Consider the following 57191-nt stretch of genomic DNA (forward strand, 5'->3'; position numbering starts at 1 on the left):
AGGTCGAACGGTACAACCGGCTGATGGTCGATGAGGTCCTCTACGCCCGCCCGTATACCTCAGAGACAGCTCGGCGTGAGGCGCTGGCCGTGTGGGTGAACCACTACAACTACCATCGGCCTCATACCTCCTGCGGGGACGCCCCTCCGGCCTCGTTGGCCCCGGCCCGAGTCAACAACGTCATGCCCTCCTACACCTAGGCGCGGAACGCCCGCCCCCGTCGTCGGGCGCACCGGAGACGGGTCGCTAGCCTGGACGCATGGCTTCCTGCCCCCCGTCGTCGTCCGACCTCACCGCCGCACCGCCGCTGGCCCTGCCGCTGGCCCGCGAGGAGCTGGACCGCGGTGCCGTGGCTCGCCTCGACCCGGGCCACCTGGCGGCGGTCTGGGCGCGCGAGGGAACGGAGGTCCTGTGGCTGCAGGGTGGCCGCGCACCCGTCGCGGACGGCCGGCTCGTCTTCACCGCGCCCTCCGGTCCCGTGCCGGCCGAGGCCGCGTATCTGGGCCGCGGCACCGCGGCGGACCGGGGCCCGCACGGGCGGGAGCGCGAGGTGGTCTCCGTCGCCGTCGAGCCGCCGGCGGCCCTGCCGGAGGACGCGGCCACCGCGCTCGCGGACGCCGTGTGGGTCGGCCTCCGCGATGCGGCCGCCGCCCTCAGCGACGCGGACACCGGGCTGTTCGTGGCCGCTGTCGCGAACGCCAACTGGCACGCCACCCACCGCTTCTGCGCGTTCTGCGGCGGCGCCACGGACGTCGAGGCGGCCGGCTGGGTGCGTCGCTGCCGCAACTGCTCCCGGGAGCAGTTCCCGCGCACGGACCCGGCGGTGATCGTGGCCGTCATCGACCCGGCCGGGCGGATCCTGCTGGGCCGCAACGCGGCGTGGCCCGAGGGGCTGTACTCCTGCCTGGCCGGGTTCGTGGAGCCGGGGGAGTCCCTCGAGCACGCGGTGGTCCGGGAGATCGCGGAGGAGTCCGGGATCACGGTGACGCAGCCGCGCTACCGCGGCTCCCAGCCGTGGCCGTTCCCGCGCTCGCTCATGCTCGGTTTCACCGCGCTGGCCCCGGCCGGTGCCGAGCCGGTCCCGGACGGCGAGGAGATCCTCTCCGTGCGCTGGTTCGAGCGGGAGGAGCTCGCGCATCTGGCCCGCGAGGGCGACGTCACCCTGCCCGGGGCCGTGTCCATCGCGCGGGCACTCATCGAGGATTGGTACGGTGGGACGCTGCCCGATGCGCAGACCCTGATCACCTAGGAGGACTCGTCCCGCATGAGCACTCCCGACGAGATCCTCCGCGGCCTCGACCCGGAGCAGCGCCGGGCCGCCACGGCCCTGCACGGGCCCGTCTGCATCCTGGCCGGCGCCGGCACCGGCAAGACCCGCGCCATCACGCACCGCATCGCCTACGGCGTGGCCTCCGGCGTCTTCGACCCGCACCGCACCCTCGCCCTGACCTTCACGGCGCGCGCCGCCGCGGAGATGCGCACCCGCCTGCGCGACCTCGGCGTGGCCGGCGTCCAGGCCCGCACGTTCCACTCGGCGGCCCTGCGCCAGCTGCAGTACTTCTGGCCCCAGGCCGTGGGCGGGCCCATGCCCTCGCTGATCGAGAACAAGGTGCGCCTGCTCACGGAGGTCGCCCAGCGCATGCGCATGACCGTGGACCGGGCCGGCCTGCGCGACCTCGCCGGCGAGATCGAATGGGCCAAGGTCTCCCTGCACGCCCCCGAGGGCTACGCCGAGGCCGCGAAGGAGCGGGAGATGCCCGCCGGCTGGACCGCCACCACCGTCGCCCGTCTCTACACCGGCTACGAGGAGGCCAAGACAGCCCGGAACATGATCGACTTCGAGGACGTGCTGCTGATCCTCGTGGGGATCCTGTCCACCGAGCCGCAGATCGCGGCCACGATCCGGGACCAGTACCGCGTGTTCGTGGTGGACGAGTACCAGGACGTCTCGCCGCTGCAGCACCGCCTGCTCGACCTCTGGCTCGGCGACCGCGGCGACCTGTGCGTCGTCGGCGACGCCTCTCAGACGATCTACTCGTTCACGGGCGCGACCTCCCGCTTCCTCACCGACTTCCGTGAGCGGTATCCCGCGGCCACGGTGGTCCGTCTCGTGCGTGACTACCGGTCCAGCCCGCAGATCGTGGAGGCGGCCAACCGCCTGCTGGCGGACCGCACCAAGGCGGGGGAGCGGGACCGCACGATGCCGCGCTGGCCCGACCCCCTCGAGCTCGTCTCCCAGCGGCCGGCCGGCCCCGACCTCGTGTTCGCGGAGTGCACCGACGACGAGGCCGAGGCCGGCTGGGTCGCAGACCGGATCGCGGCGCTGATCGACGACGGCGTGCCGGCCTCCGAGATCGCCGTCCTGTTCCGCACCAACGGCCAGTCCCAGGCCTTCGAGACGGCGCTGTCCTCAGCGGGCATCGGCTACCAGCTGCGCGGCGGCGAGCGGTTCTTCTCCCGGCGCGAGGTGCGCGACGGCATCCTGCAGCTGCGGGCCGCCGCCCGCGCGGCCCAGGACCTGACGGGCGACGACGTCACGGACCGGGTGCGGGACGTGCTCTCCTCGCTCGGCTACTCCGCCGAACCGCCGTCGGCCACCGGCGCGGCCCGTGAACGGTGGGAGTCCCTGCACGCCCTCGTCAACCTCGCCGACCAGCTCGCCACGACGCGCGGGGCCGAGTTCACGCTGACCGAGCTCGTGGCCGAGCTCGACGAGCGCGCCCAGCACCAGCACGCGCCGACGGTGCAGGGCATCACCCTGGCCTCGCTGCACTCCGCCAAGGGCCTCGAGTGGGACGCGGTGTTCCTCGTGGGCCTGTCCGAGGGGCTCATGCCGATCTCCTTCGCGGAGACCCAGGCCGAGGTGGACGAGGAACGGCGCCTGCTCTACGTGGGGATCACGCGTGCCCGCCAGCACCTGTCGCTGACGTGGACGCTCTCGCGGGGCACGGGCGGGCGCTCCACCCGGCGGCCCTCCCGGTTCCTGTGGGCCATCGACCCGACCCTCGGCGGCACCCGCGAGCACGCCCCGGCCCGTGGTTCCGCGGCCGGCCCGACGGCGCCGCGGCGCCGGGGTGCGAAGGTCGCCGTGTGCCGCACGTGCGGCAAGCCCCTCGAGACGGGAGCCGAGCGCAAGGTCGGCAGCTGCCTGGACTGCCCCGCCACCTACGACGAGGCCGTGCTCGAGGAGCTGCGCGACTGGCGCACCCGCACGGCCGCCGAGATGCGGATGCCCGCGTTCGTGGTGTTCACGGACGCCACCCTCGTGGCCATCGCCGAGGCCATGCCGAGGACCCCGGCAGAGCTCCTGAAGGTGCCCGGCCTCGGCAAGACCAAGCTGGAGAAGCACGGACCGGAGCTGCTCGAGCTGCTGCACGGCACCCCGACGGCCTGAGCCGCGGGCCCGCACCCCGTTCCGCCGGCGGCGCCGCCCCCGTCAGAACGCCCAGCCGAGCGCATCCGGGTCGCAGGCGCAGCCGGGCCGGGGGCGGACCTTCACCCGGCGCGTGCGTCCCGTCACCCGATCGGCCCGCAGCACGCCGGGGGCCGGTCCGGTCCGCAGCGCGTCCACGGTCAGCACGGCGGCCCGCAGCGCCGCGAGCCCGTCCACCTGTCCCCGGTGCGCCGACGGGCCGGGCGCCGTCGGGACACCGGGGACGCCCGCCGGGTCCGCGGGCCATCGGCACAGCGGGCACCCGCGCACCCCGGGGGCGCACCATGGTCCGACCGTGACCGCTCTCGGCCCCACCGTGACCGGCAGCAGCGGGTGGTCGGCGGCCAGGGCCTGCGCGGCCAGGTCCGCGTCGAGCACGGACCCCACCGCCACCGTCGCCTGCCCCACGAGCACCGGCACCGGGCCGTGGTGCGCGAAGACGCGCAGCCCGGGGGCCACATCGCCCAGCCGGCGCTCGAGCGCACCCGCCCGGGGCCGACCGAGGTCCCCGGGCAGCAGGCCGGTCCCCAGGTCCGCGGCGTCGACGGGCCGCGGATCCCACAGGGCCAGGCGCAGCGCCCCGGCCCCCGCCAGCGCGTGGGCGATCGCCGCGCCCACCGCGTCGAGGCCCGCCACGTGGACGTCCGTCGGCGGGGCCCACGCCCCCGGCTCCAGCGCTGACGCGGCGGCAGCATGAGGGACGGTGGTGACGGTCTCGGCGACGGTGCGCACGGCTCTCCTCTCGGCTCGGTGCCTCCCACCCTGCCAGGGCGCTCCCGGACCGCGCCGGATTGTCCACAGCCTGCGGCCCATGCCGGACAATGGCCGGATGCGCCCTGTCCCGCCCGCCCCCGGCCGCCCTCCGCGTGCCGTCCCGGCCGCCCACCGCGGTCCCGCCCGCGAGAGCATCCATCTGGACTGGGAGGGCACGCCCGTGCGGCTCGTGCGCTCCACGGCCCGCACCCGCACCGTCTCGGCGGCGTGGCGCGACGGCCGCCTGCAGGTCAACGTCCCGGCCCGGCTCTCGGCCGCGCAGGAGCGCGAGTGGATCGGCCGGATGGTCGCGAAGGTGGGCGCACGCGGCGGGACGGGGCAGCCGGCGGCCGACCCGGACGGCGGCCCCGCCGACGCTCGCTCCGACGACGCGCTCCTGGCCTGGGCGGGACGGCTCTCGGCGGCGCACCTGGGTGGGCGGGCCCGTCCGGTCTCGGTCACGTGGTCGGCCCGGCAGCGCCGCCGCTGGGGCTCGTGCACGCCGGCCCGCGGCACCATCCGGCTCTCGACGCAGCTGCGCGGCATGCCGGACTGGGTGGTGGCGGCGGTGCTCGTCCACGAGCTGGCCCATCTGCTGGAGTCCGGACACGGCCCGGCCTTCCGACGCCTCGTGGACCGGTACCCGCGCTACGCCGAGGCGATGGCCTTCCTCGACGGGGTGACCTTCGCCGAGGGCCGCGGTCGCACGGCGCCGGACCGGTGGGCGGAGGACGAGGACGCCGGCTGGCACGACGGCGGGCGGCCCGCACCCGAGGTGCCGGACCGCCCGCCGCCGTCGTGCTGAAAGAGGCTCAGCCCTCGCGCGGCGCGTCGCCGAAGCCGCCCTCGAGGAGCTTACGCAGCTCGTCGTCGAGGGACTCGGTGCTGGCGTCCGCGGCGGAGCGGCGCCCGGCGTACCCGGCGGGGTCCTCGAGGTCCTCCGCGGTGGGCTGACGCTCGGGATGGCGCCAGATCTCCTCGCGGTACTCCGTGCCGTGCTCGGCCGTGACGTACTCCCAGAACGCGGCGGCCTCGCGCAGGCGGCGCGGGCGCAGCTCGAGGCCCACGAGGGCGGCGAAGGCCTGTTCGGCCGGGCCGCCCGAGGCGCGGCGGCGGTTCATGGTCTCGCGCAGGGCGGGCGCCGACTCGAGCGGGCGCGCGGCCTCGGCGACCACCACGTCCACCCAGCCCTCCACGAGGGCGACGAGCAGCTCCAGCTGGTCCAGCGCGGCCTGCTGGGTGGCGTCCGGGGCGGCGATGAAGGACGCGCCGTCGAACACGGCCTGCAGGGAACCGGGGTCCATCGGGTCCACCGACTGCGCGGCCCGCTCGATGCCCTCGGTGTCCAGGCGGATGCCCGCGGCGTACTGCTCGACGGCGGCGTACAGGTCCCGCTCGAGCCACGGCGAGTGCAGGAACAGGCGCATGCGTGCGGCCTCGCGCAGGGCCAGGTAGATGCGGATCTGGTCGTCCGGCACGGAGAGCCCGTCGCCGAACTCCTCGATGTTCACGGGGACGAGGGCGAGACGGTGGCCGGCGACGGGCAGGCCGATGTCCGTGCCCGAGAGCACCTCCTTGCCCAGGGCGCCCACGGCGCCCCCGAGCTGCAGGCCGAACATCGTGCCGCCCATGTTCTTCAGCATGGGCTGCAGCCCGCCGAGCAGGGAGGCGTCCATGCCCTCGGGGAGCTGGCCCGGCAGCTGCTGCTCGATGGCCGCGGACATCGCGCGGGACATCGAGACGGCCACGGGCTCGGTGAGCCGGCGCCACTGGTCCATGGTCGCCTCGACCCACTCGGCACGGGACCAGGCCACGCCGACGCTGCCGACGGGCTCGGTCTGCGTGATGCCGTCGAGCCACAGCTCGGCCAGCCGCAGCGCCTCGTCCACCTCGCGTCGCGCGAACGAGCCGACGGCCGGGTCCTCGCCGGCCACGGCCTGGCGGGCGGCCTGCTTCGCCAGAGCCCAGTTCACGGGGCCGTCCGAGCCGGAGCCGGAGCTCATCATCGCCTGGAACTGGGCCATGGCCTGCTGCATCATGGCCGGATTCAGCTGGGACGGGTCGAAGGGCACCCCGCCGGGGCCGCCCAGGCCCTCCATGGCGCGTCGGACTTCGTCCGGGTCGGGGCCCTGGCCGCCGAAGAGCTGCCGCAGCATCTCCTCCAGGGGGTCGCGGCCGTCGTCGGATCCGGGCGTGCGCGCGTCGTTGCTCATGTCTCCAGCGTATCCGCGTCGGCGCGGCGCGCCCGCCCTCCCGACGTCGCGGCGGCGCGGTTCGCCCATGGCGCACGGCGTCGCGCGGGGCAGGCGGGGGTCGCGGCCCCGCGTAGACTGGTGTGACCGTCGCCGCGCGGCCCGTGCCCGGCGGCGAGGACGGCCCGATCAGGACCCCCAGGAAAGACGGTGTCGCGTGCGCGCAGTGCCCTCGAGGACCACCCGCGCCGCCCGCGTGCCCTTCTCCGGATGGCTCGCCCTGGGCAGCGCCGGGCTGGCACTGCTGGCCCCCACCCCCTACATCCTCGAGGGCCCCGGCCCCGCCGTGGACCTGCTGGGCGAACGCGAGGGTCGACCGGTGCTGCGCGTCGAGGGCGGCGAGGCGGACCCGGGTGAGGGGACCCTGGCCATGACCACCGTGATGGTCGGGGGCCCGCCCATCGGCACCACCTCCCTGCTCGATCTCGGCCGCGGCCTGACGGACCCCGCCGTGGACGTGGTCCCGCGCGAGCTGATGTACCCCACCGGCGTCACCTCCGACGAGGTCGGCGAGGCCAATTCGGCGGCCATGTCGGACTCCCAGCAGACCGCGACCGCCGCGGCCCTGCACGAGCTCGGCCGGGAGGTGCCCCAGCGGCTCGTCGTGCAGCAGCTCGTGTCCGGCGGGCCCGCCGAGGGTGTCCTGCGGGCCGGGGACGAGGTGATCGCCGCCGAGGGACGGCCCGTGGCCGACCTGGAGGCCGTGCGCGCCGCCGTCGGGGCCGCGGGGCCCGACCCGGTCACGCTGACGGTCCGCCGCGACGGCGTGGAGCAGGACCTCGAGGTGCCGGTGGCGGCCGCCCCCGAGGGCGCGCCCCAGCCGTGGCAGATGGGGGCCCTGATCGAGACCGCCTACGACGTCCCGGTGGACGTCGAGCTGACCGTGCCGGACATCGGCGGGCCCTCGGCGGGTCTGATGTTCGCGCTCACCGTGATCGAGCGGCTGACCCCGGGCGCGATGACGGGGGGCGCCCCGATCGCGGGAACGGGCACGATCTCGGGGGACGGCGTCGTGGGTCCCATCGGCGGGATCCCGCAGAAGGTGCGCGGCGCCGCCGAGGCGGGGGCCACGACGTTCCTCGCCCCCACGGCGAACTGCGAGGAGCTGGCCGGCCGTGTGCCCGAGGGTCTGACGGTGTACCCCGTGGACACGCTGGGCCAGGCCCGCGACATCGTCGAGGCGGTGGCCCGGGGGGAGAGCCCGGCCGCCGCCCGGACGTGCGGCTGAGCCGACGCACACCAGGACCACCAGACCACCAGACCGGACGACATGTCCGGGGCGCAGCGCCCCGGGCCGGAGCAGAGCCCCGCGGACGCGGGAGGGAAGAGGACAGAGCAGTGAGCTTCGGACAGGGAGGCGGCGGACCGTTCGGCGGACCGCCCCGTGACGGCGGCGGGACCGCCGGGGGTCCGTTCGGCGGGGGCGGGTCCTCCGCCGCGCGGGGCAGGGGCCGGCCGGGCCGGCCGAGCGCGCTCGTGCTGACCATCATCGCGGTGGCCGTGCTCGTGGGGCTGTTCGTGGTGTTCACGAACGTCTACACGGACGTGCTGTGGTTCTCGCAGCTGGGCTTCACCGAGGTCTTCTGGACCGAGGTCGTCGCCAAGGCCGCGCTGTTCCTGATCGCCGGGCTCGGGATGGCCCTCGCCGTGTGGCTGGCGATCCGCACGGCCTGGCGCCACCGCCCCGCGGACGCGTCCGCGGCCGCGCGGGACTCGCTCAGCCAGGCCCAGCGCCAGCTGGAGCCCATCCGGCGCCTGGTGTTCCTGGGTGTCCCGCTCGTGCTCGGCGTGTTCGCCGGCTCCACCGCGATGAACGGCTGGAACACGGTCCTGCTGTTCCTGAACCAGGTGCCCTACGGCCAGGCGGACCCGGAGTTCGGCCTGGACCTCATGTTCTTCATGGCCACCCTGCCGTTCCTGACGCTCGTGGTCGGGTACCTGATCTCGGTGGTCCTGGTCTCCGGCATCACCGGTCTGCTCGTGCACTACCTGTACGGCGCGGTGCGCGTGGAGGAGGGCGGCGGCGTGCGGATCACCCCGGCGGCGCGCGCCCACATCGGCATCACCCTCGCCGTGTTCCTGCTGCTGCAGGGCGTCAACTTCTGGCTCAACCGCTACCGCACCACGCAGTCGCAGACCGGCAACTGGGCCGGCGCGCTCTACACGGACGTGAACGCGGTCATCCCGACGTCGGCGATCCTGGCGGTCACGGCCGCGATCGTGGCCGGCCTGTTCGTGTGGACGGTGGTCTCGGGCCGGTGGCGGCTGTCGCTGATCGGCACCGCGGTCCTGGTCATCACGGCGCTCGTGGTGGGCACGGCGTACCCCTTCATCGTGCAGGAGTACCAGGTGAAACCGTCCGAGCGCACGCTCGAGTCCCAGTACATCGAGCGGAACATCGCCATGACGCGCGAGGCGTACGGCCTGGACGACGTCGAGGTGACGAACTACGAGGGCGCCACGGACACCGAGGCCGGGGCCCTGGCGGGCGAGGAGGCCAACACGGCCAACGTCCGTCTCATGGACCCGAACCTGATCTCCCAGACCTTCGGGCAGCTCCAGCAGTTCCGTCCGTACTACTCGTTCCCCACCACGCTGCACGTGGACCGCTACGAGGTGGACGGCCAGACGCGGGACACCATCCTGGCGGCCCGTGACGTCAACGTGGACGACTCGCAGTCGTGGGTGAACCGCCACACCATCTACACGCACGGCTACGGCATGGTCGTGGCCGACGCCTCCGAGGTCGCGGCCGGCGGCCGGCCCCAGTGGCTGCTCTCCGAGATCCCGACGCGCGGGCCGCTGGCCTCCGACCAGGACTACGAGCCGCGCATCTACTTCGGGCACAACTCGCCCTCGTACTCGGTGGTGGGTGCGCCCGAGGGCGCGCCGGCCGTCGAACGCGACCGGCCGCAGACGGCCGACTCCCAGGAGGACACGGCGTACACCTTCTCCGGCGACGGCGGCCCCTCGGTGGGCAACCTGTTCAACCGGCTCGCGTACGCGGTGAAGTTCGGCTCGCCCGAGCTGGTGCTGTCCTCGGACGTGAACGAGGCCTCGCAGATCCTCTACGACCGCGACCCGGCCGAGCGCGTCCGCAAGGTCGCGCCCTACCTGACGGTGGACACCGCCCCCTACCCGGCGATCGTCGACGGCCGCGTGCAGTGGATCGTGGACGCCTACACGACCTCGGACCAGTTCCCGTACTCCACCGCCCAGCAGCTGGGCGAGGTCACGGTGGACTCCCTGAGCCAGGGCCAGAACCCGGCGCTCCAGGGCCGGGTGAACTACATCCGCAACTCGGTGAAGGCGACGGTGGACGCGTACGACGGCTCGGTGTCTCTCTACGCGTGGGACGACCAGGATCCGCTGCTGCGGGTCTGGCAGAACGTCTACCCGTCCTCGCTGCGCCCGTACTCGGAGATGAGCGCCGGACTCCTGGACCACGTCCGCTACCCGGAGGACATGTTCAAGGTCCAGCGCGAGCTGCTCGGCCGCTACCACGTGACCGACGCGGACGACTTCTACGAGAACAACGACGCGTGGTCCGTGCCGTCGGACCCCACGCGCGAGGAGGACGTCAAGCAGCCGCCGTACTACATGACGCTGCAGATGCCCGGCCAGGACGAGCCGGCGTTCTCCCTCACCAGCAGCTACATACCGCAGATCACGGACGGTGCCCAGCAGCGCAACGTGCTCTACGGGTTCCTCTCCGCCGCCGGCGACGCCGGCACGGGGGAGGACGGCGTGAAGGCCGAGGGCTACGGGCAGCTCCGACTGCTCGAGCTGCCGCGGTCCACCACGGTGCCCGGCCCGGGCCAGGCGCAGGCCAACTTCGACTCGAACGCGGACGTCTCGCGGGAGCTGAACCTGCTGCGCCAGGGCGCGTCCGAGGTGCTCAACGGCAACATGATCACCCTGCCGGTGGCCGGCGGCATCCTCTACGTCCAGCCGGTGTACGTCCGCTCCTCGGGCGGCACCACCTACCCGACGCTGCGCAAGGTGCTCGTCTCCTTCGGCGACAAGGTCGGCTTCGCGGACACCCTCCAGGAGGCCCTGGACCAGGTGTTCGACGGGGACTCGGGCGCGGTCACCCCGGAGGAGAAGCAGGCGGAGGCGCCCGCGCCGGGCGAGGAGCCGACGGCTCCGGGCACCGTCGAGGAGGAGCTCTCGGCGGCCCTCGAGGAGGCTCAGGACGCCCTGACCCAGGGCCAGGAGCGTCTGGCCGAGGGCGACTGGGCCGGCTACGGCGAGCAGCAGAAGCGTCTCAACGAGGCCCTGAAGCGTGCCACCGCCGCCGACGACGCCCTGGGCGGCGACGCGCCTGCCCAGGACCAGGCCCCGGCCGAGGCGAGCCCCCCGCCGTCGTCGAGCCCCAGCCCGACGCCGAGCGGCTGAGCCGGCGCCGGCGGGCCGGGCCCGCCGGACCGTCGACGGCGGCCCCGGCCACGCACCGCGCGTGGTCGGGGCCGCTGTCGTCTCGGGGCAGGTGGCCGCCGCATGGCCGCCGGATGGCGGGGTGCTGACGCCGATTTGAACTCGACGGAACAGGTGTGTATAGTTCTAGAAGTCGCCGCGGGGTGGAGCAGTTCGGTAGCTCGCCGGGCTCATAACCCGGAGGTCGCAGGTTCAAATCCTGCCCCCGCAACGAGAAGGAGAAGGCCCCCAGCATCTGCTGGGGGCCTTCTCGCATGTCCGGGACCGGTCGCCCCGGCCCGCCGGCACGGTGCCGGCGGGCGAGCCGACCGCCCTCGGGCGATCAACGCGGGGGAGCGGGAGTGTCAGCGGCTCGAGGCCCGGACCGCCTGCTGGGCCGGCGTGCGGCGGCCCGGATCGGTGCGGCGCAGCCAGACGGCAGCGATGATCGCGATGATCGCGATGGCGCCCCAGATGCCGACCACGGCCCAGGACAGGCCCGCGAGGAGCAGCAGCGGCACGAAGGACACCGCCGCGATCTCCACGGGCACCACCGGGATGTAGGCCACCCCGAACTGCTCCATGGTCCCGGACTTCAGCTTCGGGTCCACGATGCGCAGCATGGCCACGCCCGTGGCGACGGCGCCGGTGGCCCAGCCCCACGTGAACAGCTGCTTCTCGAACCACGCGTCGGTCATGACGCGCGGCGCCACGACGATCCCCAGGAACAGGGCCAGCGCGAGGCCGATCACGAACAGGAGCAGCAGCGGCTGCCAGTAGTCCACGACCACGGTCGGGGCGATCGCGGCGATGCCGCAGACGATGAGGATGTCCGTGGCGGTGCCGGACACCGAGTTCAGCGAGCCCGGGTCGAGGAACTTCGCCGTCTTCGTGGCCTGGAACAGGACGCGGGCGATCAGGCCGAGGAGGAACGCGATCGCGAACGCGGGGATGATCAGCTGGGGTCCGTCCTCACCCACGATGCTCGGCCACACGGACGTGATCCAGGAGACCACGCCGTGCGCGGCCGCCGCGATCATCGCGACGACGCCGACCTGGAAGGCCAGTGACTCCACCGAGGCCGCCGAGAAGGTGTGCCGGCCGATGACCGGGCGTTCCTCCACCTGGTTCAGCACCCCGGTGCGCAGCTCCTCCGGGATGGAGGTCAGGCCCGCGAACTCCTGCGCGTGGCCGCGCTGCGCGCCGATCTTGGCCTGGATGATGCCGCCCACCACGCCGACGATCATGCCGACCGTGGCCGAGGTGTAGGCCAGCGAGGTGACGGTCGCATCGCCGTTGGCCGCGTATGCCTGGCCCACGGCGGCCGCGGAGCCGAAGCCGCCCGCCCAGCCGGCGAACAGCAGGGCGGCGAACGAGTCGGGCGCGTCGAACAGCGGCTGCAGGAGGACCAGCGTGACGAGGGCGCCGATGGCCACCTGGGAGGCGTAGATCAGCACGCCGTAGGACGCGAACGCACCCACGGGGCGGCCGATCTTGCGGACGTCGAAGTCGTCGGTGAGCGCGATGCACACGAACACGATGACGATCAGGATCGAGCCGTACGTGCCCAGCTGGGAGCTGAACGGCAGCCAGCCCAGGCCGTTGGGGCCGAGGGCCAGGCCCAGGATGCCGACGATGACGGAGGCCGGGATCATCAGGGTCTGGAGGGGTGTGATGACGGCACGGGCCAGCGTGCCCACGGCCAGGAGCGCGCCGATGAGGCCGGCGTCGACCAGCACGGACCAGGCCGTGAACTGCTCTTGCATGGGGTTCTTCCTCTGTGCGGGGACGGGGGAGCCCCACGGAGCGTGCCGAGGGACCCCGGGACAGTACCAAAGGAGTGCGGGGGCCGGGGCGCGTCCGGGAGGGGCACCGGCCGGGGCGCACGAGGACGGCCCGCCGCGCCGGCGTGGGCCGGGCGACGGGCCGTGGGGCGGGGCGGGGTCAGCCGCGCGCGGTGCCGGTCTCCTCGGCGGTCCCCTCGGCGGCGTAGTCGAGGGTCAGGGTCTCGTCGGCGTCGACGTCGCCCGAGGCGAGGGCGGCCTGGCTGGCGCCGCCGGCCTTGAGGGCTGCGAGGCGGGCCTCCACCTCGGTCTTCTCGCCGAGGTCCTCGAGGGACTCGAACTGGGCGTCGAGGGAGGAGGCGGCGATCTCCTGCTGGCCGCGCACGCGGGCCTCCTCGCGACGGACCTTCTCCTCGAAGCGGGAGACCTCGGAGGTCGGGTCCAGCAGGTCGATCGACTTCACGGCGTCGGCCACCGCGGACTGGGCGTGGGCGGACTTGGCGCGGGCGGTCAGCTCGTCGCGCTTGGCGACCAGCTGCTGACGCTTGACCTTCATCTGGTCCAGACCGGTCTTCAGGCGCTCCACGATCTCGCGCTGCGAGGCGATGGTCGGCTCCGCGGACTTCGCCTGACGCTCGAAGTCCATCTGGCGCTCGATGGCCACCTTGGCGAGGTTGTCGAACTTGTCCGCCGAGGCGGTGTCGCCCTTGGCGCGGAAGTCGTCGGCCTTCTGGGAGGCGGCCAGCGCCTTCTGGCCCCAGCTGCGGGACGCGTCCTGGTCCTCGCGGTAGTCGTCCTCGATCATCCGCAGGTTGCCGATGGTCTGGGCGACGGCGGCCTCGGCCTCCGCGATGTTGTTCGTGTAGTCGCGGACCATCTGGTCCAGCATCTTCTGGGGGTCCTCGGCCTTGTCCAGCATCGCGTTGATGTTGGCCTTCGCCAGCGTGCTGATGCGGCCGAAGATGGACTGCTTGACCATGGTGTCTGCCTTTCGTCGGTCTTTCACGTCAGCGCAGACCGTCGGCCTGCGTCCACCCCGTCCCGCGCGTGCGGGCCGGGCCGGCGCCCGGGGCGCCGGAGTTCATGGGGGGGCGGTCAGAAGCCGCCGCCGGAGATGTCGCCGAAGTCGCCGCCGCCGAGGCCGCCGCCGTCGAACCCGCCGAAGCCGCCGCCGCCCCAGCTGTCGCCGTGGCCGCTGTTCAGGATCGAGTTCATCAGGATGCCGCCGAGCAGTGCCCCGCCGAGGCCGCCGCCGAAGCTGCCGCCCACTCCGGCGCGCGGGCGTGCGCCGTACATGCCGCCCATGCCGGGGCCGTAGCCGAAGCCCTCGACGTCCGCGCGGGCCAGCTCGCTCGCGCGCTCGGCCAGCTGGGAGGCGCGCTGCGCCTGCTGGAGGGCGGCCACGGGGTCGGTGCGGCCGAGGCTGATCGCCGAACGCAGCGTGTGGTCGGCCTCCGCGAGCCGGGTCCGGGCCTCCGAGCCCACCGCACCGCGCCGGGCGCCGATGAAGTCGGCCGTGCCGTCGATCTGCGCCTGTGCCTGGGCGATCGTGGAGGTGAGCACCTGGGAGGCCTGGCGGGCCTGCTCGCGAGCGTCGCGGACGCCGGCCAGCGGGGTGTTGAGCTGGCGGTGCGCGGCCTCGAGCTGGTGGAGCAGCTGCAGGGGGTCCGGGCGGCCGGCCGCGAGGGCCTGGCGCACCGCGTTCAGGGCGGTCTTCATCCTCGCCACCGGGCCGGCCAGCTCGGGGTGCGATCCGTTGGCCACGAGCGCTTCGGCCTCGGCCACGTCCTGCTCGGACTGGGCGAGGCCCGTCTGCAGGTTGCTCAGCATGGCCCGCAGGGACCCCTCGGCCTTGCCGACCGCCTCGGTGAGCGTGTCCACCTGGCTGAGCGCCTCCTCGGCGGCACGCACGGCCAGCGCCGCCGTGGAGCGGTCCTGGGCTTCCCACGCGCTCCGCGACTTCGCGAGGGCGGTCTCCACGAACTCGAGCCTCTCCCGGGCCTGCGCCGCGTTGTCCGCGACCTCGGCGAGGGCGGACTCCGCGTACTGGCCGTGCAGCGCGGTGATCGCCGACTCGGAGTCCTGCACCCGGGACCGGGCCTCGGGCAGGCGGGCGTCGACGCGCTCCAGGGCCTCGGGCACCTGGTTCTCGAGGTCGCGCAGGGAGTCGAACTCCTTCTTGTGCGCCGCCAGGGACGCACCCACGGCCTCGTTGCGCTGGATGATCTCCTTGAGCCAGGCGCGCTGCTCGGCCTCGGTGTCCGGGATCTCGTCGTCGAGCTGGTGCTGGAGCTGGAACGAGGCCCGCATGTGCTCCTTGGCCTGGTCGATGTCCTCGCGGAACGTCGCCACGGACTTCTCCCCATAGGACGCCTCGGCGAAGCCCAGCTCCTGCTCCGAGGAGCGGATGGCGTCGTCCGCGGCCACGAGCTTCGAGCCGGCCTGGGTGCGCAGCTGCTCCACGCTGAGCTCATCGAGGGGGTCGCGGCGGGCCTCCTCGGTGCGGCCCCGTTCGACCTCGCCGCCCTGCGTGCGCCTCCGGCTGCGGGCCACGAGCACGCCGCCGCCCACGGCCGCGGCCACCGCACCCGCGCCGAGGACCGCCGTCAGGGCCCCACCGCCGTCGGAGGCGCCCTGGGCCGTGCTCCCGCCGCCCGTGGTGCCGGCTGGCAGGGCGCCGGCCGGATCGTACTCGGCCCCGCTGGCCCCCGTGCCGTCGAGCGTGCCGTCGGCGGCGTCGTCGAGCCCCTGCACCGCGGCGGTGCCCACCGCCAGCCAGTCCGCCGAGCCGGGGTCCGTGCCGATCTTGGACAGCTCCGGGCCCACGTAGGTGCGCGTCACCTGGTTCTGCAGGTTCGCGTCCCCGCCGCTGTCCAGCCCATAGGCGCGCTCCTCGACCGCGATCACCAGGACTGAGTCGTTCGTCCCGAGCCCGCGCTGGCGCGCCACGTCCTGGGCCAGCGTCTGGGCGTCCGTGCTGAACTCATCCACGTAGACGACGTACAGCCCCTGCCCGGTGTCCCGGCGCAGGTCCTGGATCTCCTGGGTCAGCCGCTGCTCATCGGAGGTCGAAAGCACACCGGCCTCGTCCACCACGTATACGCCCGGCGGCACCGCCACGGCGTGCGCGGTGGGTGCCGCCACCAGGAGGCCCAGACCTCCCAGGCCCGCGGCGGTCACGGCACGCGCCAGACGGCCGACATCGGCGGGGCGGGTGGGCACGGTCATGCGGGGTCTCCTTCGACGACGGAGGCGAGCCGCCGCACCGGGCGGACCCGCCGGATCCTGGGGTTGAGTGTAGGGCGGCGTGGGAATCGGGCACCAGGGATCCGGCGCGGCCGGAACCGTGGGAGGAGCGGACGTTCGGCCGACCTCTAGGCGGCGTTCAGTCATGCACGCTAGCGTGGACGTGCCCCGGGGCGCGCGTCCGCAAGACGACGGGCGTCCGTGTCGACCGCCCGGGGCCCGACCCGAAGCGAGGACCCCGTGGACCAGACCGCCGCCCCCACCCAGCCCCCCGTGCCGACGGCCCGCCCCGTCGCGCGTCCCCGGCCCCAGTCCCGCGCCCGTGCCGGGGCGGGCCTGCTCGCCGCGGCCGTGCTCATGGTGGGGCTCTCCGGTTGCGCGGTCGCGGAGGACGGCGGCGAGGCCGCGAGCTCCTCCTCCTCTCAGGCGACGGACACCTCGGCCGAGGCCGGGGGACAGCCCGTGGCGGACACCGCCGTCGGGAACGCCGCGAAGACCGCGCTGCCCTCCGTGGTGACCATCTCCGCGACGTCGAGCTCCGCCTCCGGTTCCGGTTCCGGTTCGATCCTGGACACGGAGGGGCACATCCTCACGAACACGCACGTGGTCACCCTCGGCGGCCAGGCCAACGACGCCGAGCTGACGGTGCGCACCTCGGACGGGGAGGTCTACGCTGCCACCGTCGTGGGCACCGACCCGCTGTCCGACCTGGCCGTCATCAAGATCGACGCCCCGGACCTCACCCCCATCCAGATCGGCCGGTCCGGGGACTTGAAGGTCGGGGACGAGGCCGTCGCCATCGGCGCCCCCCTGGGCCTGCCGAACACCGTGACCGACGGGATCATCTCCACCCTGGACCGGACCATCGCGGTGGCGTCCTCCGAGGCGCCCGAGCCGCAGGGCGAGAGCTCCGGCTCGTCCTCCGGCTCCGACCAGTACCGCTTCCAGCTGCCGGGCACCCCGCAGGGCACCCAGGGCGAGGTGTACATCAACGTGCTGCAGACCGACGCGGCCATCAACCCCGGCAACTCCGGAGGCGCGCTCGTCGACGCCGAGGGCCGCCTGGTGGGCGTGAACGTCGCGATCGCCTCGACCGGCCAGGACCCGAGCGCGGCGGGCAACATCGGGGTCGGCTTCGCCATCCCCGTGGACTACTCCCAGCGGGTCGCGCAGGACCTGATCGACCACGGCAAGGCCACGCACGCCATGCTCGGCGTGAGCGTCACCCCGGAGCCCGCCGAGGTGAAGGGCGGCGGCGAGAACGCCCGGACCGTGTTCAGCGACGGCGCCCGCGTCCAGCAGGTCGTGGAAGGGTCGGCGGCCGCGGCGGCCGGGCTGAAGGAGGGCGACGTGATCACCGCCGTCGGCGACCGCGCGGTGATCGACTCCGAGTCCCTCACCGCCGTCGTCCGCGAGCACCGCGTGGGAGACTCGGTGGACGTCACCTACCTCCGCGACGGCGCGGAGCAGAAGGCCGAGGTGACGTTCACGGAGGACACCCAATCGTGACCACCACACTCACCACCCCCGCTGAGCTCGCCGCCCACCACGGCTGGCGCCGAGTCTTGGCCGTCGGCGCCCATCCGGACGACCTCGACTTCGGGGCCGCCGCCACCCTGGCCGGCTTCAGCGCGGCCGGGCTGCACATCGAGCTGTGCATCGTGACGGACGGGGATGCCGGCGGCTTCGACTCGGAGGGCCCCGAAGCGATGACCGCCCGCCGCCACGCCGAACAGCGGGCGGCCGCCGCCGTCGTCGGCGCCGCCGAGGTCCACTTCCTCGGCGAGCGCGACGGACACCTCGAGCCGGACCACGGCGTGCGCCGCAAGCTCGTGGCCCTGATGCGCCGCGTCCGCCCGGACGTCGTCCTCAGCACCCACCCCGAGCGGGACTGGGAGCGGATGCAGGCCGCCCACCCGGACCACCTCGCCTGCGGCGAGGCCGTGGTGCGCGCCGCGTACCCGGCGGTCGAGAACCCGTACGCGTACCCGGAGCTCGCGGCGGAGGGGCTGGAGGCGTTCAAGATCCGGCACCTGCTGCTGTACGCCGCCCCCGCCGCACGGCGGAACACGGTCGTGGACGTCACGGGCCTGGCGGAGCAGAAGCTGCGCGCCCTCGACGCCCACCTCTCCCAGCACCCGGACGTCGACGCGATGCGGCGGCAGGTGCTCGCCCAGATGGCCGAACATCACCGGCACGCCGCCGGCCCGGCCGCCGGGCAGGGCCACGCCGAGGCGTTCCACCTGGTCACGGTCAACGGTCCGCGCACCATCGCCGGGTTCTGAACCGCCCCCACAGCAGAAGGGCCGACGACGCGCCGCGTCGTCGGCCCTTCTGCTCCGGGGACTCAGTTGTTGCTCGGCCGCCCGCCGTAGCGCGGGCCGGTCTGCGCGGTGGGGTCGAGGTCCACGCCGACGATGGGCTCCGACGTCGGCACCTCGGAGCCCGAGCTGGGCTCCACGGAGATGCCCATCGCCGCGAAGCGGTCCAGCCCCCGGAAGGTCACGGGCTCGCCGAAGCCGTTGGCGTCGAACGTGCCGAGCGAGGCCGGGGCCGTGCCGTCCGAGGGGTAGAGCCACAGCTGGTAGGACTGACCCTCCGGCAGCTGGGGCATCCCGCTGATCATCAGGTAGCCGCTGTTCTGCTCCCGGGACAGGAACGCCTGGACGCTCCCGCCGTCCTGGGCCGGATACTCCGAGGTCGTGAACAGGTCCTTCGACTGGTCGATGCGGTGCACGATGCCCGGCCGCGTGAACTGACTCCACACCGTCCACCCGCCGACGCCGAGCACGAGGGCCGCGAGCAGCACCAGCGCCGTCACCTTGAGCCAGCGCAGGCGGTCCCGCGGCGGGCCGGCGGGGGCCGACTCGTCGCCGATCAGGTCCATGCCCACGTCCTGGGCGGGCAGGCGGCGCAGGACCTCGTCGAGCAGGGCCGACGGCGGCTCGGCCGTCACGGAGCGGAACGCCCAGGCCACCGCCTGGCGCGCCCCGTCCACCCGGGAACGCCACCGGGCCAGCTCGCCGCCCCGCCGCTGCACGGCGGAGAAGGCCGCGGTGTGCCCGGCGGTGTCGAGGGCGTGCACGGCGGAGAGGTCGGCCAGCTCGAGCGTGCGGCCGGCGTCGACGTCCTCGCGCACGCCCGCGCCCAGGGCCGGGCCGGAGGCCGGGGCGGGCGCGGACGGCCGGGCGCCGTCCTGGGTGAGGTCGCGGCGGGCCGCGACGACCTGCCGGACGCCGTCGCGCAGGAGGGTGCGGGCCCGGTCGGCCGGCAGATCCAGCCGATCGGCGACCTCCCGGTCCGTGCAGCCGCCCAGCCAGGCCAGCCGCACGGCCTCGAACGCGTCCGGGTCCACCCGGTCCATGAGGTCCTCCGGCAGCGCGGCGGGGCCGGCCGGGCCGGGACGACGCCCACGTTCCGCCGCGGAGCCGCCGGCGCGGCGCAGCGAGGTCATCACGCGGTGGGCGAGGACCTCGAGCCACGTGAACACCTGGCGTTCGCGGTGGGTCGCGTCGTCCTGCTCGCTCAGGTCGAGGCTGGCCTCGGACGCCTCCTCCCACGCGGTCAGGTAGGTGCGGACGGTGGCCTCGGCGGCGTCGTCGCCGGGGCCGAACATCGCCTCGGCCAGGCCGTGCACCCACGGGACCGTGGCGTCGTAGAACGCGGAGAAGGCCGCCCGGTCGCCCTCGGCGCTGCGGCGCAGAAGGGTGTCCAGGGCGGGCTGGCCGGCGTCGTCGGGGCGGTCGGCGTGGGGCTCGGACGCGTCAGGAGTCTGCATGGTGGCCTCAGTCTAGGGAATCGGGGTGGGCAGCGGACCCGGCGAAGTCGTGCTGGCGCCAGGCCTCGTACACGGCGATGGAGACGGCGTTCGCCAGGTTCAGGGACCGACGGGCCGGCTGCATGGGCAGGCAGACGGTTTCGGTGACCCGCGGGTCGGCCAGCACCTCCTCCGGCAGGCCGGTGGACTCGCGGCCGAAGAGCAGCACGTCTCCGGGCCGATAGGCGACCCGGTCGTGGCGCACGGACCCGCGCGCGGTGAAGGCCAGCACCCGGGCGGGGGCGAGGGCCGCGAGCGCCGCGTCGAGGTCCGGGTGCACCGTCACCACCGCGAGGTCGTGGTAGTCCAGGCCCGCGCGGCGCAGGTGCGCGTCCTCGAACCCGAAGCCGAGCGGCTCCACGAGATGCAGCTCGGCCCCCGTGAGGGCGGCGAGCCGGATCGCATTGCCGGTGTTGCCCGGGATCTCCGGGGTGAGCAGCAGGATACGGAACCCGGGAGTGCCGGGCGCCGGGGCGCGGTCGGCGCCCTCGTGCGGGTTCGGGCGGGGCGGGGCGGGGGAGTCGGGCACGCGCCCAGCCTAGTGCGGCGTCGCCGGGCGGGGGTCTGGCTCAGTGGAGCCGGGCGACCAGCGCGCCGAGCGCGCGGCGGTCCACGAGGTCCGGGTCCGGGCCTGTGCCCAGGAAGAGGGCCACCTCGCGGGCGAAGGCGAGCCCGGGCGCGGGCGGGGCGGTGAGCAGGTCGGCCTGCGTCCCCGGGGAGTTCGCGCCCCGCGCGTGCCGGATCACGGGCGCGTGCCGCGCGTCGCGGTCCGTCATCACGTGCATGAAGCCGCCGACGGTGACCTGGGGCAGGGCCTGCTGCCACGCCATCATTGCGGGGCCGAGCAACGGCGGGGCCACGGGACGGCCCCGGGAGCGCAGGTCCGCCCCGTCCCAGGTGTAGGTCCCCTCCGGGACCATGACGGAGCCGATCAGCGCCAGGCGGTGGCCGCACAGCACCGCGTGGTCCACGTCGAGGTGCCGTCCCCAGCGCCCGTCCAGCCGCAGCCCGGTCAGGACCCGGGCGGCCGGGAGCGCGTCCGCCACGTGGCGCAGCAGCACGTCGAGGGTGCGGGCCTGCCGCAGCACCCGGTGCTCGTCCGGCAGGATCCCGCGCGGCCGCGGTGCCCCGTGGACGCGTTGGCTCGATCGCGGCAGGTCCAGCACGGTCGGGTCGGCCTCCACCTCGCCGGGCGGGGGCTCGTAGCGCGCGGGGCGGGCGGCACGTCCGCGGGGTCCGGACGGTCCCGACGGTCTCGCCCGCCCTGATCCGGCCCGCGCGCGGGGGTCGCGGGCCCGGGCGACGTCGAGTCCGGGCAGCGAGAGGTCGTACCGGCGCCGGGCCTCGGCGTCGCCGAGCAGGTCCCACGCCCGCGTCACGGCCCGGAAGGCGGCGGGGTCGCCGCCCACGTCGGGGTGCGCGGCCCGGGCCGCGCGGCGGTAGGCCCGCCGGACCTCCTCGGCGGTCGCGTCGCGGGACACGCCCAGGACCTCGTAGGCGGTGCGGTGCTCCTCGGCCGCGCTCACGGCGTGGGGTCCGGGCCGGGGGAGGCGTGCCGCTCGTGGTGCAGGCGCAGGAACAGCATGCCGTCGTCGTGGAGCACCTGGACCAGCTGCAGCCGGGCGGGGAGGCCGGGGCCGTCCTCCCCGGTCAGGACGCGGCCGGCGGCGGGTCCGGCCAGCAGCGGCGCCACGGTGAGGTGCACCTCGTCCACGAGGCCGGCCGCCGCGAGGCTGCCGAACAGGCGCGGTCCGCCCTCGCAGTGGACGACGCGGGCGCCGCGCGCGTGCAGGGTCGCCACCACGGTCTGGGGGTCCACGTGCTCCTCGCCGACCGCCAGCACCTCGGCGCGCGCGGCCAGGGCCGTCGCCCGCTCCGGCTCGCCCGCGAGGGCGGCCCGGGACGTGAGGATCCAGGGGCGCACCGGGGCGGCCGTGAAGAACGCGGACTCCGGGTCCAGGTCCAGGCTGCCGCTGACCACGGCCACGGGCGGGTCCGCGGGCCCGCCGGCGTCCGCGCGTCGACGCCGGTCCTCCTCGGACAGCAGCGCTCCCTCGTAGCCCTCGGCCCGGATGGTCCCGGCCCCCACGAGCACGACGTCGGCGTCGTGCCGGGAGAGCGAGAGCAGCCGCTGGTCCGCGGGGGAGCCGAGCCCACCGGCACGGCCGTCCAGGGTGGCCGCGCCGTCGGCGGAGGCGATGAACACGACGCGGACCCAGGGCCCGGGGCCGGTGTCCTCGGCCGCCGGGGCCGCGAGGGCGGCGCGGAGGGCGTCGTCGTCCAGGCCGGGGCCGGTCTCGGCCAGGCGCCTCACGCCCGGCCCCCATGGACCCGGTGTTCGGCGAGGGTGCTGCGGTCCGGCGGCGGGTTCTCCGCACCCATGTTGTGGACCAGGCGCGCCGGCTCACGCCACCCGAACACGCACTCGAGCATGCGGGCCGCCGAGACGGAGGCGTCGGCGTCGTGCATGCGCAGGATCCGGGCGCCGCCGTACACGCAGGCCGCGGCCGCGGCCAGCGAGCCGGGCAGCCGCTCGTGCCGGTGCCGGTCCAGGCTCTCGCCGATGAAGTCCTTGTTCGAGACCGCTGCCAGCACGGGCAGCCCCAGGGCGGCGATCTCGTCCAGCCGCCGCGTGATCTCGAGGGTGTGCCGGGTGTTCTTGTTCAGATCGTGGCCGGGGTCCACGATGATCCTCTCCTCGGGGACGCCGAGCGCCACGGCCCGGTCGACGGTGCGCCGCAGGTGGTCGCGGACCTCCGTGACGACGTCGCCGTACGTCGGCCGGGGGACCACGGCCCGGGGTCCGCGCACGTGGGCGAGGGAGTGGGTGACCACGAGGTGCGCGCCCGCGGCGGCCACCACCCGGCCCAGGTCCGCGTGGAACAGTCCCGTGGTGTCGTTGACGACGTCCGCCCCCGCGGCCAGGGCCGCCTCGGCCACGGCCGGCTGGAACGTGTCCGCCGAGAGGATCAGCCGGCGCGACGCCTCGGACGACCCGGCTCCGTCTCCGCTCCGCAGGGCCGCGATCAGGGGGACCACCCGCGCCGCCTCCTCGGCGGGGTCGAGCTCCGCCCCGGGCGCGAACGGCAGGCCGCCGACGTCGACCCACTCGGCTCCGGCGTCCGCCGCGGCGTGGGCCTGGGCGAGGGCGTCCTCCAGGACGGCGCCGGCGCCGTCGTCGTAGAAGGAGTCCGGGGTGCGGTTGACCACGGCCATCGTGACGATCCGGCGGCGGAAGTCGATCTCCTGGTGGGCGAACCGGTGCACCGGGTGGACGAGGGGGACGGAGGGGGTCGGCACCCGGCCATTCAACCATCGGCGCCGCACGGTGACAGTGCGCCCCGGGAGGACTATGCTTCCCTCCCGTGGCATCCACCTCGTCGCCGCGGGTCGGCCCGCGTCGGCCCCGCATCCGTCCGACCCAGCTCGTGGTCGGGTCCTTCCTCGTCGTCATCGTGACGGGCACCGGCGCACTGCTGCTGCCCGCCTCGTATCAGGGCCGCGCGCCCACCCCGCTGGAGGCCGCGTTCACGGCGACCAGCGCCACCACGGTGACGGGACTCGGCGTCGTGGACACCCAGACGTTCTGGACACCCCTGGGCCAGGTCGTGATCCTCGCGCTCATCAAGCTCGGTGGCCTGGGCGTCATGACGTTCACGTCGCTGCTGGGGCTGGTGATCCTCCGGCGGCTCGGCCTCACCCAGCGCCTCGACGCCGCGGCCTCCACCCGGGCCGAGGGGATCGGGGACCTGCCCCGGGTGCTGCGGGCCCTGATCCTGTACTCCACGGCCGTCGAGGCCTCGGTGGCGCTGCTGCTGAGCCTGCGCTTCTGGCTGGGCGCGGGGATGTCCCCGGGCCAGGCACTGTGGCAGGGGGTCTTCCACGCGGTCTCCGCATTCAACAACGCCGGGTTCGCGCTGTTCAGCGACAACCTCATGGGCTTCGTCTCGGACCCGTTCATCTGCCTGCCGATCGCGGCGGCGATCATCTTGGGCGGCCTGGGCCTGCCGGTCGTGCTGACCCTGCGGCGGGACCTGCGTCGACCCGAGCGGTGGAACCTCACGGTCCGGCTCGTGCTCGTGGGCACCGCGGTGCTGCTGGTGGGCGGCACGCTCATGTACCTCGTCCTCGAGTGGTCCAACCCGCGGACCCTGGGCGGTCTGGACCCGGCCTCGCGCGTGCTCGCGGCGTTCTTCCAGTCCGTCACGACCCGCACCGCCGGCTTCAACACCCTGGACTACGGGCAGATGCACCCCGTGACGCTCTTCGGCACCGACGTGCTCATGTTCATCGGCGGCGGCCCCGCCGGCACCGCCTCGGGCGTGAAGATCACGACGGCGAGCGTCCTGCTGTTCATCGTGCTCGCGGAGATCCGGGGGGAGGGCGCCGTCCATGCGTTCGGCCGCCGGCTCTCCCGGACCACGCACCGCGAGGCGATCACCGTGATCATGCTCTCCGCGACCGCGATCGCCGTCGCCACGATGGCGCTCATGGGCCTGTCCTCGTTCACGACCGACCAGATCCTGTTCGAGTGCGTGTCCGCGTTCGGCACGGTGGGCCTGTCCACCGGCATCACCGCCCAGCTGCCGCCGGCCGCGCAGGGCATCCTCATGCTCCTCATGTTCGTCGGCCGCATCGGCCCCGCCACCGTCGCCGGCAGCCTGGCCCTGACCGACCGCACCCGCCACTTCGAGTACCCGAAGGAGAGGCCCCTCATTGGCTGATCTCACCCGTTCCCTGTTCGCCCCCCGCCGGGGCGACCGCCCCACCGTGGCCGTCCTCGGGCTCGGCCGGTTCGGCTCCGGGGTCGCCCTCGAGCTCATGGAGTCCGACTGCCACGTGCTGGGGGTCGACGCCGACGCCGAGGCCGTCCAGGCGCTCAACGGCCGGCTGACCCACGTCGTCCGCGCGGACAGCACGGCCGAGGAGGCGATGCGCCAGCTCTCGGTCCACGAGATGGACCACGTCGTCGTCGCCATCGGCGGCGACCTCGCCGACTCGATCCTCACCGTCTCGCTGATGCGGCGGTTCGGGACGCACCAGCTCTGGGCCAAGGCCAACGACGACCGCCACGGCGAGATCCTGCGTCAGCTCGGCGTGGAGCACGTGGTCCACCCGGAGCGGGACATGGGCCGCCGCGTGGCACACCTGGTCAGCACGTCCTTCCAGGACTTCGTCGAGGTCGAGCCGGGACTGGCCATGGTCCGGGCCACGCCGCCGTCGCGCCTGCTGGGCAGGGACCTGCGAGCCACCGGACTCGCGGGGGAGCGGGGCATGCGCGTGGTCGCCGTCCGCAGCCGCGACACGTGGCTCTACCCGCCGAGTCATTACGTCCTCGAGCCCGAGGACACGATCCTCCTTTTGGGCCCGACCCGTGACGTCGAGCGGTTCCTCGCCCGAGACTGAGCCGGTGCACATCCGGCGCGGCTCCTAGACTGGCCGGGTGACCACCCCGGACCGCGTGCACCTGGACCACGCCGCCACCACGACGGTGCGCCCCACCGCGCTCGCGGCCCTGGCCGAGGCGGCCGCGCTCCCGGGCAACCCGGCCTCCCTCCACGCCTCCGGCCGTCGGGCCAAGCTGCGCCTCGAGGAGGCGCGGGAGCGCATCGCCGCGGGGCTCGGGGCGCACCCCACCGAGGTGATCCTCACGTCCGGGGGCACCGAGGCGGACAACCTCGCCGTCCAGGGGCTGTACCGGGCCCGCCGCGCGGCTGCGCCGGAGCGCACCCGGATCGTGCTGACCGGCGTCGAGCACCACGCGGTCCTCGACGTGGTGGACTGGCTCGCCGCACACGAGGGTGCCGAGCCGGTGCTCGTCCCGGTCGACGACGACGGGCGGGTCGACCTCGTCGCATGGGGGGCCGCGCTGGCGACCGCGCCCGAGCGGACCGCCCTGGCCACGCTGATGTGGGCCAACAACGAGATCGGCACGGTCCAGCCCGTGGCCGAGGCCGCCCGGCTCGCTGCCGACCACGGGGTCCCGTTGCACACCGACGCCGTCCAGGCCGTCGGGGCGGTGCCCGTGGACTTCGCCGCGTCCGGGGCCGCGACCCTGGCCGTCTCGGGGCACAAGGTCGGCGCCCCCGTGGGTGTCGGCGCCCTGCTCGTGCGCCGGGACGTCACGTTGGAGGCCGTGGTGCACGGCGGCGGCCAGGAACGTCGCCTGCGCTCGGGCACGGTGTCGGTGGCCCTGGCCGCAGCGCTGGCGGCCGCCGTGGAGGAGGCCGTCGCGGAGCAGCCCGCCGAGGCCGCCCGCCTGGGCGGGCTGCGGGACGAGGTGATCGCCGCCGTCGACGCCCTGGACGGGGTGCGCCTGTCCGGGCCGCGGGACCTCGACCCGGTGACGCGGGAGCCGCTGCCGCCGGGGACGCGCCGACTGCCCGGCAACGTCCACATCACCGTGCCGGGCCGGACGGCGGACGCGCTGCTGTTCTCCTTCGACATGGCCGGGCTGGACACCTCGTCCGGGTCGGCGTGCACCGCCGGGGTGGCCGAGCCGTCGCACGTGGTCGCGGCCCTGCCGGGGCGGACGGAGGCCGACGCGCGGGCCACCCAGCGGTTCACCCTCGGCCGGACGACGACGCCGGCCGAGACGGCCGCGCTCATGGACGCGCTGCGGACGCTGCTGGGGCCGGGCGTCTAGACTGGAGCGCCCGTCCGTCGTCGAGAGAGGAGTCCGCCCGTGAAGGTCCTGGCCGCCATGTCCGGGGGAGTCGACTCCGCCGTCGCCGCGGCGCGTGCCGTGGACGCCGGGCACGACGTCGTCGGCGTCCACCTGGCCCTGTCCCGCATGCCCGGCACCCTGCGCACCGGCTCGCGTGGCTGCTGCACCATCGAGGACGCCTCGGACGCGTGGCGCGCGTGCGAGCGGCTCGGCATCCCCTTCTACACGTGGGACTTCTCCGAGCGGTTCGCGGAGGACGTCGTGGACGACTTCGTGGCCGAGTACGAGGCCGGCCGCACGCCCAACCCGTGCATGCGCTGCAACGAGCGCATCAAGTTCGCGGCGCTGCTCGAGCGCGCCCTCGAGCTGGGCTTCGACGCCGTCTGCACCGGCCACTACGCCGCCGTGCGGCCCGGTCCGGACGGCTCGCTGGAGCTGCACCGCGCTGCGGACGATGCGAAGGACCAGTCCTACGTGCTCGGCGTGCTCACCGCGGATCAGCTCGCCCACTGCCTCTTCCCGCTCGCGGACACGCCGTCCAAGGAGCTCGTGCGCGCCGAGGCGGCCGAGCGCGGCCTGTCCGTGGCGGCGAAGCCGGACTCCCACGACATCTGCTTCATCCCCGACGGCGACACCCGCGGCTGGCTCGCCGAGCGCATCGACCTCGCCCCCGGCCCCATCGTCGACCCGGAGGGGCAGGAGCTCGGCACCCACGCGGGCGCCCAGGCGTTCACGGTCGGCCAGCGCAAGGGCCTGGCCATCGGCCGTCCCGCGCCCGACGGCAAGCCCCGGTTCGTGCTCGAGGTGCGGCCGAAGGAGAACACGGTGGTCGTCGGCGGCCGCGAGCTGCTCGACGTCGACCGCATCACCGGCATCCGCCCGTCGTGGGCCGGCGCCCCGGTGCCCGAAGCCCGCACGGGCGCCTGGTTCGACTGCGCGCTGCAGTTCCGGGCCCACGGCGAGATCGTCGAGGCCCGCGCCCGTCAGCGCGCCGACGCGGCGGGGCATCCGGGGTGGGAGATCGAGCCGGCGCGCCCCCTGCGCGGGGTGGCCCCCGGTCAGACGGCCGTCCTGTACCGGGGCACCCGCGTGCTCGGCCAGGCCACCATCGACACCGCCCGCAATGCCCGGCTGTCGGCCCCCGCGGATGCGTAGGCTTCGGCCATGAGCCCGGACTACGACCCCCACGCCAGCTCGCTGCCCGGCACCGCGGACCCGGCGGTCCTCGACGAGCTCTTCGCGATCCGCGGCAGCATCGACAACATCGACGCCTCGCTCGTCTACCTGCTGGCCGAGCGGTTCAAGTTCACGCAGCGGGTCGGCGCGCTGAAGGCCCGGCACGACCTGCCGCCCTCGGACCCCGGGCGTGAGGCCGCCCAGATCGCGCGGCTGCACCGGCTCGCGCTCGAGGCGGACCTCGAGCCCGCGTTCGCCGAGAAGTTCCTGAACTTCATCATCGCCGAGGTCATCCGCCACCACCGCGCGCTGGCGGCCGAGGGCCGGCCGGACGCCGAGGCGGAGCCGGGGGAGTGCCCCGGGGACGCGGATGACTGAGGCCGCCCACGACGACGGCGCCAGCGGCACCGTCGCCCTCGGCGGCACGCCGTGGCGCGGCACCGACGTCGCCGAGGCGCAGCGCGTCACGCTCGGCGAGCTCGGCGCGGACCACTGGCCGGTGCTTCCCGAGCTGCCCGATCGCGGACCCGGCGCCGACGCCACCGGCCGCTCGGCCGCCCTCCTGCAGGAGCTGGCCGTCGACCTGCAGCCGCACGGCTGGCGGGTCAGCCCGCCCGGGGCCGCCGGCTCCGGCCGCGACCGACGCCGCGCCGTCTCCCTCTGGCGCGAGGACGCGCACCGCTGGGCGGACACCGCGGGGGCCGAGGGCGCCGTCGTCGAACGTCTGGCCGTGCGGGTGCGCGGCCCGCTCAGCCTGCTCGCCGGCCTCTGGCTGCCCGGGGGAGAGCGCGTCCTCGGCGACCACGGCGCGCGCCGCGACGTCGCCGAGTCCTATCTCGAGGGGCTGCAGGACGCCCTGCCCCGCCTCCGGAGGGCCACCGGCGCGGCCCGTCTCGGCGTCGTCGTCGACGAGCCGTGGGCGGCGGCCGTCCTCGCCGGGACCCTGCCCACCGCGAGCGGGTACCGCACCGTCCGGTCGCTGCCGCGCGAGGAGGCCCGCGGGCTGTGGCGCGCCGCCCTCGACGGGCTCACCGTCCTGCCCGACGTCGCCCGGGTGTGGCTCGCGCCGGGCCGCCGGGCCACCTCCCCGGGGGCCGAGCTGCCCGGGCCCGCCGCGCTGGCGACGCTGACGGGAGAGTCCCTGCCCAGGCCCGACGCAGCCGCGGACGCGCCCGCCCCGGCCCCGGTCTCCCTCGTGGTGGGCGTGGGCGCCCTCGACGACGGCGCGGACGGCACGCCCGGCACCCGCGAGGCGTGGGAGGCGGCGGCCGGCTGGGCCGACATCGGGCGCGGGCTGACGCTGGCCCCCGAGCCGGGCGTGCGTCCGGTCGACGTCGTCCGCACGTGGGAACGGCTGGGGGTGGACCCCGGACGCGTGGGTGACGTCGGCCTCACAGCGGCGGGGTCGCACGACCCCGCCGTGCTCCGCACTCTGCGGCGGGACGCGGAGGAGCTGACCGCACGGCTCGCCGAGCTGCGCGGCTGAGCCGGCGCCCCGACGGACCGGGGCGACCTCCGGCGTCGTCCGCCGGGGACGGGCCCGCCCGGCGGGTATCATCGGGCTGATCCTGAAAATTTCCTGTGCCCGGGGCCGGTCCCGCCCGCGGCGCCGGGGGGAGCGCTGACGAGGAGGTCAGGATGGGCAAGGCCAAGATCCTGGTGGTGGACGACGACGAGGCTCTGGCCGAGATGATCGGCATCGTCCTGCGCAACGACGGCTTCGAGCCGACGTTCGCCGCAGACGGCACCTCCGCACTGCCCGCGTTCCACCGCGAGCGCCCTGATCTGGTGCTGCTGGACCTCATGCTCCCCGGCATCGACGGCATCGAGGTCTGCAGGCTCATCCGAGCCGAGTCGGACGTGCCGATCGTGATGCTCACGGCCAAGTCGGACACGGCGGACGTGGTGCGCGGCCTCGAGTCGGGTGCGGACGACTACGTGCCCAAGCCGTTCAAGCCGGCCGAGCTCGTGGCCCGCGTCCGGGCGCGCCTGCGTGAGGGGGAGGCCAAGCCGGCGGAGGTCCTGCACATCGGGGACCTCGAGATCGACGTGGCGGGCCACCAGGTCACCCGCGGCGGCGTCGGCATCGCCCTCACCCCGCTGGAGTTCGATCTCCTCGTGGCCCTCGCCCGGCGGCCGCGCCACGTCTTCACCCGCGAGATGTTCCTGGAGGAGGTCTGGGGCTACCGGCACCAGGCCGACACCCGGCTCGTGAACGTCCACGTCCAGCGCCTGCGCTCCAAGGTCGAGCCGGATCCCGAGAACCCGTGCGTCGTGCTGACCGTCCGCGGCGTCGGGTACAAGGCCGGCCAGGGCTGAGCGCATGACCGTGTCCGGCCCGGATGTGAGCGCGGCCCCGGCGGCCGAGTCCGGTGCCGAGCCGGTCGAGCCCGCCGCCGCCCGCCCACGGTCGTGGGGCCCCGGCCCCGCGTGGCGTGCGCTGCGCCGCCGGTGGCGTCGGTCCCTGCGGCTGCGCACGGCGGTGCTCGCGGCCCTGCTCTCGATCCTCGCGGGCCTCGTGGTCGCCGCGTTCCTCACGCAGCAGATCACCCAGGCCCTCTTCGAGGCCCGCTACGAGCAGGTCCAGTCCGAGGCACGCCGTGGCCTGAGCCAGGTGCGCGAGACGTTCGCGCAGACCACCGCCACGGACGCGCAGAGCACGGACGTGCTGGTGACCCAGACCCTGCGCGCCCTCGAAGGCGACTCCGGCACGACGATCCGCCGCCGCTACCACCTCGCCCCGCTGCCGGACTCCGAATCCGCGTACGTGGGGACGATCTCCTCCGCCGGGCTCGATCCCGCAGTGATCCCCCAGGAGCTGCAGGACGCGGTCGCCTCCGGGCCGGGCGTGTACGACGCGAGCGTGGCGCTGCCGAACCCCGGCGGTGGCACCCGGCCCGGCCTCGTGTTCGGCGCCCAGATGGTGCTGCCCCCGGGTGCCACCTACGGGCTCTACCTCGTCTACGACCTCGCGGACGTCCAGAGCTCGCTCGACTCGGTGCTCAGGGTGCTGCTGGTGTTCGGCGTCGGCTTCCTGGTGATCAACGTGCTGGTCTCGTGGTGGGTCTCGCGGCGTGTGACCCTGCCCGTGCAGCAGGCGGCCCGGGCGGCCGAGTCCCTCTCGAGCGGCAACCTGGCCGTGCGGATGCCGGTCGACGGTGAGGACGAGATGGCCCGCCTGGGCATGTCCTTCAACCGGATGGCGGACAGCATCCAGGACCAGATCGGCCAACTCGCCCAGCTGTCCCAGATGCAGCAGCGGTTCGTCTCGGACGTCTCCCATGAGCTGCGCACGCCGCTGACGACCGTGCGGATGGCGGCCGACGTGCTGCACGGCTCACGCGAGGACTTCGACCCGGTCAGCCGACGCTCGACCGAGCTGCTCTACCACCAGGTCGACCGCTTCCAGGCCATGCTCGCGGACCTGCTGGAGATCACCCGGTTCGACGCCGGCGCCGCCACCCCGGCCCTCGAGGCCACGGACATGCTCGAGCTGGCCCGCGACGTCGTGCTCACCTCTCAGCCGCTGGCCGATCAGATCGGCGTGCCCGTGTACATGGTGCCCATGGACCGGGACCGCGCCGACGGCCACGTCGCCCACGTCGACCCGCGGCGGATCGAACGGATCCTGCGCAACCTGGTGAACAACGCGATCGAGCACGCCGAGGGCCGGCCGGTGGACGTGCTCGTGGCGGCCGACGAGGGGGCCGTCACGTTCGCCGTCGTGGACCACGGCATCGGCATGAGCCCCGAGCAGGTGCAGCGCGTGTTCGACCGGTTCTGGCGCGCCGACCCCTCACGCAAGCGCACCACCGGCGGGTCCGGACTGGGTCTGGCGATCGCCACCGAGGACACCCGGCTGCACGGCGGTCGGCTCGAGGCGTGGGGCGAGCTGGGGGAGGGGTCCACCTTCATGGTGACCCTGCCGCGGGCGCCGCGCCCGGCCGCGCAGGGCGCCGAGGCCCCCGAGCCGATCGGCCGCTCCGTGCTGCCCATTCCGCCCCGCTACAGCACGGCGGACCGCCGGTACGCCGATGACCTGTCCCGGCCCGTCCCGCAGGAGGCGGACGCCGACGCCGTCGGCACGGTCGCGGACGTCGCCGCGGCGGCCGCGGCCGCCCCGCCGTCCGCGCGCCAGACCGAGCAGGCCCTGACCGCACCGACCCGGCCGGTGCGCGTGGTCCCTGCGGAGGATCCCGCCCACGGGTCGGCCCCCGGGGACCCGACCGGCGACGACCCGGCCGAGGAGGCCCGATGACCACCGTGGATCCGCAGCCGCCCCGCCCGCCGCGGGTCGCCGTCGTCGGCGTGATCGTCGCCCTGATGCTCGCCCTCAGCGGCTGCACCCAGATCCCCCAGAGCTCCGAGGTGCGCAGCGCCGACCCGGTCGACGGGGCCACCGCAGACGCCGACGCGCCGCAGTTCCATCCGCCGGGACCGGCCGAGTCGGACACGGCGGAGGAGGCCATCCGGGGCTTCCTGCTCGCGGGCACGAGCCCGCAGGACGACTACGCGGTGGCGCGCCAGTTCCTCGACGGGCCCGCGGCCACCCAGTGGACGCCCGGGCAGCGCACCCTCGTGTACTCGGCGGAGCCGCGCATCACCCGGGGCGACGGCGCCGGGGACTACCAGATCCAGGTCGAGGTCGACTCGGAGATCGACGAGTACGGCCTGCGGACCATCGCGCCGCCGGGGACCACGCAGGCCTGGGCGGTCACGGTGCAGGAACGGCCGCAGGGCATGCGGATCACGTCCACGGAGAACGGCACGCTGCTCTCCCAGGCGCAGTTCGGACAGCTGTTCGCCCCGCACGAGCTCGCCTTCTACGACACCGCGAAGCGCTACGTCGTGCCGGACGTGCGGTGGTTCGTCAATCGGGGCACCACCGTGACCGCGGTGACGCGAGCGCTGCTGCGCGGGCCGGCACCGTATCTGGCCGGGGCGGTGGACACGGCCTTCCCGCTGCGCACCGGCACCGACCTGGCCGCACCCACGGTGCCCGTCGACGACGACGGCGTGGCCCACGTCGACCTCACCCAGGCGGCCGCCGAGGGGGCCGACGCCGACCGGCGGCACCGCATGCGGGAGCAGCTGGAGCTGACCCTGACGGGCCTCCAATCGGTCAAGGAGGTCGAGGTGACCGTCGCCGGCGCCCAGCTGTCCACGTCGGGAGACGACGGCCCCGCCCCGGTCCAGACCGACCCCGCCGTCGGCTCAGTCCAGGTGGGCATCGACACGGCGACGGGCGGACTCGTGTACGTGCAGGGGACCAGCGTCACGCCGGTGGGCGGCGCCCCGGACGTCACCGCGCTCGATCCGGTCCGCCCGACCATGTCCGGCGACCGCAGCCGCTTCGTGTTCGTCACCCGTGACCGGACGGCGGTCCACGTCGCCGGCACGGACGGCACCCTGCGGGAGGTGCTGCGCGGCACCGGGCTCACCGTCCCTTCACTGGACCTCCTGGGCTGGGTGTGGGCGGCCGACAGGGAGACGACCTCGCGGATCCGCGCCGTCCCGGCCCAGCCCGGCGGGCAGGAGCGCATCGTGACGGCCACCTGGCTGCGGCCCGGCGAGCGGATCGTCGACCTGCGGTTGTCGCGGAGCGGGGCCCAGGCCGCGATGCTCGTCGACGACGGCCAGCGGACCACCCTGCGCGTGTCCGGGGTCGTGCGCGGCTCGGACGGGGTGCCGAACGCCCTGACCGAGCCGATCCTGCTGCCCTCCTCCGGGTCGGAGGACTCGGTGGAGTGGGCCGGAGACACGAACCTGCTCGTCTCGGCGTACGCCGAGAAGCCCGACGAGCGCGTGGTGCCGCGGATCGTCTCGATCGACGGCACCGTCCGGGAGCTCAACCCGCTGGGCGGTCTGCGGGGGATCTCCGTCGGCGACGACGGTGCCTACTACGCGGAGACGGACGAGTTCGTGTTCCTGCTGGTGGGCTCCTCGTGGCGGGCGCAGGAGCTCGACCGCGGGGTGCGCGACCTCTCGTTCCCGGACTGAGCCGAGCCCGCGCCCGCCGCCCCGTCGTCCACTCCTGCACAGCCGCCCCGTCCCGCACAGCGGCCCGCCCCGGCGCCCGGACGGCGGCGGCGTGCGGTGGACTCATCGCATGCGTTCCCCGCCGTCCTCCCCGTCCCCGCCGTCGGTGTTCGGCGCCCTCGGCCGGGCCCTGGCCGACCTGGTCCTGCCCGCCGAGTGCGCGGTGTGCGCCGCGCCGGGTCACCGGCTCTGCCCGGCCTGCGCGGAGGGACTGACCGCCGTCCTGTCCCGGCCCTTCCGGGCGGAGCAGGACGCCCCGGCTTTGCCCTTGGGCCCCGGCGGCGCTCCGCTGCCGGTGATGGCGGCCGGGCGCTACGCAGACCCGCTGGCGGCCGCCGTGCTCGCGTTCAAGGACCATCACGCGCTGCACCTGCGCGGCGTGCTGGGCGAGGCCCTCTGCCGGGCCGTCGCCGCGGCGCGTCTCGAGCCGGACCTGCCCGGGGCGCGGCACGCCCTGCTCGTCCCGGTCCCGGGCGGCGCGGTCGGATTCCGACGGCGCGGCTACGACCCGCTCGCCGAGCTCACCCGGGCGCTGCCGGCGCCGTGGCTGGTCTCCGACGCCGTCCGTGCGCGCCTGCTGCCCCGCGCGAGCACGCTCCGGGGCGGCGGCCCGTCCCACGCGGGCGCCGGGGCGGGCCAGCGCCGCCGGCGGGCCCGGGACTGGCGCGTCGTCGCCGGGCGGCTGCCGGCCGGCGCGCCCGTCCTGCTCGTGGACGACGTCCTCACCACCGGCGCCACCCTCGCCGCGCTCGCGGAGGCGGTGCGCCGCGCCGGCGGGCACCCCGTCGGGGCCGTCGTGCTCGCGGCCGTGGCCCCGCCGCGGGACCCCGCCGAGCCTGGCCCCCGGCCACGCCCCCGGGTAGGGTGAACGGCACGGAATCGCCCCTACGGTTCCCGTCCTGCCGACGGCTGGAAGGAGGTCGCACCCTCGGACCCGCCGCCGCCCTGCGGACGCGACACCGAGGCGCACCTCCCCTCCCGAGGCCGGACCCGTGAGAGTCGGACCAGGAGGACGCCATGACCATGGATGTCAGCTACATCGCCCGCAACATCAGCCTCTCGGAGAGCTTCCGCGACCACGTCGTCGAGCGCACCGAGCGCCTCCAGCGGCTCGCCGAGGGCGCCGACACGCTCGAGGTCCGCGTGACGAAGGAATCCCACCACAAGCACTCGGACGAGGCGGTCCGCGTGGAACTGACGGTCCGCGGCCCGCGGGACGTCGTGCGGGCTGAGGCCGCCGCGGACGACGAGCTGGCAGCCTTCGACAAAGCCGCCGCCCGACTGACCGAGCGCCTGCGGCGCCTGCGCGACCGGCGCAAGGACCGTCGCCGCGGCAAGCTCGGCGCCTCCCGCGGCGCGGGCGAGGTCGGCTTCGTGCCACCGCTGCCGCCGTCGGGCGCCGCGCTGGCCGCGGAGGACGCCTCCGCGCAGGACGCCCCCGAGGCGGGCACCCCGGTGCGCATCCGGCAGAAGGCGTTCCCCGCGACCCCCATGAGCGTGGACGACGCCGTGGACGCGATGGAGCTGGTCGGCCACGACTTCTACCTCTTCCAGAACGCCGAGACCGGCGTGCCCTCCGTCGTCTACCGCCGCCGAGGCTGGAGCTACGGCGTGATCCGCCTGGACGAGTCCCTCCCTCAGGATCACGTCTCCGCCTCCGAGGGGGAGCAGGCATACCAGACGCGGGAGGACTGACCGCCCCGCCGACGTCGACCACGACCTGCTGACGCCGCGACGCCCCTCCCCTCCGGGACGGGCGCCGCGGCCCGTCCGGACTCGGCCCGTACACTGTCCCGGAGACCGCGCCACGGCCGCGCGCGAGGGGCATCCCGTCCCGCCCCGGCCACACCGCAAGGGAGCAGAGAACCAGTGCCTTCGATCATCGACCGCGTCCTGAAGATCTCGGACAACCGCGTCCTCAAGCGCATGCAGGCCACGGTGGACGCCGTGAACCTCCTCGAGGACGACTTCCGGGCGCTCAGCGACGCGGAGCTGCGTGCCGAGACGGACACGCTCCGGGCCCGGCATGCGGACGGCGAGTCGTTGGACCTGCTCCTGCCGGAGGCGTTCGCCGCGGTCCGGGAGGCCGCGGGACGCACGCTCGGCCAGCGGCACTACGACGTCCAGCTGCTCGGCGGCATCGCGCTGCACCAGGGCAACATCGCGGAGATGAAGACCGGCGAGGGCAAGACCCTCGTGGCCACCGCTCCGGCCTACCTCAACGCGCTGTCCGGCAGGGGCGTGCACGTGGTGACGGTCAACGACTTCCTCGCCTCCTACCAGGCCGACCTCATGGGCCGCGTGTTCCGCTTCCTCGGCATGCAGACGGGCGTCATCGTGGCGGGCCAGACCCCGGCCGTACGGCGCGAGCAGTACGCCGCGGACATCACCTACGGCACGAACAACGAGTTCGGCTTCGACTTCCTCCGGGACAACATGGCGTGGTCCCTCGACGAGCTCGTGCAGCGTGAGCACCACTACGCGATCGTCGACGAGGTGGACTCGATCCTCATCGACGAGGCCCGCACCCCGCTGATCATCTCCGGCCCCGCCCAGGGAGAGGCCAACCGGTGGTACGGCGAGTTCGCCCGGCTGGTGCGCCGCCTCGAGGCGGACACGGACTACGAGGTGGACCACAAGAAGCGCACCGTCGGCATCCTCGGCCCCGGCATCGAGAAGGTCGAGGACCACCTCGGCATCACGAACCTGTACGAGACGCAGAACACCACGCTCATCCAGTTCCTGAACAACGCGGTCAAGGCCAAGGAGCTGTTCAAGCGGGACAAGGACTACGTGGTCCTCGACGGCGAGGTGCAGATCGTCGACGAGCACACGGGCCGCGTGCTCAAGGGACGCCGCTACAACGAGGGGCTCCACCAGGCCATCGAGGCCAAGGAGGGCGTGGAGGTCAAGCCCGAGAACCAGACGCTGGCCACGGTGACCCTGCAGAACTACTTCCGCGGCTACGAGAAGCTCGCCGGCATGACGGGCACCGCCGAGACGGAGGCCGCCGAGTTCACGTCGACCTACGGCCTCGGCGTCGTCGTGATCCCGCCGAACCGGGAGCGACAGCGCGTGGACCGCAACGACGTGGTGTACAAGAACGAGAAGGTCAAGTTCGACGCCGTCGTCGACGACATCGCCGAGCGGCACGCGAAGGGCCAGCCGGTCCTGGTGGGCACCACCTCGGTGGAGAAGTCCGAGTACCTCTCCACGCTGCTGGCCAAGCGCGGCGTCCGCCACGAGGTCCTGAACGCGAAGAACCACGCCCGCGAGGCCGCCATCGTGGCGCAGGCGGGCCGCCCGGGCGCCGTCACCGTGGCCACCAACATGGCCGGCCGCGGCACCGACATCATGCTCGGCGGCAACGCCGAGTTCACGGCGGTGGCCCGCATGCAGGAACTGGGCCTCGACGCCGCCGAGGACCCGGAGGCGTACGAGGCCCGCTGGCCCGAGGTGCTGGCGGAGGCCGAGGCCGCCGTGGAGGACGCGCACCGCGCGGTCATCGAGGCCGGCGGCCTGTACGTGGTGGGCACGGAGCGCCACGACTCGCGCCGCATCGACAACCAGCTGCGCGGTCGTTCCGGCCGTCAGGGCGACCCGGGCGAGTCCCGGTTCTACCTCTCCCTCACGGACGAGCTCATGCGCAACTTCAACCCGGGCGTGGCCCAGCGGATCATGAACAGCCCGTCGATCCCGGACGACATGGCGCTCGAGTTCGGCTTCGTCTCGAAGGCGATCCAGAACGCGCAGGCGCAGGTCGAGGGGCGCAACGCCGAGCAGCGCAAGAACGTGCTCAAGTACGACGACGTGATGAACCGCCAGCGCGAGGCCATCTACACGGACCGCCGTTCCATCCTCGAGGGGGAGGACCTGCAGGACCGGGTGCGCCGCTTCGTGGAGGACGCCGTCGGGAACATCGTGGACGCGGCCACCGAGGAGGGCCACGCCACCGACTGGGACCTCGACCAGCTGTGGCGGGACCTGGCAGAGCTCTACCCCGTGGGCATCTCGCAGGAGGACGTCCTCGACGAGGTCGGCGGCCGGGGCCGGCTCAAGGCCGAGGTCCTCAAGCGCGAACTCGTCTCCGATGCGCTCCTGGCGTACGAGGACCGAGAGGCGCAGGTGGGATCCGAGGCGCTGCGGGAGGCGGAGCGTCGCGTGGTGCTCGCCACCATCGGGCGCCGCTGGCAGGAGCATCTCTACGAGATGGACTACCTCAAGGAGGGCATCGGGCTGCGCGCGATGGCCCAGCGCGAGCCCCTCGTGGAGTACCAGCGCGAGGGCTACACGATGTTCCAGAACATGCTCGCCGCCATCCGCGAGGACGCCGTGCGCACGCTGTTCCAGGCGCAGATCAGTGCGGCCCCCGCGCCGACGTCTCTGCCCGGCATCAAGGACGCCCGCGCCGTGACGATGGCACCGCAGATCTCCGTGGAGGGCATCGACGCCCCGCAGCAGCCGGCGCAGCTGCGTTTCACCGGTCCGTCCGAGGACGGGCAGAGCGCGGTCACCCGCAGCGGCACGGATTCCGGCGCCACGGTCGCCGCGGGCACGAACCGCCGCTCCCGCCGTCAGGCGGAGCGCCGCGGCCGCCGCGGCTGACCGGCGCCCCGTCACGACGCAGGACGAGGGCCCGCAGACCTCCAGGTCTCCGGGCCCTCGATCGTCAGTCCGACGGGACGATCCGGCTCAGCCGATCTCGACCGACGTCACCTTCCACCGGCTGAGCCGCCGCTCGAGTCGGAGCGCGAAGGCCCGGGCCCGGCCCTCCCACAGCACCGTCGCGCTGGCCTCCACCCGGCCGGGTGCGACCTCGCACACGCGGGCGCCCACCGGGCGGGGTGCGGACGCAGGCGCCCGGGGCGGGACGGCCGCGGCGGGTCGTCGACCGGGCCCGGTCGGCGCGACGGCGCCCAGCAGCTCCATGCGACGGGTCAACTTGTCCAGGACCTCGGGCGAGAGCCAGGCGGAGAGGTCCCGCAGGGCACGGCGGCCCGTCTCGACCTCGACGCAGGCGACGGCGATCACGGCGGCGAGCGAGCGGACGCGACGCAGCTCCTCGCGCCCCTGTTCGGTGCGGGCGCGCCGGGCGATCTCCTCACCGCGGGGCAGGACCGTGGGGCTGTGGGCGGGCCCATGGAGGAGGGTGTCGGCGGTGCGTCGGGCGGCAGCGGTGCGGGGGCGGGTGGCGAGGGCGGTCATGGCGGTCTCCTGAGGACGAGGCGAAGCGGGGGAGTGCAGGGTCGTGGATGTCATGGCCGTGGTCCGTCCACGCCGGCGTGCGGGGCGAACACGGGGGAGGTCAGCACGGTGCCGGGCAGCAGCAGGTGTGGGTCGTCGCCGATCACCCGCCGGTTGGCCTCGTACCAGCGGCGCCACCGGGCGTCGATCTCCCGGGGGGTCGCGTCCGGGCCGAGCTCGGCGGCGGCGAGGTGCCACAGGGAGTGGCCGCGCCGGACGGTGACGGTGGGGTGGTCCGGATCCGCACGGCCGGTGCCGGCGCCCGGCGGGGCCGGCGCCGGGGGCCGGGGCGTCCACGCGGCATCCGGCGCCGGGGCCTCGACGCCGGTGGCGTGCGCGGGGACCGCGGCCACGGCCCAGGAGGCGTCCGGCACGGGATGAGCCGCGTCCGCCCACGCGGCCGGTGCCGCGAGCAGCTGGACACCGACGACGGCACCGGCCACGCGTCCGAGCAGGGCGGGAGTGAGGCTCCGGCCCAGGCGGGCCCAGGCCGGCCGGCCCGCACGGCGCCCCAGCGCGACGAGCGCCAGCCCGGTCAGGCCCACCGCCCACCACGCGAGCAGTCCGAGCCCGGCGAGACCGGCGCCGAGGCCCAGCACGCGGGTCAGTTCCGCCGCCGGCGCGCTGGTGCCCGTCTGCAGCAGCGCCGCGGCACAGGCGAGCAGACCGGGTCCGGCCAGAAGCAGGACGGTGAGGCCGACGGCGTCCGCCGCGTCGACCGGACGGGTCGGGGCCGGGCCGGCCGGTGATGTCGAGCGCTCCATGGATTCCCCTCCTGTGCGTCCGTCCGGCCGGGATCCCGTGATCAGGCCGGTGATGATGACCACAGTGAACTGCACGGCCTGATGAGTGTCAAGAGTGATGTTTGATGATATTTGATGATGACCGATGTCCGGCGCTGAGCCTCCTATGCTGAGCGCATGCGGTGGAACGGACTCTTCGACGACCTCGAGGCGCACTGGGCCGACCTCGGCTGGCAGGAGACGGTGGCCGAGGCCGCGGAGCTGACCCGAGCGGAGTGGATGGCGCTGTCCCTGGCCGACCGCCTGCGCGGAGCCCGAGGGCGGCAGGTCCGGCTCCACCTGGCCTGGGGCGAGGTCGTGGACGGCGTGGTGCACACGGTGGGGCAGGGCTGGGTCGGCGTGCACGTCGACGGTTCGGGGTCGGCGATCGTCGCGGTGGACTGCGTGGCGGCCGTGGAGGCCGACCTGACCCGGGCCGTGGCCGCGCCCGAGCTCGCTGCGGCCGGCTGGGGGACGGTGCTGCGCGGCATCGCGCGGACGCGCCAGCCGGTGGCGGTGACGGGGCGCCTCGGCGCGGCACTGGCGGAGGGCACCGTGGACCGGGTCGGCGGCGACCACCTCGACATCGCCCGCCACCCGCGGGACGAGGCCAGGCGGGCCGCCGCCGTCCGCGGGCGGCTCGTCATCCCGTTCGGGGCGCTGGGGACGGTCCGGACCGCGCTGCGCCCCGCCTGAGCAGACCGTGTGGGCTCAGCGGGCCTGCGCGTCCGTCTCGGTCCACTCCCGGACGCGGGCGCGCGTCACTTCCTTCTGACGCTCCACGTAGTCCTCGAGCCAGGACACCTCGATGCGCCACTGACCGCGGCCCCCGACCTGGATGGCCTGCAGCTCACCCGAGCGGACCAGGGCACGGGCGGCCTGACCGGAGATGTTCAGGGTCTCCGCGACGTCGGTCAGGGTGAGAAAGCGCTGCACGGTGCTCCTTCGGTCGAGGCGTCCAGGACGGTCGCGGGCGGCCCACGACGTCGACCCATTCAACCCCGGGAACACCCGGAGGCGACACTTTTCCACAGCGTACGCGGCGGATCCGGCGATCCACGGCCCCAGTGGTTACTCTGGGCGCAGCGCGGAGGGGCCGACACCGACGGGGTGCCGGGGCCGCGGCGGCCCGAGGGGCCGGTCCGAAGGGGGGAACATCCGGTGTCCACGACCATGTCCGCGTCCGCCGAGGGCGGCCGTCTGCGCCGGCCCCGCTGGCGGGATCCCCGGCTCCTCGTCGGTCTCATGCTCGTCCTCGCCTCGATCGCCGGCGTGGTGGCGCTGGTCGCCTCCTCCCAGCGGACCGCCGCATACTGGACGGCCGCGGAGGACCTGCCCCCGGGCACGCCCATCGCGGCCGGGGACCTGCGGCCCGTGGAGGTGAACCTCAGCGAGGCCGGCGAGCGGTACCTCAGCGCCGATGCCCCGGCTCCCGAGGGGCGGATGGTCTCCGGGACGGTCCGGGCCGGCGAGCTGCTGCCTGCGGCGGCACTGGTGGACGCGGACCCGGACGGCCGTCGTCCCGTCGGGGTGGCCCTGGACGAGCCGCTGCCGTCCGGCGTGGGCGTGGGGGACCGCGTGGACGTCTGGGTGGCCATGCCCGCGGAGGGAGGCCGCGGCCATGCGGACCCGGCCCGGCTGGCCGAGGCGCTCGAGATCTCCGAGGTCACGGCGGAGCAGAGTGGCTTCGGCGGCTCGGGCACCACCCGGGTGCAGCTGCTGGCACCGGAAGAGACCCTGCCGCGCATCGTGGACGCGAAGGTCAAGGACGCGCGGGTCACCCTCGTGCCGGCCCACGGGGTGCGCTGACCGTGCGCATCGCCCTGGCCACCACCGTCCAGCCGGGCCTGGACCACATCGGCCCGCTCGAGCGGCACCAGACGGACATCACGGTCCTCCGCCGGGCCGAGGACCTCGCCGAGCTGCTCGCGATCGCCCGCTCCGGTCTCGTGGACGCGGTCCTCGTAGCCGGGGACACCGAGTCCCTCACCGCCGCCTTCCTGGAGGAGACGGCCCGGCTGCCCCGACCCGTGGGCGTGGCGGCGCTCAGCGAGGTCCGTGCCGAGCGTCGTCGCCTCCGCGGCATGGGGGTGCCCTGCGTGCGCGCCGACGCCGACCCCGAGCAGATCGCCGCCGTCGTCGTGGAGTCCGCGAGCGCGGCCGCGGAGGGCCGCCGGCCGGCGACCTCGCACGGGGAGGACGCCGACCACGCCCGGGATCACGCCGAGGACCTCGACGACCTGCCGATCACCCTGGAGACGCTCGGCGCGGACGAGGTGCCCGGCCTCACGGACCCCTGGCGCGACGCCGACGAGCCCGACGACGCCGGGCCGGGCGCCGCCCCCGCCGCGGCCACCCCCGACGACGGCCCCGCCACCGCGGGCGAGGGAGCCGACCCCGCACCCTCTCCGGAGGAGGGCGAACCGACCGCACCCGCGCGGGAGTCCCTGGTGACCGTGGTGTGGGGTCCCACCGGCGCCCCGGGACGCACCACCGTCGCCGTGAACCTCGCCGCCGAGCACGCCATGGCCGGCCGGAACACGCTGCTGGTCGACCTGGACACGTACGGCCCCGCCGTCGGTGTGCACCTGGGGCTGACGGAGGAGTCGGCCGGCGTGGCGCGGGCCGTGCGGCGGGCCGACCACGGCCGACTGGGCGCCGCCGACCTGGCGGCCGCGGGCGTCCGCGTCCGCGTCGCCGGCGCGGACCTGACGGTTCTGACGGGGCTCACCCGCGTGGACCGGTGGCCCGAGCTGCGCCCCGCCGCCGTCTCCGCGCTGATCGCGGCCGCCAGGGAACACTGGGACCGCGTGGTCGTCGACGTCGGGTTCGGTCTCGAGCAGGACGAGGAGTTGTCCTTCGACGTGCCCGCCCCACAGCGCAACGGTGCGACCCTGGCGGCGCTCGCCGCGGCCGACGAGGTCATCGCGGTCGGCGGGCCGGACGCCGTCGCGCTGCCCCGCCTGGTCCGCGGGGTCGAGGAGCTGGCGGAGGCGGCCCCGGCGGCACGGCTGCGCGTCGTGGTCAACCGGCTCCGGCCCGCCGCCGCCGGCGTCGCCCCGCGCGGGCAGGTCGAGGCCGTCTGGAACCGCTACGCCTCGCCGGCCACGCCCCTGGAGGCGTTCCTGCCGTGGGACCCGGCCGCCGCGGACCCCGCGCTGCTCGCCGGCCAGGTGCTCGCCGAGGCCGCTCCGAACAGCCCGCTGCGTCGCGCCCTCGCCACGCTGGCCGGTGTCCCTGCCCGCCCCGCCCGCCGCGGACGGCACCGCGCACGGCCCTCGCAGACCATCGCCGCCGTGTCGTCCGACGCCGCCCGCGACGCCACGGACACGGGCCGCCCGGCACGTCGCCGTACCCTGATCCCATGGTCAGTTCGCTCGCGCAGGACCCCCTGACGTCGCACCCGGACATCGGAGACGAGGACCGCGCCTGGCTGCAGCGGCTCGTGGGGGACTGGCAGCTCGTGGCAGACCTGGCGCTCGCGGACCTCGTGCTCTGGTGCCCCGTGCCCCGCCGCGACGAGGCCGGAGGGTTCGTCGCGCTCGCCCAGGTCCGGCCCTTCACCGCTCCCACCCTCTTCCACCGCGACATCGTGGGCTCGCGCGCCCGCGCGGACCTGCGGGCCGTCGTCGGGCAGACGTGGCATGGCGGGGAGCGGGCCGAGGGGGCCGGCCCCGTCGAGGCCCCGGGAGGCACGCTGCAGGTGCGTCTGTGGCCGGTGGTCCGCGCCGGGAGGGTCATCGCGGTCGTCTCCGCGCACGCGGACCCGAAAGGCCGGCCGGCGCGCTCGGTGATCGAGGAGAACTACAGCCGGACGGCCAGCACCCTGCTGGACATGATGCAGCACGGCCGCTGGCCGGCGCCCGAGGAGCCCTCCGGCCTCTGGGCGGGCGGCACGCCGCGGGTGGGGGACGGCCTCGTCGTGCTCGGGCCGGACTCGGTCGCCGAGTTCACCAGTCCCAACGCGGTCTCCGCCCTGCGCCGGCTGGGCATCGCCTCGACCCTCGAGGGGCACCGGCTCACCGACGTGCTGGCCAGCACCGAGGCCGCCCGCGTTCCCACCGACGAGGGGACGTGGGCGGTGCTCACCGGCCGGCGTGCCGGACGGCGGGAGGTGCAGTCCGGCGGGGCGTCCCTCACGGTGCGCTCCGTCCCCCTGCTCGGTCCGGACGGCTGGCAGGGGGCGCTGCTGCTGCTGCGCGACGTGACCGAGCTGCGCCGCCAGGAGCAGCGTCTGCTCACCAAGGATGCGACCATCCGCGAGATCCACCACCGCGTCAAGAACAACCTGCAGACCGTGGGATCGCTGCTGCGCATGCAGGCGCGGCGCACGTCCTCGCCCGAGGCGGAGCGTGCGCTGCGTCAGGCGATGCAGCGGGTGGACACGATCGCCCTCGTCCACCAGACGCTGAGCGAGGAGATCGAGGACCAGGTCCCCGTGGACGGTCTGCTGCAGCGGCAGTTCCGCCTGGCCGTCGAGGTGGCCGGGGACGGGCGGCCGCTGCAGGTCGCGGTCACGGGCGAGTTCGGTGAACTGCCCTCCCACGTGACCACGCCGCTGGCGCTGGTGCTCAATGAGCTGGCGGCCAACGCCGTCGAGCACGGCACGGCGCCGGGCGGTGGCTGCGTGGGCCTGCACGCCGACCGCGAGTCGACCCCCGCAGGAACGGTGCTGGTCGTGTCCGTGACGGACGGCGGCCCCGCCGCCCCCGACGGATGGGTGCCGGGGGAGTCTCCCCGCGCGGGCGAGGGATCGGGGCTCGGCCTGCGCATCGTGCACTCGCTCGTGGAGGGGGACCTGCGCGGCACCCTGCGCTGGGAGCGGTCCGACGACGGCGGCACGCGCGTCGTGCTGCGACTGCCCCTGACGTGAGCCCGGCCGGGCATGACGACGGCCCCGTCGACGAGGTTGACGGGGCCGGTGGTCCGGGTGGGTCAGGAGGCGCGGCGGGCACGCGCCGCGCGGCGCTTCATGGCGCGCCGCTCATCCTCGCTCATGCCGCCCCAGACGCCCGAGTCCTGGCCGGACTCCATGGCCCACTTCAGGCACGTGTCCACGACCTCACACGAACGGCACACCGCCTTGGCCTCCTCGATCTGCAGGAGGGCGGGGCCGGTGTTGCCCACGGGGAAGAACAGCTCCGGGTCCTTGTCCAGGCACGCTGCTTTACTGCGCCAATCCATCGGTCCGCTCACTTTCTGTCGGAAGAGCCGGAGCCCGCGGGCGCCGGTGGTCACGGCCTCCGCCGGCGGCGGGCGCGGGGGCCTGCGCGGACGACGCGCGGCACGACCGATACGGAGGGCGACCCTGGTCATTGCAACGGGGACCGCTTTCGTACGAACGCGGCCCCCGGAAATCTTTCGCGTGCCATCCTCGCACGGCCCTCACGAGTGAACAAGAGGTGAATGAGGTGCATCACCGCACCTCCCAGTGAGTCCTTGGTCACACCTATGCCCGGGGCGGCGCGTCGCCGCGGACCTGGCCCGCGCACCGCCCGGCGTACGGTGGGGGACACGTCCGTCCCCGCAGCCGTCCCGCAGGAGAGGCCCCATGGCACAGTCCCGCCGCCCCGACCCCGTCGCCCCGTCCGAGTCGTCGGGCGCCGACGCGACGACGGTCCCGCCCCGCCCCGGCCGGGGCCTGCCGGTGGCCGTCCTCGTGGTCGCCGCGGCGCTCGTGCTCGAGGCGGGCGCGCTCCTCTGGCTCGCCGTGGACGCGGTGGTGCATGCGGCGGACGGGGTGCTCCCGGCCGGCGCCCGCGTGATGCTGGTCGTCATCTACGCGCTGCTCACCCTGTGGATCCTTGCGACCGCCGTCGCCCTGCTGCGCGGTCGGGCGTGGAGCCGCGGCGCCGCCGTCGCGATCCAGCTCTTCGGTGTGCTCCTGTCCTCGTGGCTCTTCAGCGTGGACGCCGCCGCTCTGGGTGGGCCGCTGCTCGCGGTCTCCGGCGTCGCGCTGCTCACCCTCTTCACGACGCCGGTCACCCGGCATCTCACCCCCGCCCCGGAGGCCTCGACGGACGCCTGAGCCCCGCCCCGACGACGACGGCGCGCCCCCGGCCAGGGGCGCGCCGTCGTCGTCATCGGGGCCGTGGTCAGTTCACCGGGCCGGTGAACTTCTCGCCGGGGCCCTTGCCCGGGGCGTCCGGGAACGGGGAGGCCTCACGGAACGCCAGCTGCAGCGAGCGCAGGCCGTCGCGCAGCGGGCCGGCGTGCTGGCTGCCGATCTCGGGGGCCGCGGCCGTGACCAGCCCGGCGAGGGCCGTGATGAGCTTGCGGGCCTCGTCGAGATCGATGAGCTCGCGGGCGTCGGGGGAGTCGGCCAGGCCGCACTTGACGGCGGCGGCGGTCATCAGGTGCACGGCGGTGGTCGTGATGACCTCGACGGCGGGGACCTCGTGGATGTCGCGGATCTCGGCGGGGGCGTCCATGGGGGTGGCGTCCTGGGCCTGACGTTCGTCTGTCATGGTGGTAAGCTTCCCATAGACCACTCGTGGTCCGCGCACGTCCTCGTCATCCGGTGACCCCGGAGCAGGCGTGCACGGGCCAGGAGCAGCAAAGTGGAGGCCTCTCTCCCACCCGCGTCAGCAGGATGTCCGGTTCGCCCCGGGCCGAGTTGCCGGGTCGCCGGTCGGGACCGCCGCGTCGTGGCGCGCACCCCGCACCGAGGGTCCCGTCCGACGGGACCGTGTCGAGGCCTCCGTCTGCGTCCGCGCAGGGGAGGCCTTCCTCGTTTCCGAGGGTCCCTCCGGTGGGCGCGGGATCACCCGTCGTCTCGCACAGAGGAGTACCACCATCAGCGATCCCCGCATCAACGAGCGTATCCGCGTTCCGGAAGTCCGCCTGGTCGGCCCGAACGGCGAACAGGTCGGCATCGTCCGCGTCGAGGACGCCCTCCGGCTCGCCGCCGAGGCGGACCTGGATCTCGTGGAGGTGGCCCCCACGGCCAAGCCTCCGGTGTGCAAGCTGATGGATTTCGGCAAGTACAAGTACGAGGCCGCGGTGAAGGCCCGTGAGTCGCGCAAGAACCAGGTGAACACGGTCCTCAAGGAGGTCCGCTTCCGCCTGAAGATCGACAAGCACGACTACGAGACCAAGACCGGCCACGCCAAGAAGTTCCTGAGCCAGGGCGACAAGGTCAAGGCCATCATCCAGTTCCGCGGCCGTGAGCAGCAGCGTCCCGAGCTCGGCATCAAGCTGCTGCAGCAGTTCGCCGAGGACGTCGCCGAGCTGGGCACCGTCGAATCGCAGCCGCGCCAGGACGGCCGCAACATGGTGATGGTGGTCGGCCCGCTGCGCACCAAGGCCGATGCGCGCGCGGACCAGCGCAAGAACTCGGCCGAGAGCCACCGCGAGCGTCAGGGCGGCGGTTCGCGTCGCGACCAGGCCGCCCGCGAGGCCAAGGAGCGCGCCGCGCAGAAGGCGGCGTCCGACTCCGCCCCGGTGCGGAATTCGGTCGGGGACGCGTTCCCCGAGCAGCTGAAGGCCATGGCCGCCCGGACGCAGGAGAACGCCTCCGCGGCCCCGGCCGAGACGAAGCAGGCGCCGAAGACCCCGGCTCCGGCGGCTCCCCGCCCGGCCACGAAGCCGGCCTCCAGCGCCACGCCCGCATCGTCCCCGAAGCCGGCCGCGACGCCGAAGCCGCAGTCCTCGGCTGCGCCGGCTGCCACGCCGAAGCCGCGGTCCGCCGCCAAGCCGGCCGCGCCGTCGTCGGCTCCGAAGCCGGCGGCCAAGCCGATGCCGGCCCCGCCCAAGCCCGCCGCCCCCCGCGGCGGTGCCCCCAAGCCCGGTCCTCGGGCCTGACCCCCCGGGGTCGCCACAGACCAGCCCGGTCCGCACGGACCGGGGTGACCAGCACTGCCGCGCGCGCCGCGCACGGCAGCGATGAGTGAAGGAGAACGGCAGCCATGCCGAAGATGAAGACCCACAGCGGTGCCAAGAAGCGCTTCCGCGTGACCGGCTCCGGCAAGATCATGCGCCAGCAGGCGAACCGCCGCCACTACCTGGAGCACAAGTCCTCGCGCCTGACCCGCCGTCTCAAGGGCGACCAGCTCGTCTCCAAGGGCAGCATCAAGCAGATCAAGCGGATGCTCGGCATCTGACACCCCCTCCGGCCTCGCCGGAACCCCTTCCTCCTCGGCCGTGACGCGCCAGTGCGCGCCCCGGGGACCACACAGATTGGAGTACGCACGTGGCACGTGTGAAGCGGGCAGTGAACGCCCACAAGAAGCGTCGGACCATGCTGGAGCGCGCCTCCGGCTACCGCGGCCAGCGGTCTCGCCTGTACCGCAAGGCGAAGGAGCAGATGCTCCACTCGTTCACCTACAACTACCAGCACCGCCACAAGCGCAAGGGTGACTTCCGTCGCCTGTGGATCACCCGCATCAACGCGGCCGCCCGCGCCAACGGCATGACCTACAACCGCTTCATGCAGGGCCTCAAGCTGGCCGGCGTCGAGGTGGACCGCCGCATGCTGGCCGAGATCGCCGTCTCCGACGCCGCGACCTTCGCCGTGCTGGTGAAGACCGCCCGCGAGGCGCTGCCCGCGGATGTGAACGCCCCCGCCGTCTCCCGCTGAGCCGGCTCCGGGGCCCTGAGAGCCCCACCACCACGCCCCAGGCGTGAGCACCACCGCCGACGGGGCGGGTCCTCCACCGAGGCCCGCCCCGTCGGCGTCTGCGCACCCGCGCCCCGCCGAACCCGACCAGGAGAGCCCATGACCCCGCCCGCCGAGCCGCTGACCCACCCCCGCGCCGAGCGCGTCCGCGCCGTCGCCGCCCTGGCCGGCCGGCCCGCGCGACGCCGGACCGGCACGTTCCTGGTGGAGGGCCCGCAGGCGTGCCGCGAGGCGCTGCGCGCGCACCTGGGGGAGGGGCCGGCGGGCGCGGCGCGGCAGTGGCCGGCCGGTCGCGTCCTCACCCAGGTCTACGTCTCCGCCGGGCTCGCCGACCGGGACTCGGAGCTGGCGGCCCTCGTGGAGCGGGTGGCCGCCGACGGGCCCGACGGCGGCGAGCGGGTGTTCGTGCGGGAGGCCTCGGACGAGGTCCTGACGGCCATGGCGGACGCGGTGACGGGCCAGGGCGTCGTGGCCGTGGCCCGCGTCCCGGATCAGCCCGCCCTGGAGGACGCGTTCGACGGTGCGGCGCTGGCGGCCGTGCTGTGCCGCGTGCAGGACCCGGGCAACGCGGGGACGGTGCTGCGCGCGGCGGACGCCGCGGGCGCGGACGCGGTGGTGCTCACCGCCGGATCGGTGGACCCGTTCAATCCGAAGGTGGTTCGCTCCACCGCCGGGTCCCTGTTCCACCTGCCCGTGCTCGCGGGGGTGCAGGCGGAGGACGTGGCGGTGGCTGCCCGGGCGGCGGGTCTACAGGTGTGGGCCGCCGACGGCCACGGGTCCGATCGACTGGACGCCCTGTCCCCGGCGTCGCTGGGGGCGCGCACCGCCTGGCTGTTCGGCAATGAGGCCCAGGGCCTGGACGAGGCGGAGCTGGCCCTGGCGGAGCGCCGGGTGGCCGTGCCCCTCTACGGCGCCGCGGAGTCCCTGAACGTGGGCACGGCGGCCACGGTGTGCCTCTACGCCTCGGCGATGGCCTCGCCGACCACGCGGGACTGAACGCACACGCCAGAAGGGGCGGGGATCCGTGAGGATCCCCGCCCCTTCTGGGGTCGACCCGGCGGGTGCCGGGTCAGCCGATGTCAGCTCAGACGCGGGTGCCGCGGCGGCTGGTGATGGCCTGCCAGATGAAGGCCACGATGACGCCGCCGATCACAGACCAGATGAGCGTCTGCCAGCTGAACGCGTCGCCGAGCCCTTCCCCGCCGAGCAGGGTGGAGATCCAGCCACCGAGAACGGCACCCAGGAGGCCCGTGATGAGGGCACCCAGCCAGCCGGAGCCCTGTCGCCCCGGAAGAATCAGGCGAGCGATGGCACCGGCGATGAGGCCGATAATGATCCAAGCGATGATGGTGAACATGCTGATGTTCCTTTCGAGTTGCGGATGATGACGTACGGAAAGGAGCTTAGCCAAGCCGATTCCACCTGTGCCACCTCTGACGGCCCGCTACCCCTCGATCGCGAGGTCAGCCGCCCGTGGACCGAGCGCGCCGCACGCGATTCACACGGTGGCGGCGGAGGGGCCGTCGTGCGGGACGGCGCCGACGGCGGGGGTGCGTCGGACCAGCAGGAGCGCGAGGACGAGGCCGCCGAGGGCAATGGCGGCACCGATGAGCGGCGGGGTCCTCAGGGAGGCTCCGGCGCCGATCGCGGCCGCGCCGACCCAGGCCCCCATGGCGTTGGCCATGTTCAGTGCGGAGTGGTTCAGGGAGCCCGCCAACTGCGGCGCGGTGGGGGCGGAGTCCACCAGCAGCACCTGCAGGGACGGGGCGATCCCGGAGCCGCTGACGGCCACCAGGAAGAGGAAGACCACCATCACGGGCGCCCACTGCGCGGTCAGGCCGACGCCCAGAAGGAAGACGGCGCTGAGTGCGAAGCTCAGACGCAGCGTGCGCACCGGGTCGCGGTCCGTGAGGGCGCCGCCGACGAGCGTGCCGACGACCATGCCCACCCCGTAGAGGGCCAGGACGGCGGGCACCCACCGCTCATCGAGGCCGGACACCGTGGTCAGCAGGGGGGCGATGTAGGTGTAGAGGGCGAACATGCCGGCGAAGCCGAGGACGCCGACGGCCACCGTGGCCCACAGGCGCCCGGACGCCAGGCCGCGCAGCTCGCGGCGCACGGACGCCCCCTCGGGCGCCGGGACCGGCGGCACGAGCCATGCGGTGGCGGCCACGCACAGGGCCGCGCACGTCGCCACGATGACGAACATCCAGCGCCAGCCCGCGCTCTGGCCCAGGGCGGTGGCGGCCGGGACGCCGAGCACGTTGGCCACCGACAGGCCCGCCATCACCCATGCGACGGCCTGGCCACGGCGGGCGGGCCCGGCCAGGTCCGCGGCGGCCAGGGCGGCCGCCGAGAAGTAGGCCCCGTGGGGCAGGCCGCAGATGAAGCGGGCGGCCATCATGGTGGCCGCGTCCGGGGCGAGGAAGGCGGCCACGTGGCCCGCGAGGAAGAGCAGCATCAGCACGATGCTGGTGAGTCGTCGGTCCACCCGGGCGAAGGCGGCCGCCAGCAGCGGGGCGCCGACGACCACGCCGAGGGCGTACATCGAGATGAGCACGCCGCCGGCCTCCAGCCCGATGCCCAGGTCCGCCACGGCCTGGGGGAGCAGCCCCATGATCGCGAACTCCGTGGTGCCGATCGCGAAGCTGCCCAGGGCCAGCGCGAGGATGGCCGGCAGCAGACGCACGCGGCGGCCGCCCAGCAGCGCGCCGGGGCCCGTCGGCGCGGTCGGTGGGATGGACGGGTCCGGGCGCGTCGGACGCGGGGCGCGGGGGGAACGGTCGTGGGCGCCGTCGGCGGCGGGAGTGGGGGTGGGCACCGACCCAGCCTACGGACTCCGGTCTGCGGGGGCGGGGGCCTCGCTAGCCTGGGCTCATGACCTCCGCCACACCTGCTCGCCCCGTGCTCCCTGCCAGCCCGACGACGTCGCCCCGGGACGGTGCGCGACCGCGGCTGGTCGTGGGGCTCGCGCTGCTCGACGATGCGGCCGCGCCGACCCGCCTGCTGGCGGCCCGCCGCAGCGCGCCCGCCGCGCTGCGGGGACTCTGGGAGTTCCCCGGGGGCAAGGTCGAGCCGGGGGAGGGTGCCCAGGAGGCGCTGCTGCGGGAGTGTCGGGAGGAGCTCGGGGTCGCCGTGCGGCTCGGCCCCGAGGTGGCGGCGCCGGAGCCGGCCGGGTGGGAGCTGGCCAACGGCGCCCGGATGCGGGTGTTCTGGGGCGTCCTGGCGGAGGAGGGGGCGAGGCCCCGAGCCCTGCAGGACCACGATCTGCTGGCGTGGCTGCCGCTCGCCGGGCCGGGCGTGCGGCACCTGGACTGGATCCCGGCGGACCGGCCGATCGTGGCCGAGGTGCTCCGTGGCGCCGCCACGGCGTTCTCCGCGGGGCGCTGAGTCGACACGCGGCCGGCCGCGCCCCGCGGACCGGTCAGAACAGCGCGGGCTGCGCCGCCGGAGCGGAGGGCCGGGGTGCCGGGGTGCGCCGGGCCGTGGGACCGTCCTCGCGCCGGATGCCGTGGGCGCCGCCGCGGGCCAGGCCGTGCCGTGCGGCGGCCTCCCCGGCCACCCGGGTGAGCATGCGACGGTACGACTCGGGCGCGTAGGCGGACCGGGCGTACATCTGCTCGTAGCCGGCCAGCAGATCCGGGTGCTCACGGCGGATCCAGTCCAGGTACCACTCCTTCGCGCCCGGCCGCAGGTGCAGGGCGCCCGGCATGACGCGCGCGGCTCCGGCGTCCGCCAGCGCGCGCATGAGGGCGTCGATCTCGCGGTCCCCGTCCGTGAGCCACGGCAGCAGAGGCATGGCCATGACGGTGACGTCCGCACCCGCGGCGGCGAGCCGCTCGATCAGGCGCAGGCGTGCGGTCGGCGACGGCGTGCCCGGCTCGACCGCGGCGGCGATGGCGGGATCGAGCATCGCCAGGGACAGCGAGACCTGCACGGGCACCTGACGCGAGGCCGCCTGCAGCAGGGGCACATCCCGCGCGAGCAGGGTCCCCTTGGTCAGCACGGAGAACGGGGTGCCGGAATCCGCCAGGGCGCGGATGATCCCGGGCATCAGCGCGTAGCGGCCCTCGGCCCGCTGGTACGGGTCCGTGTTGGTCCCCAACGCCACCGCCTCGCGGCCCCACGTGGGCCGGGCGAGCTCGGCGCGCAGCACCTCGGCGACGTTGACCTTCACGACGATCTGCCGGTCGAAGTCGGCTCCGGCATCGAGCTCGAGGAAGGTGTGGGTGCTGCGGGCGTAGCAGTACCGGCAGGCGTGGGTGCAGCCGCGGTACGGGTTCACGGTCCAGCGGAACGGCATTGCCGAGGCGGACGGCACCGAGTTCAGTGCGGTCTTGGCGACCACCTCATGGAAGGTGACGCCCGCGAACTCCGGGGTGGTGACACTCCGCTGCAGGTCCGAGAGCGGCAGCAGGGCGGCGGAGCCGGCCGGTGTGCCGGCCGTCGCCCGCTGGGCTCCGCCCTCGGACCGCAGGGTCTGCGCTTCCCATCGCATGGCCAGAAGTAGAACACATGTTCGAATCGACCCGCAAGCGTGTTCGAGTCCGGGCGTGGCGCGGGCGCCCAGACGCGCCTACCGTGGTCGCCATGACCTCCCCTGCACCCGCCCCGGTAACCCGCGTCCTGCTCACGGGCTTCGAGCCCTTCGGCGGGGATGTCCACAACCCGTCGACCGCCGCCGCACGGGACGCCGTGGGCATCCTGGCGGACCGGGGTGTGACGGCCGAGGCGGTCGAGCTGCCGTGCGCGTTCGGCGCGGCCGGGTCTGCCCTGACCGCGGCCCTCGACCGGGTCCGGCCGGAGGTGGCGATCGCCGTCGGGCTGGCCGGCGGCACGGCGGCCGTCCGGGTCGAGCGGGTGGCCGTGAACCTGCAGGACGCCCGGATCCCGGACAACGCGGGGGACCAGCCCGTGGACCGGCCCGTGCGCGCCGACGGGCCCGCGGCCCTGTTCGCCACCCTGCCCGCCAAGCGTGCCGTCGCCGCGATCCGGGCGGCCGGCGTCGCCGCGGAGCCGTCCCTGTCCGCGGGCGCGTTCGTGTGCAACCACGTCATGTACGCCCTCCTCGACGCCCCCGGCACCGCCCGGGCCGCCGGCTTCCTCCACGTGCCGTGGGACGCCGAGCACCGCCCGACGCCGGACACCCCGGCGCTGCCCGCGGCCGACCTGGCGCGCGCGGTGGCCGAGGCCGCCCTGACGGCGCTGGCCGGCGGCCCCGACCTCGACGTCCCCGGCGGCACCCTGCACTGACCTCCCCGGGCCCCGGGTCCGCGTCGGCGCGACCGCCCGTGCCCGTCAGCGGCGCGGCCGCAGGCCGCGGACCACGGGCCGCTCGACGTAGCCGCCCAGGGCCAGGCCCGCGCGTCGTTCGAAGACGTTGCGCGACGCCGGGTCCCCGGTCCGCCACGTCGACCACGCCGCCGCGAGCGCGTACGCCGGCAGGAACGGCAGACCCAGCAGGAGGGCGTACTGGTCCGCATGGCCGGCCTCGTGCCGCCACAGCGCGGGCGTCATGCGCAGGCCGGGGCGGGTGAACACGACGTCGCCGACCGTGAACGCGGCCCCGCCCGGGAACCGGTGCGTCCAGCCGCGGGCCTCGATCAGTCCGTGCGGCCCGGGCCGCAGCGCGCAGCCGGCGACGACGGCGCCCACCAGCCCCAGTGGCGTCGCCAGGTTCAGCAGGTTCCACAGCCCGCGCGCCCGCACGCGCGCCGGAGGCGACGACCGGGAGGGGGCGGCGGTCATGGCTGTGCCGCGGGATCGGCCTCACCGGCGGGGGACCCGGACGCGGGGACGTCGAAGTAGAGCGGGGCATGGGCGGCGCAGCCCGGGTTGAACGGCGCCCCGCAGGCCGGGCACGCGGGATCGGCGGCGGCCTCGAGGGCGAGGTAGGCGGTCACGCTCAGCTCGGTGCGGCACACCCCGCACAGCACGTGCGGCCGGTCGAAGTCGCCGGCCGGCACCGGCACGGCCGGGTGGTCGGCGAGCTCCGCGTGGCAGCGGTGGCAGGACCAGTACGCGGGGCAGCAGGCGAAGCGCAGGGCGACGACGTCCCGCGCCGTGGCGTAATGGGCGCAGCGGGTCTGCGCGTCCAGGCCCACGCCCCGCAGCAGCGGGTCGGTGCCGTCGAGGGAGTCCGGGGCGGTCATGCGCCTCAGCCTAGGCCGAGCGCGCCCGGGGCGGACACTAGACTGACGGGCGTCCCACCGTCCCCCATGCGAAGGTCGTTGCCCTGATGACACCCAGCCCCGAGACCGGCGCGGAACCCACCGCGCCCGTGGCGGAGATCTCCCCCGTGGACGCGGAGGCGGTGGAGGCCGCCGTGCAGGCCGCGCTCGCCGCGTACGAGGCCGCGGCGGACCTCGATGAGCTCAAGGCCGCCCGCCTGGCCCACACCGGCGACCGGGCCCCCCTGACTCTCGCGAACAAGGCGATCGGCGCCCTGCCCAAGGAGCGCAAGGCGGAGGCCGGCAAGCTCATGGGCGCCGCACGCGGCCGCCTGGGCAAGGCCCTGGCCGCCCGCACCGAGGTGCTCGAGGCGGAGCAGGCCGCGCGGATCCTGCGCGAGGAGACGGTGGACGTGACCACCGCGGTCCGTCGCCGCCGCGTCGGCGCCCGTCACCCGCTCTCGCTGACGATGGACCGTGTCTCGGAGATCTTCGTCGGCATGGGCTGGGAGATCGCGGAGGGCCCCGAGCTCGAGTCCGAGTGGTTCAACTTCGACTCCCTCAACTTCGCGCCGGACCATCCGGCCCGCGAGATGCAGGACACCTTCTTCGTGGCCCCGGCCGAGGCCCACCTGCTGCTGCGCACCCACACCTCCCCGGTGCAGATGCGCTCCCTGCTCGAGCGGGGCGCCCCCACCTACGTGCTGTGCCCGGGCCGCACCTTCCGCACGGACGAGCTGGACGCCACGCACACCCCGGTGTTCCACCAGTTCGAGGGCCTGGCCGTGGACAAGGGACTGACCATGGCCCACCTGCGCGGCACCCTCGAGTACTTCGCCCGCCAGATGTTCGGGGCCGAGGCGGCCATCCGCCTGCGCCCGAACTTCTTTCCGTTCACCGAGCCCAGCGCCGAGCTGGACATCTGGCACCCCGGCGCCAAGGGCGGGCCCCGCTGGATCGAGTGGGGCGGCTGCGGCATGGTGCACCCGAATGTGCTGCGCGCCGCGGGCCTGGACCCGGAGGAGTACTCCGGGTTCGCGTTCGGCATGGGCGTGGAGCGCACGCTCATGTTCCGCAACGAGGTCCCGGACATGCACGACATGATCGAGGGCGACGTCCGCTTCTCCCAGCACTTCGGAATGGAGGTCTGATCCATGCGCATCCCCCTGGACTGGCTGCGGGAGTTCGTCCCCGTGCCCGCGGAGCACCGTGCCGAGGACGTGATGGCCGACCTCGTCCGCGTCGGCCTCGAGGAGGAGGACGTCCACCGTCCGGCCGCCGAGCTGCAGGGCCCGATCGTCGTCGGGCAGGTGCTCTCCAAGCAGCCCGAGCCGCAGAAGAACGGCAAGACCATCAACTGGTGCTCCGTGCGGGTGGTTCCCGAGGGCGCCGCCCAGCCGCTCACCGGCGAGGGCATCGAGCCCTCCGGCGTGCAGGGCATCGTGTGCGGCGCCCACAACTTCGAGGTCGGGGACAAGGTCGTCGTGACCCTGCCCGGCGCGGTGCTGCCCGGCGACTTCCGCATCAGCCCCCGCAAGACCTACGGGCACGTCTCGGCCGGGATGATCGCCTCCAGCACGGAGCTGGGCATGGGCGACGACGGCACGGACGGGATCATCGTGCTCGGCGACCTCGGGCTCGACCCCGAGCCGGGCACCGACGCCCGGGACGTCCTGGACCTGCACGGCGAGGCCGCCGAGATCAACGTGACGCCCGACCGCGGCTACGCGTTCTCGATGCGCGGCGTCGCGCGCGAGTACGCGCACGCCACCGGCGTGCCCTTCACGGACCCGGCCGCCGCCGTCCACCCGCCCGCGGCCGACGACGCCGGCCCGGCCGTCCGCATCGACGACGACGCGCCGATCCACGGCGAGCCCGGGGCCACCCGCTTCGTGGCCCGCACGGTCTCCGGCGTGGACGCGACCCGCCCGACCCCGCCGTGGCTGGCCGCGCGCCTGCGCCTGGCCGGCATCCGCACCATCTCCCTGCCGGTGGACATCTCCAACTACGTCATGTGGGAGCTGGGCCAGCCCCTGCACTTCTACGACGCGGACACGCTCTCCGGCGAGATCGTGGTGCGCCGCGCGCGGGCCGGAGAGACTCTGACCACCCTCGACGGCAAGGAGCGCGAGCTCGACGCGGAGGACCTGCTCATCACGGACGACTCCGGCCCCATCGGCCTGGCGGGCGTCATGGGCGGGGCCGCCACCGAGGTCACGGACGCCACCACCACGATCGTGGTCGAGTCCGCGAACTTCGACCCCGTGTCGATCGCGCGTACGCGGCGCCGGCACCGCCTGCCCTCGGAGGCGTCGAAGCGCAACGAGCGCGGCGTCGACTGGGAGATCGCCGACGAGGCGGCCGAGCGGGCCGTCCAGATGCTCGTCGAGCTCGCCGGCGGCACCGCCGAGCCCGGGGTCACCGACGTCGGGACGCGGCCGCAGCCGGCCGTCGTCGAGATGGCCGCCGACTTCCCCTCCGCCCTGGTGGGCGTGGCGTACACGACCGACGAGGTCGTGGTGACGCTGCGGGCCCTGGGGGCCGAGGTGACCGTCGCCGAGGCCGCCGCCGACGTCGCCCCGCGGCTGACCGTGACCGCCCCGTCGTGGCGCACGGACCTGCGCATCCCCGAGGACCTCGCCGAGGAGGTCGCGCGCCTGCGCGGCTACGACGCGATCCCCTCCGTGGTGCCCGTGGCCCCGCCGGGCCGCGGCTTCACCCGCCGCCAGGCCCAGCGTCGCCGCGTGTCGGCCGCGCTCGCGGCCGCGGGACTCACCGAGGTGCTGGCCTACCCG

At 74.8% G+C, this 57191-nt stretch carries 53 protein-coding genes and 1 tRNA gene (1 of these 54 running past the window's edge); 34 read left to right on the forward strand and 20 right to left on the reverse strand.

Features of this window, described 5'->3' with window-relative positions; all coding sequences use genetic code 11:
• From NR073_RS08105 to NR073_RS08115, 3 genes are all read left to right on the forward strand, one after another.
• On the forward strand, positions 1–200 hold a 200-nt coding region (locus NR073_RS08105), incomplete at its 5' end, for an integrase core domain-containing protein (protein WP_256748728.1).
• 59 nt (positions 201–259) lie between these two features.
• Positions 260–1249 (forward strand): NAD(+) diphosphatase, encoded by a 990-nt coding sequence (nudC, locus tag NR073_RS08110; RefSeq protein ID WP_073117090.1) that lies wholly within the window; start codon positions 260–262, stop codon positions 1247–1249.
• 15 nt (positions 1250–1264) lie between these two features.
• A complete protein-coding gene (locus tag NR073_RS08115) occupies positions 1265–3394 on the forward strand; it encodes an ATP-dependent DNA helicase UvrD2 (protein WP_095353693.1) in 2130 nt (709 codons plus the stop codon).
• 42 nt (positions 3395–3436) lie between these two features.
• On the opposite strand, the gene NR073_RS08120 is transcribed toward NR073_RS08115, so the two are convergent.
• Positions 3437–4165, reverse strand: a complete 729-nt coding sequence (locus NR073_RS08120) for a ThiF family adenylyltransferase (protein WP_256748729.1) — start codon at positions 4163–4165, stop codon at positions 3437–3439.
• 97 nt (positions 4166–4262) lie between these two features.
• Here NR073_RS08120 and NR073_RS08125 point away from each other — a divergent pair, with 97 nt between their 5' ends.
• A complete protein-coding gene (locus NR073_RS08125) occupies positions 4263–4991 on the forward strand; it encodes a M48 family metallopeptidase (protein ID WP_230278211.1) in 729 nt (242 codons plus the stop codon).
• Between the two features lie 7 nt (positions 4992–4998).
• Here NR073_RS08125 and NR073_RS08130 read toward each other — a convergent pair whose 3' ends face one another.
• Positions 4999–6399: a zinc-dependent metalloprotease gene (locus NR073_RS08130; protein WP_230278210.1), complete on the reverse strand. Its 1401-nt coding sequence runs from the start codon at positions 6397–6399 to the stop codon at positions 4999–5001.
• Positions 6400–6595: 196 nt separating this feature from the next.
• On the opposite strand from NR073_RS08130, the gene NR073_RS08135 reads away from it, so the two are divergent.
• The 3 genes from NR073_RS08135 (at position 6596) to NR073_RS08145 (ending at position 11086) form a co-directional block, all read left to right on the forward strand.
• Entirely contained in the window at positions 6596–7666 is a 1071-nt protein-coding gene (locus NR073_RS08135) for a PDZ domain-containing protein (protein ID WP_227717880.1), read from the forward strand.
• Between the two features lie 110 nt (positions 7667–7776).
• Positions 7777–10836: a UPF0182 family protein gene (locus NR073_RS08140; protein ID WP_230278209.1), complete on the forward strand. Its 3060-nt coding sequence runs from the start codon at positions 7777–7779 to the stop codon at positions 10834–10836.
• Positions 10837–11012: 176 nt separating this feature from the next.
• A tRNA-Met gene (locus tag NR073_RS08145) sits at positions 11013–11086 on the forward strand.
• Positions 11087–11219: 133 nt separating this feature from the next.
• Here the strand turns inward: NR073_RS08145 and NR073_RS08150 are convergent.
• From NR073_RS08150 to NR073_RS08160, 3 genes are all read right to left on the reverse strand, one after another.
• Positions 11220–12620, reverse strand: coding sequence for a sodium/glutamate symporter (locus NR073_RS08150; protein WP_256748730.1), 1401 nt, complete (start codon positions 12618–12620; stop codon positions 11220–11222).
• 178 nt (positions 12621–12798) lie between these two features.
• Entirely contained in the window at positions 12799–13617 is an 819-nt protein-coding gene (locus NR073_RS08155) for a PspA/IM30 family protein (protein ID WP_069941443.1), read from the reverse strand.
• A gap of 116 nt (positions 13618–13733) precedes the next feature.
• A complete protein-coding gene (locus NR073_RS08160; protein ID WP_256748731.1) occupies positions 13734–15866 on the reverse strand; it encodes a TPM domain-containing protein in 2133 nt (710 codons plus the stop codon).
• A 258-nt stretch (positions 15867–16124) separates the two neighbouring features.
• Here NR073_RS08160 and NR073_RS08165 point away from each other — a divergent pair, with 258 nt between their 5' ends.
• Positions 16125–17393: a trypsin-like peptidase domain-containing protein gene (locus tag NR073_RS08165; RefSeq protein WP_256748732.1), complete on the forward strand. Its 1269-nt coding sequence runs from the start codon at positions 16125–16127 to the stop codon at positions 17391–17393.
• Complete coding sequence (locus tag NR073_RS08170; RefSeq protein ID WP_230278120.1) at positions 17390–18169, forward strand: PIG-L deacetylase family protein; 780 nt, start codon at positions 17390–17392, stop codon at positions 18167–18169. The genes NR073_RS08165 and NR073_RS08170 overlap by 4 nt, the downstream gene beginning before the upstream one ends.
• 62 nt (positions 18170–18231) lie before the next feature.
• Here NR073_RS08170 and NR073_RS08175 read toward each other — a convergent pair whose 3' ends face one another.
• The 5 genes from NR073_RS08175 to folP are packed head-to-tail and all read right to left on the reverse strand — an operon-like array spanning position 18232 to position 23001.
• Complete coding sequence (locus NR073_RS08175) at positions 18232–19662, reverse strand: anti-sigma factor domain-containing protein (protein WP_152743418.1); 1431 nt, start codon at positions 19660–19662, stop codon at positions 18232–18234.
• A 7-nt stretch (positions 19663–19669) separates the two neighbouring features.
• Positions 19670–20230, reverse strand: a complete 561-nt coding sequence (locus NR073_RS08180) for a tRNA (cytidine(34)-2'-O)-methyltransferase (RefSeq protein WP_256748733.1) — start codon at positions 20228–20230, stop codon at positions 19670–19672.
• 40 nt (positions 20231–20270) lie between these two features.
• Entirely contained in the window at positions 20271–21227 is a 957-nt protein-coding gene (locus NR073_RS08185; RefSeq protein WP_256748734.1) for a DnaJ domain-containing protein, read from the reverse strand.
• The gene (locus tag NR073_RS08190; RefSeq protein ID WP_119217208.1) at positions 21224–22015 is read right to left on the reverse strand and encodes a pyrimidine reductase family protein; all 792 of its coding nucleotides are present in this window, start codon (positions 22013–22015) and stop codon (positions 21224–21226) included. The genes NR073_RS08185 and NR073_RS08190 overlap by 4 nt, the downstream gene beginning before the upstream one ends.
• Positions 22012–23001, reverse strand: a complete 990-nt coding sequence (folP, locus tag NR073_RS08195) for a dihydropteroate synthase (RefSeq protein WP_087114562.1) — start codon at positions 22999–23001, stop codon at positions 22012–22014. The genes NR073_RS08190 and folP overlap by 4 nt, the downstream gene beginning before the upstream one ends.
• A gap of 65 nt (positions 23002–23066) precedes the next feature.
• Here folP and NR073_RS08200 point away from each other — a divergent pair, with 65 nt between their 5' ends.
• The 12 genes from NR073_RS08200 (at position 23067) to secA (ending at position 38188) form a co-directional block, all read left to right on the forward strand.
• Positions 23067–24425, forward strand: coding sequence for a TrkH family potassium uptake protein (locus NR073_RS08200; RefSeq protein WP_101962768.1), 1359 nt, complete (start codon positions 23067–23069; stop codon positions 24423–24425).
• The gene (locus NR073_RS08205) at positions 24418–25107 is read left to right on the forward strand and encodes a TrkA family potassium uptake protein (RefSeq protein ID WP_070708556.1); all 690 of its coding nucleotides are present in this window, start codon (positions 24418–24420) and stop codon (positions 25105–25107) included. The genes NR073_RS08200 and NR073_RS08205 overlap by 8 nt, the downstream gene beginning before the upstream one ends.
• 37 nt (positions 25108–25144) lie before the next feature.
• Positions 25145–26347, forward strand: a complete 1203-nt coding sequence (locus tag NR073_RS08210; protein ID WP_101966052.1) for a cysteine desulfurase family protein — start codon at positions 25145–25147, stop codon at positions 26345–26347.
• Positions 26348–26386: 39 nt separating this feature from the next.
• Positions 26387–27523, forward strand: coding sequence for a tRNA 2-thiouridine(34) synthase MnmA (gene mnmA / locus NR073_RS08215; protein WP_036315990.1), 1137 nt, complete (start codon positions 26387–26389; stop codon positions 27521–27523).
• A 9-nt stretch (positions 27524–27532) separates the two neighbouring features.
• Positions 27533–27922, forward strand: coding sequence for a chorismate mutase (locus NR073_RS08220; protein ID WP_012750981.1), 390 nt, complete (start codon positions 27533–27535; stop codon positions 27920–27922).
• Positions 27915–29030 carry a hypothetical protein gene (locus NR073_RS08225; RefSeq protein ID WP_012750980.1) on the forward strand — a complete coding sequence of 372 codons (1116 nt, stop codon included), beginning with the start codon at positions 27915–27917 and terminating at the stop codon, positions 29028–29030. Before NR073_RS08220 ends, NR073_RS08225 begins: the two co-directional genes overlap by 8 nt.
• Positions 29031–29182: 152 nt before the next feature.
• Positions 29183–29863, forward strand: a complete 681-nt coding sequence (mtrA, locus tag NR073_RS08230; protein WP_256748735.1) for an MtrAB system response regulator MtrA — start codon at positions 29183–29185, stop codon at positions 29861–29863.
• Between the two features lie 4 nt (positions 29864–29867).
• Positions 29868–31802 (forward strand): MtrAB system histidine kinase MtrB, encoded by a 1935-nt coding sequence (mtrB, locus tag NR073_RS08235; RefSeq protein ID WP_206481352.1) that lies wholly within the window; start codon positions 29868–29870, stop codon positions 31800–31802.
• Entirely contained in the window at positions 31799–33544 is a 1746-nt protein-coding gene (locus NR073_RS08240) for an LpqB family beta-propeller domain-containing protein (RefSeq protein ID WP_206481351.1), read from the forward strand. The genes mtrB and NR073_RS08240 overlap by 4 nt, the downstream gene beginning before the upstream one ends.
• 109 nt (positions 33545–33653) lie before the next feature.
• Positions 33654–34451, forward strand: a complete 798-nt coding sequence (locus tag NR073_RS08245) for a ComF family protein (RefSeq protein ID WP_206452172.1) — start codon at positions 33654–33656, stop codon at positions 34449–34451.
• A gap of 149 nt (positions 34452–34600) precedes the next feature.
• Positions 34601–35278 (forward strand): ribosome hibernation-promoting factor, HPF/YfiA family, encoded by a 678-nt coding sequence (gene hpf / locus NR073_RS08250; RefSeq protein WP_036316002.1) that lies wholly within the window; start codon positions 34601–34603, stop codon positions 35276–35278.
• A 174-nt stretch (positions 35279–35452) separates the two neighbouring features.
• Positions 35453–38188: a preprotein translocase subunit SecA gene (gene secA / locus NR073_RS08255; RefSeq protein ID WP_206481350.1), complete on the forward strand. Its 2736-nt coding sequence runs from the start codon at positions 35453–35455 to the stop codon at positions 38186–38188.
• Positions 38189–38275: 87 nt separating this feature from the next.
• Here the strand turns inward: secA and NR073_RS08260 are convergent, their stop codons facing one another.
• Both NR073_RS08260 and NR073_RS08265 read right to left on the reverse strand, forming a co-directional pair.
• Positions 38276–38788 (reverse strand): Rv3235 family protein, encoded by a 513-nt coding sequence (locus NR073_RS08260; protein ID WP_255166255.1) that lies wholly within the window; start codon positions 38786–38788, stop codon positions 38276–38278.
• Positions 38789–38838: 50 nt separating this feature from the next.
• Positions 38839–39591, reverse strand: coding sequence for a LysM peptidoglycan-binding domain-containing protein (locus NR073_RS08265; protein WP_152743415.1), 753 nt, complete (start codon positions 39589–39591; stop codon positions 38839–38841).
• Between the two features lie 156 nt (positions 39592–39747).
• On the opposite strand from NR073_RS08265, the gene NR073_RS08270 reads away from it, so the two are divergent.
• Positions 39748–40305 carry a hypothetical protein gene (locus tag NR073_RS08270; RefSeq protein ID WP_036383497.1) on the forward strand — a complete coding sequence of 186 codons (558 nt, stop codon included), beginning with the start codon at positions 39748–39750 and terminating at the stop codon, positions 40303–40305.
• Between the two features lie 15 nt (positions 40306–40320).
• On the opposite strand, the gene NR073_RS08275 is transcribed toward NR073_RS08270, so the two are convergent.
• On the reverse strand, positions 40321–40545 hold the full coding sequence (locus tag NR073_RS08275; RefSeq protein WP_036383499.1) for a helix-turn-helix domain-containing protein: 225 nt from the start codon (positions 40543–40545) through the stop codon (positions 40321–40323).
• Positions 40546–40770: 225 nt separating this feature from the next.
• Between NR073_RS08275 and NR073_RS08280 the strand changes: the two genes are divergently transcribed.
• Genes NR073_RS08280 through NR073_RS08290 form a run of 3 tightly spaced genes read left to right on the forward strand, consistent with a single transcriptional unit; the run spans position 40771 to position 44482 of the window.
• Positions 40771–41418: an SAF domain-containing protein gene (locus NR073_RS08280; protein ID WP_044659783.1), complete on the forward strand. Its 648-nt coding sequence runs from the start codon at positions 40771–40773 to the stop codon at positions 41416–41418.
• Between the two features lie 2 nt (positions 41419–41420).
• A complete protein-coding gene (locus NR073_RS08285) occupies positions 41421–43004 on the forward strand; it encodes a tyrosine-protein kinase family protein (RefSeq protein ID WP_044659784.1) in 1584 nt (527 codons plus the stop codon).
• Positions 42974–44482 (forward strand): sensor histidine kinase, encoded by a 1509-nt coding sequence (locus NR073_RS08290; protein ID WP_044659785.1) that lies wholly within the window; start codon positions 42974–42976, stop codon positions 44480–44482. The genes NR073_RS08285 and NR073_RS08290 overlap by 31 nt, the downstream gene beginning before the upstream one ends.
• Before the next feature lie 62 nt (positions 44483–44544).
• Here the strand turns inward: NR073_RS08290 and NR073_RS08295 are convergent, their stop codons facing one another.
• Entirely contained in the window at positions 44545–44793 is a 249-nt protein-coding gene (locus NR073_RS08295) for a WhiB family transcriptional regulator (protein ID WP_002854852.1), read from the reverse strand.
• Between the two features lie 367 nt (positions 44794–45160).
• Here NR073_RS08295 and NR073_RS08300 point away from each other — a divergent pair, with 367 nt between their 5' ends.
• Positions 45161–45637 carry a hypothetical protein gene (locus tag NR073_RS08300; RefSeq protein WP_041105247.1) on the forward strand — a complete coding sequence of 159 codons (477 nt, stop codon included), beginning with the start codon at positions 45161–45163 and terminating at the stop codon, positions 45635–45637.
• 67 nt (positions 45638–45704) lie between these two features.
• On the opposite strand, the gene NR073_RS08305 is transcribed toward NR073_RS08300, so the two are convergent.
• Positions 45705–46076, reverse strand: a complete 372-nt coding sequence (locus NR073_RS08305; protein WP_036313345.1) for a DUF1844 domain-containing protein — start codon at positions 46074–46076, stop codon at positions 45705–45707.
• A gap of 376 nt (positions 46077–46452) precedes the next feature.
• On the opposite strand from NR073_RS08305, the gene infC reads away from it, so the two are divergent.
• The 4 genes from infC to NR073_RS08325 all read left to right on the forward strand — a co-directional run bounded on the left by infC (position 46453) and on the right by NR073_RS08325 (position 49222).
• Entirely contained in the window at positions 46453–47412 is a 960-nt protein-coding gene (gene infC / locus NR073_RS08310) for a translation initiation factor IF-3 (RefSeq protein ID WP_205805428.1), read from the forward strand.
• A gap of 104 nt (positions 47413–47516) precedes the next feature.
• A complete protein-coding gene (rpmI, locus tag NR073_RS08315) occupies positions 47517–47711 on the forward strand; it encodes a 50S ribosomal protein L35 (RefSeq protein ID WP_002853699.1) in 195 nt (64 codons plus the stop codon).
• 89 nt (positions 47712–47800) lie between these two features.
• Positions 47801–48187, forward strand: a complete 387-nt coding sequence (rplT, locus tag NR073_RS08320; protein WP_041105250.1) for a 50S ribosomal protein L20 — start codon at positions 47801–47803, stop codon at positions 48185–48187.
• A 138-nt stretch (positions 48188–48325) separates the two neighbouring features.
• Positions 48326–49222 carry an RNA methyltransferase gene (locus tag NR073_RS08325; RefSeq protein ID WP_041104199.1) on the forward strand — a complete coding sequence of 299 codons (897 nt, stop codon included), beginning with the start codon at positions 48326–48328 and terminating at the stop codon, positions 49220–49222.
• An 88-nt stretch (positions 49223–49310) separates the two neighbouring features.
• Here the strand turns inward: NR073_RS08325 and NR073_RS08330 are convergent, their stop codons facing one another.
• Positions 49311–49583: a GlsB/YeaQ/YmgE family stress response membrane protein gene (locus NR073_RS08330; RefSeq protein ID WP_036315639.1), complete on the reverse strand. Its 273-nt coding sequence runs from the start codon at positions 49581–49583 to the stop codon at positions 49311–49313.
• Between the two features lie 141 nt (positions 49584–49724).
• Positions 49725–51047, reverse strand: a complete 1323-nt coding sequence (locus NR073_RS08335) for an MFS transporter (protein WP_044659789.1) — start codon at positions 51045–51047, stop codon at positions 49725–49727.
• 56 nt (positions 51048–51103) lie between these two features.
• Between NR073_RS08335 and NR073_RS08340 the strand changes: the two genes are divergently transcribed.
• Positions 51104–51616 (forward strand): (deoxy)nucleoside triphosphate pyrophosphohydrolase, encoded by a 513-nt coding sequence (locus NR073_RS08340; RefSeq protein ID WP_041104197.1) that lies wholly within the window; start codon positions 51104–51106, stop codon positions 51614–51616.
• Positions 51617–51650: 34 nt separating this feature from the next.
• Here the strand turns inward: NR073_RS08340 and NR073_RS08345 are convergent, their stop codons facing one another.
• Complete coding sequence (locus NR073_RS08345) at positions 51651–52724, reverse strand: Rv2578c family radical SAM protein (RefSeq protein WP_041104195.1); 1074 nt, start codon at positions 52722–52724, stop codon at positions 51651–51653.
• A 92-nt stretch (positions 52725–52816) separates the two neighbouring features.
• Between NR073_RS08345 and NR073_RS08350 the strand changes: the two genes are divergently transcribed.
• Positions 52817–53479 carry a hypothetical protein gene (locus NR073_RS08350; protein ID WP_044659793.1) on the forward strand — a complete coding sequence of 221 codons (663 nt, stop codon included), beginning with the start codon at positions 52817–52819 and terminating at the stop codon, positions 53477–53479.
• 45 nt (positions 53480–53524) lie between these two features.
• Here the strand turns inward: NR073_RS08350 and NR073_RS08355 are convergent, their stop codons facing one another.
• Positions 53525–53974, reverse strand: a complete 450-nt coding sequence (locus tag NR073_RS08355; RefSeq protein WP_036383186.1) for a hypothetical protein — start codon at positions 53972–53974, stop codon at positions 53525–53527.
• Positions 53971–54378, reverse strand: coding sequence for a CHY zinc finger protein (locus NR073_RS08360; RefSeq protein ID WP_044659790.1), 408 nt, complete (start codon positions 54376–54378; stop codon positions 53971–53973). The genes NR073_RS08355 and NR073_RS08360 overlap by 4 nt, the downstream gene beginning before the upstream one ends.
• Before the next feature lie 86 nt (positions 54379–54464).
• Here NR073_RS08360 and pheS point away from each other — a divergent pair, with 86 nt between their 5' ends.
• Both pheS and pheT read left to right on the forward strand, forming a co-directional pair.
• On the forward strand, positions 54465–55547 hold the full coding sequence (pheS, locus tag NR073_RS08365) for a phenylalanine--tRNA ligase subunit alpha (protein ID WP_012750956.1): 1083 nt from the start codon (positions 54465–54467) through the stop codon (positions 55545–55547).
• Positions 55548–55550: 3 nt separating this feature from the next.
• A protein-coding gene (gene pheT / locus NR073_RS08370) for a phenylalanine--tRNA ligase subunit beta (protein WP_256748736.1) crosses the window boundary here: on the forward strand, positions 55551–57191 show its 5' portion. It continues 939 nt past the right edge of the window; only the first 1641 of its 2580 coding nucleotides appear in the window; its start codon is at positions 55551–55553; the stop codon falls past the right edge of the window.

The organism is Micrococcus sp. Mcc28 (assembly GCF_024519775.1).
Classification (GTDB): domain Bacteria; phylum Actinomycetota; class Actinomycetes; order Actinomycetales; family Micrococcaceae; genus Micrococcus; species Micrococcus luteus.

Excerpts from the sequence above, each read along its gene's own strand:
- NR073_RS08340 (WP_041104197.1), top strand. The coding sequence starts at position 51,104 with ATGACCTCCGCCACACCTGCTCGCCCCGTGCTCCCTGCCAGCCCGACG.
- NR073_RS08160 (WP_256748731.1), bottom strand. The coding sequence starts at position 15,866 with ATGACCGTGCCCACCCGCCCCGCCGATGTCGGCCGTCTGGCGCGTGCC.
- NR073_RS08360 (WP_044659790.1), bottom strand. The coding sequence starts at position 54,378 with ATGACCGCCCCGGACTCCCTCGACGGCACCGACCCGCTGCTGCGGGGC.
- NR073_RS08295 (WP_002854852.1), bottom strand. The coding sequence starts at position 44,793 with ATGGATTGGCGCAGTAAAGCAGCGTGCCTGGACAAGGACCCGGAGCTG.
- mtrB (WP_206481352.1), top strand. The coding sequence starts at position 29,868 with ATGACCGTGTCCGGCCCGGATGTGAGCGCGGCCCCGGCGGCCGAGTCC.
- hpf (WP_036316002.1), top strand. The coding sequence starts at position 34,601 with ATGACCATGGATGTCAGCTACATCGCCCGCAACATCAGCCTCTCGGAG.
- NR073_RS08125 (WP_230278211.1), top strand. The coding sequence starts at position 4,263 with ATGCGCCCTGTCCCGCCCGCCCCCGGCCGCCCTCCGCGTGCCGTCCCG.
- NR073_RS08260 (WP_255166255.1), bottom strand. The coding sequence starts at position 38,788 with ATGACCGCCCTCGCCACCCGCCCCCGCACCGCTGCCGCCCGACGCACC.
- NR073_RS08150 (WP_256748730.1), bottom strand. The coding sequence starts at position 12,620 with ATGCAAGAGCAGTTCACGGCCTGGTCCGTGCTGGTCGACGCCGGCCTC.
- NR073_RS08175 (WP_152743418.1), bottom strand. The coding sequence starts at position 19,662 with ATGCAGACTCCTGACGCGTCCGAGCCCCACGCCGACCGCCCCGACGAC.
- NR073_RS08265 (WP_152743415.1), bottom strand. The coding sequence starts at position 39,591 with ATGGAGCGCTCGACATCACCGGCCGGCCCGGCCCCGACCCGTCCGGTC.
- NR073_RS08220 (WP_012750981.1), top strand. The coding sequence starts at position 27,533 with ATGAGCCCGGACTACGACCCCCACGCCAGCTCGCTGCCCGGCACCGCG.
- NR073_RS08155 (WP_069941443.1), bottom strand. The coding sequence starts at position 13,617 with ATGGTCAAGCAGTCCATCTTCGGCCGCATCAGCACGCTGGCGAAGGCC.
- NR073_RS08245 (WP_206452172.1), top strand. The coding sequence starts at position 33,654 with ATGCGTTCCCCGCCGTCCTCCCCGTCCCCGCCGTCGGTGTTCGGCGCC.
- nudC (WP_073117090.1), top strand. The coding sequence starts at position 260 with ATGGCTTCCTGCCCCCCGTCGTCGTCCGACCTCACCGCCGCACCGCCG.
- NR073_RS08270 (WP_036383497.1), top strand. The coding sequence starts at position 39,748 with ATGCGGTGGAACGGACTCTTCGACGACCTCGAGGCGCACTGGGCCGAC.
- NR073_RS08300 (WP_041105247.1), top strand. The coding sequence starts at position 45,161 with ATGGCACAGTCCCGCCGCCCCGACCCCGTCGCCCCGTCCGAGTCGTCG.
- NR073_RS08355 (WP_036383186.1), bottom strand. The coding sequence starts at position 53,974 with ATGACCGCCGCCCCCTCCCGGTCGTCGCCTCCGGCGCGCGTGCGGGCG.
- NR073_RS08240 (WP_206481351.1), top strand. The coding sequence starts at position 31,799 with ATGACCACCGTGGATCCGCAGCCGCCCCGCCCGCCGCGGGTCGCCGTC.
- NR073_RS08225 (WP_012750980.1), top strand. The coding sequence starts at position 27,915 with ATGACTGAGGCCGCCCACGACGACGGCGCCAGCGGCACCGTCGCCCTC.
- NR073_RS08305 (WP_036313345.1), bottom strand. The coding sequence starts at position 46,076 with ATGACAGACGAACGTCAGGCCCAGGACGCCACCCCCATGGACGCCCCC.
- NR073_RS08330 (WP_036315639.1), bottom strand. The coding sequence starts at position 49,583 with ATGTTCACCATCATCGCTTGGATCATTATCGGCCTCATCGCCGGTGCC.
- mtrA (WP_256748735.1), top strand. The coding sequence starts at position 29,183 with ATGGGCAAGGCCAAGATCCTGGTGGTGGACGACGACGAGGCTCTGGCC.
- NR073_RS08290 (WP_044659785.1), top strand. The coding sequence starts at position 42,974 with ATGGTCAGTTCGCTCGCGCAGGACCCCCTGACGTCGCACCCGGACATC.
- NR073_RS08130 (WP_230278210.1), bottom strand. The coding sequence starts at position 6,399 with ATGAGCAACGACGCGCGCACGCCCGGATCCGACGACGGCCGCGACCCC.
- NR073_RS08115 (WP_095353693.1), top strand. The coding sequence starts at position 1,265 with ATGAGCACTCCCGACGAGATCCTCCGCGGCCTCGACCCGGAGCAGCGC.
- NR073_RS08325 (WP_041104199.1), top strand. The coding sequence starts at position 48,326 with ATGACCCCGCCCGCCGAGCCGCTGACCCACCCCCGCGCCGAGCGCGTC.
- rpmI (WP_002853699.1), top strand. The coding sequence starts at position 47,517 with ATGCCGAAGATGAAGACCCACAGCGGTGCCAAGAAGCGCTTCCGCGTG.
- NR073_RS08350 (WP_044659793.1), top strand. The coding sequence starts at position 52,817 with ATGACCTCCCCTGCACCCGCCCCGGTAACCCGCGTCCTGCTCACGGGC.
- pheS (WP_012750956.1), top strand. The coding sequence starts at position 54,465 with ATGACACCCAGCCCCGAGACCGGCGCGGAACCCACCGCGCCCGTGGCG.
- NR073_RS08345 (WP_041104195.1), bottom strand. The coding sequence starts at position 52,724 with ATGCGATGGGAAGCGCAGACCCTGCGGTCCGAGGGCGGAGCCCAGCGG.